This is a genomic window from Bacillus sp. AFS073361 (genome assembly GCF_002567005.1).
Classification (GTDB): domain Bacteria; phylum Bacillota; class Bacilli; order Bacillales; family Cytobacillaceae; genus Neobacillus.
Genome location: NZ_NUZU01000037.1, coordinates 173,015 through 230,685, shown reverse-complemented (window position 1 = coordinate 230,685; position 57,671 = coordinate 173,015). Strand labels below are relative to the sequence as shown.

Genomic DNA, 57,671 nt, shown 5'->3' with positions numbered 1-57,671 from the left:
ATAACCGCATCGTATTTATTACTATTGGCCATTTTTTGAGCGATTAATGAAATCTCAAATGCCCCCGGAACCCACGCAAGGTCCACATCTGACTCGCTAACTCCATGTCTTTTAAGTGCATCCTGTGCACCGCTTAATAATTTACTAGTAATAAATTCATTGAAACGTCCAACAACTATTCCAATTTTTAACCCAGAACCAACTAAATTTCCTTCAAAAATATTTCCCATGTGTATGCCTCCATCAATTGTTTTGTGTAGTTGAGCTTTAGAGCGGTAATCTATGCTTCCCGCTTAACCATTCGTTCATTTTTCATTCTATATTCAACTAGATCTTTAATCGTAATCATTTTAAGGTTCATTCTCTCTGCAATTTTAAAAAGATCAGGAACGCGGGCCATCGTTCCATCCTCATTCATAATTTCACAAATAACCCCTGCAGGCTTCGCACCGCATAATTTGGCAAGATCAACAGCTGCTTCTGTATGCCCTTTTCTATTCAGAACTCCACCTTGTTTAGCAACGAGTGGAAAAATATGTCCTGGTCTTAAGAAATCACCGGCTTCTGATTCGGGGTCAACCATACTCAAAACTGTTGCGGATCTTTCAAAAGCAGAAATGCCAGTGGTAGAGAATTTATGATCGATACTGACAGTAAAGGCAGTTCGTTTCGGATCTGTGTTGTTGGTAACCATTGGATGTAAGTCAAGCTTATTAGCTAAATCCTCGTCAATAGGCACACAAATTAGGCCTCGGCCGTGAGTGGCCATAAGATTTATGACCTCAGGTGTAGCTTTTTCAGCAAGGGAAATAAAGTCCCCTTCATTTTCCCTGTCCTCGTCATCACAGACAATGATAACCTTACCTTCCTTTAGGTCCGATAATGCTTCATCAATTGTATTAAACACAGTTACCTCCCCTTTCAATTTTATTTAAAAAAATCCATGCTCTTCTAAAAAATTAGCGGTTATCCCCTTGCTGCTTTTTTGCGGAGGTTGATTAGAAAAATTAGTTATAAAATGACCAACATATTTTCCTATCATATCGCATTCTAAGTTTACAATATCCCCTGAACCCTTCTGTCCAAGAATCGATTCTGACAATGTATGCGGGATAATGGATAATGTAAAACTATTCTCCGAAACAGCAAATACGGTTAAGCTTGTCCCATCCACCGCTATCGACCCTCTTAAGATTACATATCGCAATAATTCCTCTTCGGCTTCAATCTCATAGTAAATCGCATTTTCAAGTGATTGTTTACTTTTTATTACACCTGTTCCGTCAATATGTCCTGAAACGAAATGACCGCCAAACCTTCCACCCGCTGCCATAGCCCGCTCAAGATTTACTTTGGACCCTCGTTTTACCATACTTAAACTGCTAGCTCTGACCGTTTCCGGCATCACATCTACTGTGAACAGTTTACCCGTAAAGGATGTAACCGTCAGACAAACCCCATTAACCGCAATACTGTCCCCAAGATGGACATCGTTTAGTATTTTATTCGCTTCTATGTTCAATACAAACGACTCGCCAGTCCGCTGGATGTTTGCGACTACGCCAATTTCTTCAATAATTCCAGTAAACATATTGTCCAAACTCCTTACTATGTTTCCCTTTGATTCTGCCCAAAAAATTAAAAAAGACCCTAAAGACAGTTTGTCATCAGGGTCTTGAAAAAAAGACAATAGAAAATAAAGGCTTAAAAATAGGTACACTTCACCCTATTGTTAATCCTGTCTTTTCCTTCTCCCATCCAGACTTTAACTGTCGGCCCTGGAGTTTCACCAGATCCACCGCTTAACATATTAATGTTAACCGGGTCACGGACTAAGAAGCATAGCTTCATCACCGCCGGTTAGGAATTTCACCTGACCCCGAAGGAAATTATTTAAATATATACTTATATGTTATGACATTTCATTCTAATAGTAAAGCTATTAGCTTAACTATATTGCACTAAAAACACAATTAATAACCAGAACTTAGCTTACCGTCATAATTTTACCAACTTATTTATTGTTTATAAGTCTTTACAGGTAAATAAATATCAAAATGTAATTCACCAGTCTCATTTTGATGTTTATGCTCTTCTTTATACACTTCCAAACTTAGGGCATTGTGATCATGTTCATATCCATATTCTTCCATCCAGGCATAGATTTGTTTATATGTACTTTCCACTTTTTCATGACTTCCTTGATGTGTAGCAAATACATAATTTTTACTTGGAATCGTAAAACCAACCATACCATCTGGGATTTCCTCAATTTTTTCAACTGGAGTTGTAACATAATAAGTAAATTCTGTTTCTCTGCTGTGAAAAGGTGCGATCAAAACAGGGTCTTTGGTTTGATATGATACTTCTTCTAGCCGATCTATCATCTTTTTAAATAGACCTGGGAGTGTACTGATTTGTGAATAAGTTCCGTTCCATGAAATTCCAACAACCTTCATTTCTTCTTTTTCTATTACTTGGATACTCATGCTAATCCCCCTTTTGAATTATCATATTAATATAATTCTCACCGTCACTCTTAAACTCCTGCAAAAATAATTCGACTAAATTCATTCCAAATCGTCCACACATGTATAGGTATTAAAATTAACGGACGTTATTCCAAAAATGAGAAATAACGTCCAAATTTTTTTAACTATCTTTTTTTAAATGATGTCGTAAATTTTATTATTTGGATGAAAATAGCATATAATGGACTTAGCACATTAATAGGAGGATTTTTTATGAGTAATGAAAATCAAACAAATCCACAGGAAGAACCCAAGAAGAAAATAAGTCTACAAGAAGCGATGAAACAACAACTGCAAAATAAGAAGAACAAATCTGCCGGAGGAACTTCAAGTTCAAACAACTCGATGGCAACTAAAAAGCTGCAAAGCCAGCAAACGAAAAAAGTAAGTAATTCGCGGAGAAAAATGGGTGTCTAGTGGTCAGAATCGAGTAGATATTTCCCCAGGTGCACTTGTCAAAATTGTCCTAAAAGTAGATCAACGAAGCGGGAAACTAACAGAGGGGACCGTCAAGGATATATTAACAAAGTCCAGTTTTCATCCTCACGGCATAAAGGTCAGGCTTACGGATGGACAAGTTGGCAGAGTTAAGGAAATAAATAATTAGTTTAGAAAGTCCTCTTTGCACAATGATGCAAAGTGGGCTTTTTTAATGGAAGTAAAAAACAGACCCAAAAGGCTTGGGTCTGTTTATTGGCGGGTCATTATGATTTACGGACGTTTACTGCTTGTGGTCCACGTTGGCCACTTTCAATTTCAAACGTTACCTCTTGACCTTCGTCTAATGTTTTGTATCCTTCGCCTTGAATAGCAGAAAAGTGAACAAATACATCTTCTCCACCTTCACGCTCAATGAATCCAAAACCTTTTTCACTGTTAAACCATTTTACTTTACCTGATTCCATTCTTTGTAGCCTCCTAGCATGTAACTATTACATGTAAATTGCAAATTGATTGCATAATTATTTTTACCCATTTCCTTTTTACCTATACCATAACAATTTTAAAAATTTTAATTGGATATAAAATCTTTATAAAACCCATTTGTGGATTGCTTTTGCAACTCCGTCTTCCTCATTTGTGGTAGTTACCCAATCCGCTGCTTCTTTCACAAGATCTTGTGCATTTCCCATTGCAACTCCCATGCCAGCTGCCTTGATCATCGCCAAATCATTAAGACTATCACCTACGGCCATTACATTTTTCATATCCAATCCCAGCCTGTTACAAACAATCTCCAGACCCTTCGCTTTATTAATACCGGCCGTATTCACTTCAATATTTTTCAACGTAGAATTACTAAGTTCAAATTCACCTTTTGCCTGTAATTCTTTCATGATTATCTCTCTGGTTTCATCATCATCGATATTAAAGCCAAATTTCATCCATTCTAAAGTATGCAAGTCCTCCGGCATTTCATTATGCCAATTGCGTTCCGTGCTAATCGCCCAAAACTTAGTCTTATGTTGCAGCGATAACCTCCACATCCACTCAACAAGTTCAGACTTTACCAAGTTCCTCTCTACTAATTGACGTTGATCATCCCATATTTCACTACCATTAACAGTGACTAAATAAGAATCAAGCTCTAATGAATCAGCATGCTCTCTGCTCGTCAAAAGTGAACGGCCTGTACTAAGAACCACATAGATTCCTTTTTCCTTAGCAGCTTTGATGGCTTCACGATTTGCTTCCGATACCTGTCCTTTATTATTTAAAAGCGTACCATCCATATCGAGTGCAACTAGTTTGACTTCAATGTCATTATTAAAATTATCCATATGTATATCAAGCTCCCTTCCATACTTTTCCTATAATAAGATAACATCATTTCTAAAAACTAATCAAACATTAAGTTTACATAATATAGTTATAATAAATACTCTGACAAGTATCTTGCAATTTTCTTATAATCCTTTAATAAGTAACCTATAGGCGCTCTATTGCATATAGTACCCATAAGCCAAGAATAGAAAGGTGTTTAATGATGCCATCGGTTGTTATCAATTTATATTATCTAAAAATAAACAGTATTTCGGGCAATGGCTCCATAACTATAGGGGAAGCATCTCATAACAGTCCCACAGCCAATAGTAAATTACAAGGAATTAATGCTTCATATGGAGATACTTCACCAACTGAGGCAATGATGGAAAACCTGTTAAATGATCCAGACGTTAATGATCAAACCTCTATTGGAACTACTGATTCTACTAATGTCAATACACCAATTCAACCTGTACCACCAATCTAAAATTATAGGAGTTATCTGATATGCCATATCAAATAAATATTTTAAATTTCAAGATAAATGGAGCCACCCAAAACGGGAATGTTGATATCGGTCCTACTGTGCATAACAGCCATACTGCAAATAGTAAATTTGTGGGAGCAAATTTCACTTTAGGTGATTTATCACCAGCCACTTCTTTAATGTCCTCAGGCAATATAGATACAGATATTAGTGATCAGGATCAAATAGCTAACCCATCTATGCCTATAGCTAATCAAATTTAAAGGAGCAGCAATATGGATATAGAAAAAATGAGAAGATGGCTAGAGATTACTAACGAGTATAGAGAGAGCAATTTTTGGTCTAGCGTACTAAAGCAAAAACAACCAGATGAATTTTTTAGAGAAGTATCGCTTAATCCAAAATTTGACTTATACCAAAATGATTATTATAACTTTATTATTTTTGAAATACCTGGGGTAAATCCAGAAGATGTTTCGCTTAGCTTAATTTCAAATAATCATTTAAAAATTAATGGCAGAATAAAACCTGTTTTACCATTAGAAATGGAAATGAAGAGAGAACGCGAATATGGTGATTTTGAACGAGTAATTGACCTACCTGAACCAACACAGGCTCATTTAATACATTCACAAATTAATAATGGACTACTTCATTTATCTTACCCTCGAAATAAGAAGTGACTAGAGTGTTTATCTCCAATATCATAAAGACTTATTGCAAAAGATTTCCCTTCTATGATTGTAGAAGGGTAAACTTGTTTTGTGATTAAATCATATGCACACTCCTTTTATTAGTATGAAATTACTTACGATTGTTCATGGTAATTGATTATATGAAACAATTACTAATTATTTCAAGTTTTAAGAAAATAACAATAATAAAAAAACGCCTGTCAAAAACAAGCGTTTTAATGTGGTGCTATTAATGATGGTGATGGACACCCATGGTTGGGTTAGTAATCAGCCACTCTTCTTTCGGTAATTGGAAATATTGAATCCAAATACTATTTAGGTTTGGGTCATTTTTATCAATAATGAAATCAATTTCTTTATCGCTTGTGACGACAACATCATTTTCTGTTGGTGTATCAAGCTTTAAATCATAATGGGCATGGTCACCATGAATACTTGTGACATACACACGAAAAAGTTTTCCTTGTGCTTCTTCTTGTTCTAACATTTTTTTCAAAGCTTTTGCTGCATTACGATTCACTTTTACCTTCATTTTTGGCTCTCCTCATCTATGTATTCCTACGTATTATCCCACTTTTTTGCAAAAATAGACAATGATTAGTTTTGAACTAAAAATACTTAATTTACCAGGTAAAAATTTACATACATTCTTTTCCTCGATAGGAATTTTAAAACCTTAACAAATTTGTCACAAATTAATCGAAAAACGTGTATAAACATCACAGCATTATTGTTAATATAGGTTTTAGAAAAGACTAACGGACTAATTACTATTAAATAATAACTAATTTAAATTAGGCTTAATCAGTACATGGAAGCAAAAAAAGAAGTAATTCAGTCTTGTTTGTGAAAGGTTTCACGATTATAATCGTAAAAGTGAACATTTGGAAGGGAGAAAAATTCATGTTTAAAAAAAGCTACTTAATTCCACTGTTAGCTTTAGTACCAACTATGCTTTTAAGCGGATGTACGAATATGGTCGTCTTTGATCCAAAAGGACCTGCCGCACGTGACATTCTAGATTTAATTAACTGGTCACTTATTTTTATGTTGCTAGTGGTTGTCGTTGTTTTTGGTTTATTTGGATATATTATCTGGAAATATCGGGCTAAGCCTGAAAATGCAGATTACGAACCACCTGAAGAACATGGAAGCACAAAATTAGAAATAATTTGGACTGTCATTCCTATTCTTATTGTAATTGCTTTAACGATTCCTACTGTTAATACAATCTATAAGTTAGAAAAAGTACCTGCTGGATATGAAAATAAAAAACCAATTACCATTAATGTGACTTCTGCCGATTGGAAGTGGATTTTTAGCTACCCTGAACAAGGGATTGAAACTGTGAACTACGTGAATATTCCTGCTGGCACACCTGTGCAGTTTAAGTTAACTTCTGCAGGTACAATGCAGTCATTCTGGGTTCCTGCTTTAGGCGGTCAAAAGTATACCATGAACAAGATGGAGACAGAGCTGTACCTTACAGCTGACAAGCCTGGTGAATTTTTAGGAAGAAATACAAACTTTAACGGTAAGGGCTATGCTGAAATGGAATTTACGGTTGAAGCAAAATCCCCCCAAGCCTTTGAAAAATGGGTAAAAGAAGTTAAAGAAACTGCTCCTAAGTTAACAGAAAAGAAATACAATCAACTTCTTAAGCCTACACACTTAGGACGTGAAACATTTATTGGAACACATCTTGCCTGGGTAAACCATGCGGATATGAATTCTAAAACTTATACAAATCCTGAATTGTACGAAGTACATGGCGTAAAAGGAAAGATTTTCAAAGAAAAAGAAACAAATAGTCATTCTATGGACATGGAAGGTATGGAAAGCATGGACAAGAGTGAAAAATCAGATGGAGGTGAGCACAATGAACATTAATTGGCATGACTTTTTTATTGTTGGCAACCCATTAATACTAGGTTCTCAGATTGCTATTCTCTTAACAATGATCGGAATTGTGGCTGGGGTTACCTATTTAAAAAAATGGAAATGGCTCTGGAGAGAATGGTTAACAACCGTTGATCATAAACGAATTGGGATTATGTATATCCTCTCTGGTGTATTAATGTTTTTCCGTGGCGGTGTGGACGGCCTCTTAATGAAGGCTCAAACCTCACGTCCAGAAATGAAATTTTTAGATGCGCAACATTACAATGAAATTTTCACTACACACGGTGTCATTATGATTTTGTTTGCAGCAATGCCATTATTAATTGGCTTAATGAACGTGGTAATCCCACTGCAAATCGGTGCTCGTGACGTCGCATTCCCACAACTTAACGCGTTAAGCTTCTGGCTGTTCTTTAGTGGTGCGATGCTGTTTAATATTTCGTTTGTTGTCGGTGGTTCTCCAGATGCTGGTTGGACTGCATACTTCCCTCTTGCAGGTAAAGAATTTACTCCTGGAATCGGGAATAACTATTATGCGATTGCCCTGCAAATTGCTGGGATTGGTACCCTGATGACGGGTATAAATTTTATTGTCACTATCTTAAAAATGAGAACAAAAGGCATGACACTGATGAGAATGCCAATGTTTACTTGGACTTCATTCATTGCTTCGGTGATTATTGTTGCTTCATTCCCAATTTTCACGGTTGCACTTGCATTAATGACGTTTGACCGGATCTTTGGAACCCATTTCTTCACCTTAGCGGGTGGCGGTATGGATATGATGTGGGCTAACCTTTTCTGGTTATGGGGTCACCCTGAGGTATATATCGTTGTCCTACCCGCATTTGGAATGTTTTCTGAAGTTATTTCAACATTTTCAAGAAAAATGCTTTTTGGCTATAAATCTATGGTTTTCTCGATTGTTGGTATTGCGTTTTTAAGTATGCTCGTTTGGGTCCACCACTTCTTTACAATGGGAGCTGGACCAGGAGTTAACTCCGTTTTCTCCATTACGACGATGATGATTGCTATTCCAACGGGTGTCAAAATGTTTAACTGGTTATTCACGATGAGAAAAGGTCGAATTGAGTTTTCCACTGCGATGCTTTGGGCACTTGCATTCATTCCATGCTTTATCATCGGTGGTGTAACTGGCGTTATGCTCGCAATGGGCGCGGCCGATTACCAATACCACAACACCCTATTCCTTGTCGCTCACTTTCACTATGTGTTAATTCCTGGTGTTGTGTTTGCGGTATTTGCTGGACTTTATTACTGGTGGCCAAAAATGTTCGGCCATATGCTCAATGAGAAAATTGGTAAAATACATTTTTGGTTCTTTACCATTGGATTTAACTTAACGTTTATGCCAATGTTCTTCCTAGGATTAGATGGTGCGGTGCGTCGTTCGTACACTTATTCTGCTGAATCTGGCTATGCACCATTATTCCTATTATCTACTATTGGTGCAGTTATCTTAGCAATCGGCTTTGGCGCACTTTGCTATAACATTTATTGGAGTGCACGCTATGCAGACCGTAATATTTCAAACGATCCATGGGATGCAAGAACGCTAGAGTGGGCAACTGCTTCACCTCCTCCATTCTATAATTTTGCGAAATTGCCTGAAGTGAAATCTGTTGATAGCTTCTGGTATATGAAAAAGAATAACGAAGGATTGACGTTGAAAGACGAAGAAATTGAAGAAATCCATATGCCAAGTAATTCCGGCTTACCAATCTATATGGGCGTAATCTTTGGCATTGCTGGTTTCTTCCTAGTCTTTGAATGGAAAATTGCGGCTCTTGTAGCCACTGTTGGAATACTTATTGGGTTAATCATTCGTTCATTCGATTACAACGATGGTTTCCATGTTCATGTTGACGAAATAAAGGAAACGGAAAAAGCATGGCGTAACGTCGATAAAGGGGGGAACAGCCATGTCAGCTAATGTAAACACTGCCTTACCACTCGAATATCAAACAGAACAGAACCGAATGAATATTCTCGGTTTCTGGATTTTCCTAGGAGCGGAGATTATTCTCTTTGGGACTCTCTTTGCGGTATTTTCTGTCCTTAGTGCGAGATATGCTGGAGGTCCAACTCCAAAGGACCTTTTTGAAATAAAAGATGTTATGGTCGAAACGATCCTTTTATTAACTAGTAGTTTTACTTGCGGTCTTGCCATTTATGAGATGCGCCGTCATAACCGGAATGGATTATTGTTATGGTTTATCATTACCCTTCTCCTTGGTGCTGGGTTCGTGTTCATGGAGATCACAGAATTTATCCATTATGTTCATGAAGGAGCTACCATGCAAACAAGTGCTTTCCTCTCTAGCTTCTTTGTATTACTTGGAACACACGGTCTGCACGTGAGTATGGGTATTGGCTGGGCGACTATGGTTATTATCCAAATACTAAAACGAGGGTTAACACCTGTTACTGCTCGTAAAACTTTTATCATCGGTCTATATTGGCACTTTTTAGATGTTGTCTGGATTTTCATTTTCACATTTGTGTATTTAGCAAGGATGGTGGCATAAATGGCTAAAAATACAAAAGGATTTCCACTTACGCATGTGTTAGGTTTTATTATGTCATTAGTACTAACCTTCGCCGCACTTGGCGTAGCACTGAAAACCAATCTTCCATTTAAAACAATACTCTGGATTATCGGCTCTTTAGCTGTAATCCAGGCTGCCCTTCAGCTATATATGTTCATGCATATGAACGAAGGAGAAGACGGCAAATCCCAAATCATCAACGTCGCTTACGGATTCTTCATCGCCTTCGTAACCGTTGCTGGTTCAATCTGGGTTATGTCTTTCGGAATGTAAATAAAAAGGTGTCAGGCACCATGTGAAGAATTCACATGGTATCTGACACCCTTTTTTTGTTCTTATTTTTTTATTCCACCATTACTTTTTCTCTTTCTTCTTACTAATTGGAAAATGATAAAAGCTATGTACAGCGGGATTGCCACATAGATGAAATACGGAAAGCGATGCTGCTCTTTTTTGAAGACGAGGTATATCGCATACCCTAGGAAAAGCGTGACGATAATTCCGTATTTGGGTAATGGGACATCTTTCAAGCTTGGAATTTTTATCGTGCTCACCATTAAATAACAGATGATAAAAAAGGCAATGGGCAAAATGAACTCTGGCATTTTACCTTGGAATAAGGTAAGTAGTGTTAGTAATCCTCCCCCTGCAGTGATGGGAACACCGGTAAAATAATGATTTGAAGATTTAACAGCATTAATATTAAACCGGGCTAATCGGTAGGCTCCGAATAAAGGAAATAATCCTGAAATGGCCATCCCTGCCACACCAAACTCTGAGAAATAGGAATAATAAGCCATCATTGCCGGTGCAACACCAAAAGTTACCACATCTGCTAACGAATCTAACTCTTTCCCCAACTCACTATCCACTCGTAACATTCGTGCAATCCTGCCATCCATACTGTCGAGCATCATCCCTATTAATATTAAAATGGCAGCATTTTTGTAATCCCCCTGGGCGGAATACATGATGGATAAATATCCGAAAAACAAATTAGAAATGGTAAATAAATTAGGAATACTGTTTCTGATAATATGTATCACTCCATACTAGATAGGAAATTTAGGTAATATTCTTTTCACGTCGTTGTCTTTTATTATAACGCTTAACCTGATAATACTGGAAAAATATAATAGCTGTTGTAATCCAAAAGGCGCTTGCGAAATATCCACCCATGATATCACTGGGATAATGGACACCTAAATAGATTCGACTGATGCCAATGGCTAAAATCATCACCATGCTTACAAAGATTAGTGCCCATCTTCCTAACGCACTTGTAATATGCCGCCATAATAAGAAGGTAATAATTCCATAGACCGTAAAAGCATTCATTGCATGACCGCTTGGGAAACTAAAACCTTCAATTTCAATTAAGCGATGAAACTCAGGGCGTACGCGTTGAAAAAAATTCTTTAAAATTCCATTTAATATCGCTGAACCCACAATGGCCGCTACAAATAAGATTAATTCTAAGCGATGATGGAGCACTTTATAGAGAAAAAGTAAAAGAAAAAGGCTAAGAACAATGACAAATGGAGCCGAACCAATAAACGTAAAGAATTTCATTACAGATGTAAGAAACGGTGTTTCCATATCTTGAACAGCGTCGATTACGATACGATCAAAATGAATGATTTTTTGGTCACTTATTAATAAGGATATCAGACTAAAGCCAATAATGGAAACAACACTCAGGCTAAAGGCGATTATAAGATATGTTTTTAATTTCATCAATACAAACCTCTCTAGAAAATTGGATTTTTGATTATACTTTATAGGTTGCTCATTGTTTCAACTTCTACAACTTTTAACCTTACAATGGTATGTAAAAAAGCCATAAGAAAGGCAGCTTTGGTTGAGTCCGCCTTTCCTATGAAGGTGAAAAATAATTATAGTGTCTTGGGTTCTTCTCGCACTGGTTCTACGCTTTTATCTTTTGAGAAAAACCAGCCGGCTGCGGCGATACCTACTAATACAACATAAAAGGTTACTTTCCAAACTGTTGAATGCGCAAAATCTTCACTTAAAATCGCTAACATAGGATGTGATAACGTGTAGACGGCAAGCTTCACTCCAACCCAGCCCACAATTGTAAATGCAGCAATTTCTAAACCTGGTCTTTTTTCCAATAAATTCACAAACTGATTCGCTGCAAAGCGCATAATAATTAAACCAATTACCCCTCCAGCAAAGATTACTAAAAATTTACCACCATCCAGACCACCGATATTTGGAAGCGGTGTGTTTGGCAGGGCAACGGCCATTGCGACAGCAGCAAGGATCGAATCAACGGCAAACGCAATGTCGGCCACTTCAACTTTTAATACAGTCACCCAAAAGTTGCTCTTTTTTGCCCCTGCCCTCTCCTCTTTATCTTCTTCCTTCCCTTTAATGACCACCTTGCGGAAAATATGATTACCTGCCATGAACAGCAAATAAAGAGCACCAATGGCTTGAACTTGCCACACATCCACAAGAAACGAAATCACAAATAAGGAAGCAAAGCGGAACACAAAGGCACCTGCCAAACCGTAAAATAATGCCTTCTTACGTTTATCTTCAGGTAATTGTTTCACCATAATCGCGAGCACTAGCGCGTTATCTGCGGCTAAGAGACCTTCTAATGCCACCAAGATTATTAACACCCAGCCGTATTCCAGTAAAAGAGCTAAATCCATGAATATTTCCTCCTTAAAGTTGATTTTTTTCAAAAAATACTCCCTTACGCCATAAAAATAGGCCTTTACCGATTACAGTAAAGGCCTAAAAGAACACAAAAAGACCTTTACAGTAAAGTAAAGGTCTTGCTAACAACGTAAATGTTGCCAATAAAGCCGGAGTAATAAATACTCGGAATGACGACTCTATTGTAGCAGCTACTCCCCTTTAAAAAGGAAATATTTAATTACTAATAGTTTATTATAATGCAAGGAAAATGTCAATGTTTTAGAGTTTAATAGCTAAATATCACACAGCTTTACAGTTTACAATCCGTAAACTTCAGTGTATTTTTTTTCAAGATATTCAACAAGATATTCCGCGTTTAATTCTTCCCCAGTAACCTTTACAATCAATTCGTTCGGTCTATACAGCTTCCCGTATTGATGGATCTTTCCTTTTAACCATTCTTGGATAAGATCAAAACGTCCATTTTCAATATGTTTATAAAAATCTGGAAGGTCTTTTTGAATCGTACGGAGAATTTGAGCTGCATAGAGATTCCCTAATGAATAGGACGGAAAATAACCGATTCCTCCAAATGACCAATGAACATCCTGTAATACACCAACCGTGTCGGAACTAGGTGTTACACCGAGATAATCTTGCATTTTTTGATTCCAGACTACAGGTAGATCCTTAGCTTCAACCTCTCCGCTAATTAAGGCTTTTTCAATTTCATACCGAAGCATGATATGCAAATTATAGGTTAATTCATCGGCCTCAACACGGATAAATGATGGCTGCACCGTATTTACAGCACGATAAAATTCCTCAACAGTTATATTTTCGAGCTGCTTTGGAAAATACTCTTGAAGTTTCGGGTAAAAATACTTCCAGAACTGCTTACTGCGGCCGACCATATTTTCTAAAAATCTTGATTGAGATTCATGGATCCCGAAGGATGCTCCACTTTGAAGAACTGATTCCTCAAACTGTGGATTGACGTGCTGCTCATAGATCCCATGTCCTGCCTCATGGATGGTACCAAATAATGCAGAACGGACATTTCCTTCTAGGTAACGAGTTGTTAATCGTACGTCACCTGTATTAACGGTTTGTGCAAAAGGATGGACCGTTTCATCCAATCTACCCGCTTCAAGGTCAAAGCCTATTATAGGCAAAATATAGCGGTTAAATTCTTTTTGCTTTTCAATGGAAAACGACTGTTCAAAAATTTCTGCCTGTGTCCGCTTTCCATTTTGTTGAATGCGTTCCAGTAGTTTAACACTAGTATCTCTTAATTTTGCGAACAGCGGATCGAGTTTTTTCACCGTTAAACCAGGTTCAAACTCATCCAAGAGAGCATCGTATGGATGGTCCTCATACCCATAGATATCCGCGAATTTTCGCTTATAATCAACTATTTTTTCTAAGTACGGAAGGAAGCGGGCAAAATCGTTATTTTCCCTTGCCTCTTCCCAAGCATCATTTGCTTGAGCCGTTAAGATGCTATATTCCTGAAATAGGTCGGCAGGAATGCTCTTTGATTTTTGGTAGTACTCTTTATATTCTCTAACTTTCGCTCTTGTCACTTCATCTAAAAATGCCAAGTTATCAGGAAGTGTTAGCTCCGCTAGCAGTTCTCCCATTTCCTCAGAAACAGAAAGCTTAAAAATTTCGGTCCGAAGGGTCCCCGTCGCCTTGGCAAACATACTTCTCCCTTTTTTTGGTGCCATGACTTTTTGATCCCAGTCTGCTAAACCAATGATACTTGAAAAATGAGTAATTTTTTCATCCAAAGCCTTAAATTGCCCTAATGCCCTAAGTACAACTGGATCAATGACTTTCTGTTCCATAAACTAGACCTCCTATCAATCTCTCGTTTCTAAAGATGTTTGTTTAAGAATCAACAACATCCCTTTTTGATTATAAAGTAAAATTAAAAATTTGGGCAAAAATTAGAATATTATTTATTGACAAAAAATTCACTATTCCAGAATCATGTCGTATTTTATTTACACTTCAGAATGAATTGGAATAATTATCATACTGCTATATACAAATGGGCAGTATATATATGTAATTTATATTGGTTATGTAAAAAGGATGTGCAGGAAATTGGAAAAGCAGAAAAAAAATAAGTCCCACTTCCCTATTCGTTTGAATATACTATTTTTCAGTGTTTTTTTCTTATTTTCCGTACTAATCCTCCGGCTTGGTTTTGTGCAAATTGTTTATGGCGAAAATTTCAAAAGAGATTTAGCCAGAAAAGAAGATATCACAATTAGTAGTCCTGTTCCAAGAGGACGAATCCTTGACCGAGATTACAGAATAATCGTTGATAATGTCCCTAAAAGTGCCATTTCCTACACCAATGAAGGATTTAGCCAAGAAGTTATGCTCGAAACAGCTGAAAAATTAGCAAAACTGATTTCGAAAAAAACAAACAAGGTGACAGAAAGGGATAAACGTGATTTCTGGATTATGACGAATCCAGAACGCGCGAATGCTAAAATCTCGAAAAAAGAAATGGACCTATATTATGCAAAGAAATTAACAGATAATGATATTTATAAATATAAATTAGAGCGCATCACAACTGATGAATTAAAGGAATTGACTAAAGAAAAACTTGAGGTTATTGCACTATTTAAAGAGTTTAACAGCGGCTATAAGTTTACAACCCAAATCATAAAAAATGAGGATGTTACTGCGCAAGAATTGGCCGTTGTTAGCGAGAATCTGCAATCACTTCCTGGTGTGGATACAACCACGGACTGGGAAAGATGCTATGCTTTCAATGGAACCTTAAAGTCTGTGTTAGGAAAAGTTACTAAATCTGATGAAGGATTGCCTGCAGAGCAATTGGAGTATTTTTTAGCAAGAGATTACAGTCGAAATGACAGAGTGGGAAAAAGTCAACTTGAGTGGCAATATGAAAATGTTTTACATGGATACAAATCAAAAATAAAAAATGTAACCGATAAAACAGGAAATGTGATTGAAAACCACCCCGTATCAAATGGTAAGAAAGGAAAAGACCTTGTCTTAAGTATTGATATGGATTTGCAAAGGAAGATTGATCGCATCATTGAAGAAGAACTTTGGGCGGCGAAAAGATATCCGGGAACCTATCTAACTGACCGAGCATACGTGGTTTTAATGAACCCAAAAACTGGCGAAGTCTTAGCCATGTCTGGCAAAAAAATAGTTAGAAATAATCAAACAGGTAGAGTGGAAATGGAAGATGACGCTCTCGGTACATTTACTACCACCTATAACGTTGGTTCTACTGTCAAAGGAGCTACTATTTTGACTGGCTATAAAACAGGGGCTATTGCACCAGGTACAGTGTTTGATGATGCTGGTTTAAAAATCCGGGCCACTCCTTTAAAAAAATCCTATGCCTACTTAGGAAGATTAAATGAAATTAATGCCCTAAAATTATCTTCCAACGTTTATATGTTCCATACAGCAATACGAATTGGAAAAGGACATTATGAGTACGATCAACCTTTAAATATAAGTTCAAAGGCTTTCGATTCCATTCGAGACTCATTTGCTTCGTTCGGTCTCGGAACAAGAACCGGGATTGATTTACCGAATGAGCAATCTGGATTTAAGGGTCAGAGTTATCTCCCAGGATATTTGCTAGACCTTGTGATTGGACAATATGATACCTATTCAGCCATGCAGTTAGCACAGTATGTTTCCACCATCGCAAATGGCGGTTACCGAATGCAGCCCCATGTCGCCAAACAAATGCTCGAACCAAAGGAGGGAACACGAGAACTTGGTCATGTTGTAAAAGAAATCACCCCTACGGTCCTAAATACAATTGATATGAAATCAAATTGGCTGTATCGCGTCAAATTAGGTTTTAAGAAGGTTATGCAAGAAAGGGGCGGAACAGCTTATAAATTTTTCGGCAATGCCCCCTACTCTCCTGCCGGTAAAACAGGAACAGCAGAAGCGTTTTACGACGGACCTGAACGGTACCGATTTGGGAAAGAACCACCCCCAGTGATGAACCTTAGCTTGGTAAGTTATGCTCCTAGTTCGAATCCAGAAATTGCAATGGCAGTTATTGTACCATGGGCTTACCAAGGCAAAAAAGACAATCGGGCGAATCTGAAAATTGGACGCCGTGTTTTAGACACTTATTTTCAGATGAAAAAAGATAATCATTCTTAGGGTGCCAATGAATGGCATCCTTTTTTGTTCCATTTATCCACTTACATATTTTTCCTTAGAACTGATTTCACTGCCCTTTCAATTTCTGCATAACCTGTGCAGCGACAGATATTTGACTCCAGCCATTCCTTAATCATGTTATCATCTGCATCGGGATGCTGCTTGATTAACGAATGACAGTTCATAATAAATCCCGGAGTGCAGTAGCCGCATTGGAAGGCAAAATTATCGACAAATGCCTGCTGAATGGGTGTATTTTCTAACCCCTCAATCGTTGTTATCTTCTTACCTTCCGCTTCAACAGCTAACATTAAACATGATTTCATCGGCCATCCATCAATATTGACTGTACAAGCACCGCAATCCCCGTTCAAACACCCAGGCTTTGCGCCTGTAAGTCCAAGTTTACCTCGAATTGCAAATAAAAGTGTGTCGGCAGACCGTACCATGATGCTGCGCTTTTCTCCGTTTATGTCCAATATAATCGTGTGTGATTTCACTGCTCCCCCTCCTTTCTGCAATTAATCTATCATTCTCAAGAACCAACAGGAGCCAATGCAGAACAAACATCTGACAAAACATTCCGTAATACAAAAAGTCTGTATTCAGCTGACCCTTCAACATCATCTAAAATTGGCTTCGGTAACTTAGCAAGGGCATCAGTAATTCTTTGACTCAACGGAAGTTCTTTATTATTTAAAGAAGATTCCAACTCCTTTGACCGAAACGGAAATGGGCACAAGCCGCTGATTGCGACCCGTATCTCCTGCCCCAATTTTAATGCGGCTACTGTAATTAATGGATAGCCAGTATCCCATTGTTGTCGGCGTTTGATACTAATAAATGGCGCAGCAATAAACTGGGATTCTGTTGCTAATTGGACAAGAAGTTCTCCTTTTTTTAATTGAAGCTGCTCTTGAAAGATGTCATTAATTGGCACCACTTTTTTTCCTTCGGGCCCAATAATTAATACTTTGCTGTCCGCTAGTAAAAATGGTAAAACAGCTTCTCGGTAAAAAATTCGTGCACATATATTCCCACCTAAAGTAATTTTCCCCCGTGCTGTATGGTCCGCAACTTCACTTGATGTTTTCGTTAATAATGGAAAAAGATTTGCCTCTTCGATCTCGGTTAGTGAAAGAGTACTGCCTAGCAGCAAATGATCAGCGCTTACCCGCATAACCTTGGATTCAGGGATATCCTTTATGTCAATAACCGCCTCGGTATACGCTAGTTCGATTCTTCCAAGAGTGATTAATTCCGTCCCTCCTGAAAAAAACATTGGTTTCTTTCCACCTTTATCTAAATACTGATATAAATCGACTGCCTCTTTTAATGTTGCAGGTTTAAAATAATCAAACTCAAAGGGAAGCATTTTTCTGCGCCTCCTTTGCCTTCCAAATTAATTCAGGAATAAGCGGCAGATGATGTAGTGAAACCCCGGCAGCTGTAGACAAAGCATTGCCGAGTGCAGCAGGCATGCCCATTAATCCATGCTCTCCCACACCTCGAGCCCCATACGGACCATCTAATTGGGGTGTTTCTACAAATCCCACTAAATATTCTGGATTTTCACCATAGCGAAGTGGGCGATACGTTCGGAGCTGGGGATTAAGAACCCTGCCGAGTTCGTCAAAATAAAATGTTTCCCTGCCAGCAAAAGCCAATCCCATGCTCATCGCACCCATTACCTGGCCCAATGCGGCTTTTTCATTTAAAACTTTCCCAATGTCGACCACGGTACAAGCTTTCAATAGCCGATAGGTATTATCTCTTTTATCAAATTCAATTTCTATACCATAGGCCGCAACTGTCCACTCAGGTCCCGGCTTACCAGCTCCAGTCTCAGGATCCAAAGGGGTAAGATGACGCAGGATATAATTCCCTCTGCCAATAATTTGTCCGCCGATTGAATTTCCATTTGGATATTGATAACCATAGCAGATGTCTTTAATCGGAATTCCGATGGATGGATCATCTCTCAAAAAGACTCGACTGTTAGCTACCACAAGATCTTCTGTCGGTGCTCTTAATACGGTCGAAGCAATTCCCTTTAATTGCTTGATCACATCATCCGCAGCTTCGAGAAGTGCCCTTCCCGCCATAAATGTTCCTCTGCTAGCGACAGTTTTCCAATGCTCTGGTGTTGTTTGCGTATCCACTTCCATCCGAACATGTATCTTATCCACACTCATCTTCAGCCTTTCTGCAAGCATCTGAGCAAGGACAGTCTTCGTTCCGGTTCCAATTTCAATTACACCAGAAAGTAAATTGATACTTCCATCTCGGTTAAATGTTAATATCACTCCTGAAGGAGCATTGGGATCAATCGTTGATGTTTTCCAGCTGCAGCTGACGCCCTTTACTCTCACAAATCGCTCGTTTACATCTTTAACCGTACCTTCATCCCATTTGATTAAATCTCTTACTCTCTCAATACACTGTTGTAAGTTACCGACATTACTTTTATTTAATCGCACCCTTGTCGGGGTGGTGTGTCCAGGTTTAATCGCATTTATATACCGAAGTTCAAGCGGATCCATTTTTAATTTTTGTGCAAGTAAATCCAAGGTTCGTTCAATGGCAAAGGAAAGTTCGGAATGGCTAAAGCCTCTAAAGGGTGCTGCATATGGGTGGTTTGTATACATGCAATAGGAATCACACCAGACATTTGGTATGTTATATGGTCCGGTACAATCGGCAGCACCTGCCCTTGTAAGATCTACCGCTTTATCGGAATAGGCTCCTCCATCCCATAAAAAACGTATTTCTGCTGCTCTAATTTTACCGCTGCTGTCTGCTCCAAGCTTAATCCTTGCATCTAAACCAATGTGACAAGGAGAAGTTAAGATATCTTCTTCTCTCGAATTGAAGATCTCTACAGGTTTACCGCCAACAGCTTTTGAGGCTAGATAGGCCAGAACTTCCAGCTGAACGGCAGCTTTCCCCCCATAGGCACCACCTACAAGCGGTGTGTGGACAATAATCTTCCCCATATCCTCACCAAAATAATCAGCAATCAGTCTTTTCACCATAAATGGAGCTTGAGAAGAAGTAGTAATCATAATATTTCCATCAGGCAATATCTCGGCAGTGGCACACCTTGTTTCCATTGCCGCATGGTCAGAAGGAGAAAAAGAATAACTTGCTTCTACCACTGTGTTAGTCTCCGCCCACCCTTTTTCCATATTACCTTTACGAATTTTTATATGGGAAGCAATGTTGGTGTCAGGCACCGGATGCGAGTCATCCTCTTTTTTATATTTACTTAAGTCTTCATGGACTAAGGGGGCTCCTTTTTCAAATGCTTGAGACGGCGAGTTTACGACTGGCAACAATTCGTATTGGACTTTAATCAGGTCAGCAGCCATTTTAGCCTGTGTTGGTGAATCAGCTACAACAAGTGCAACCGTTTCACCATGGTAGCGAACCTTATCATATGCAATAGGGGGCCGGTCCCGGATGGCTTCCCCTGTTAATGGGTATTCCTTTCCAGCAAGGATGGCCCTAACCCCATTAATCTTCCAAGCTTCGGATGTATCAATCTCCACTATCTTCGCGTGGCCATAAGGACTAATGACCATTTTGCCAGATAACATCGGATGGAAATGATAATCATGTGTATATTTTGCCCGCCCTGACACCTTATCAAGAGCCTCTTTGCGAATGACGCTTTTCCCAATAACCTCCAATTCCATCCCTCCCCCCACATATATGTGGATATCTATCCTATTTATATTTATTGGGGGCTATTCCTAGAATGAGTAAATATCCAGTTTGTGTAAAACCTAACATCAATCATATTTAATGTACATTCATCAAATTCAAACAATTTCTTTTTTTATTCTATTGAAATATACTATTAATTGGTATGATGTTACAGATATTGCAAAAAGTATATTAATTCTATTTTTAGTAAAGGAAGACGTCATGAAGAAAAATCGAACATTATTTCTAACAGCGGTTGCCACAGGAACGATGTTAAATCCGCTTAACTCATCTATGATTGCATTAGCATTACACAGCATTCAGAAAGATTTTCACCTTTCCTTTTCAACGGTTTCCTGGCTAATATCCAGTTTCTATTTAGCTAGTGCAGTAGCACAGCCAGTAACGGGAAAGCTCGGTGATATCTTTGGCCGAAAAAAAACCTTCTTAACAGGACTTATTGTAGTTGCCATGTCCGCGCTCGGTGCCCCGCTTGCATCCTCCTTTCTAATGTTACTTGCAATGAGGCTGCTTCAATCAATTGGATCTAGTGCCATTTACCCGTCCGGAATGGCGTTAATTCGCGACCATATTAAAGAAAGGCAAGCTTCAGCCCTTGCCGTTTTATCAATATTTGCCTCTGCGATGGTCGCACTTGGGCCGACGATCGGTGGTTTCTTAATTGTGTTAGGGAATTGGCCAGCTATCTTTTGGGTCAATTTTCCATTTATTCTCCTCAGTTTAATATTAGGTTGGTTTATGTTTCCTAAAGATATGAAACAGGATAAGTCTCATATCAAGAGATTACTTTCTCATCTTGATTTTCTTGGAATAGGTTATTTTTCTGCAGGTATGGTCTTCTTTTTATGGTTCTTGTTATCTTTTGATGCGAATATACATTATCTTTCCGGAATTGTTGGAATCATCTTTTTCGGATTATTTGTTCGGAGAGAATTAAGGGTTACAGAACCATTTATCGACATTCGCATTTTCAGAAAACATCCTAAGCTTTCAATGGTGTATATCCAGTTTATCTTTTTGAATATTTTTTTCTATTGTTTATTTTTCGGTTTGCCTAGTTATTTTCAAGAAGGTTTGGGTTTAAGTGTTGAATTGAGCGGTATGTTAATGTTATTTATGTCCGGTGTTAGCATAATTATTTCATCTGTCACTGGAAAATGGATCGATCGTTCAGGTGTAAACCAGCCGATTATGGTAGGGGCATCTCTATCAATCTTAGGTGCGCTGTCTTTTAGGTTGTTTTTTGTTCAATCCTCTTATCTTGGTATCGGGATTATATTATCAATCATGGGCTTAAGTTATGGTATTGGAAATGTTGTACTTCAAGTAGCGATGGTTAAGGAAAGTCCAAATGCGATCATTGGGACAACCTCCGGCCTATTTCAAACTTGCCGATATTTAGGTTCAATTTTGGCATCAATCATTTTAGGGTTAATTTTTGGAGAACACATTACTGCGGAAAGTATGAAAATCATCGGGGAGGTTTTACTGGTTATTGGAATCATCAGCTTTTTAATGAGCTTATGGTTTTCACGAGAGACGTTGAATTTTAGAAAAATGCGGCATGTATAATAGCAAAAATATATGTAAAAAGAAACAGCCTCGTGTCAGAGCTGTTTCTTTTAATTTATTGGCAAAACATAAAATAACACACAAAAAAAGTGGGCTGCACTTGCGGCCAACACAAACACGTGCCAAACCGCGTGGTGATACTTAAACCCTCTCCAAACATAGAATATGGCACCTAGTGTATAAAGGGCACCGCCAATAATTAAATAGGTCATACCCTGTGGAGAGAGATTATTTACTAAAGGTTTCCATGCAAAAACAATTAACCACCCCATGACTACATAGAGAAGCGTAGAGGTAAAAAGGTACTTTTTCACAAAAAAGCATTTAAAGACGGTGCCAGCAATCGCCAGTCCCCAAACAACTCCAAACAGTGTCCAGCCCAGGGCTCCTTTAATTACAATTAATAGAAATGGTGTATAGGTACCGGCAATAAAGAAGTAAATAGAGGAATGATCAAAAATCTCAAAAAGATCCTTTACCTTTCCTTCCGGGAAGCTATGGAGCAATGTTGAAGACATATAAAGAATAAACATTGTTACACCAAAGATTGTAAAACTTACGATATGCCAGACGTTCCCGTACAGGGAAGCATATATAATCAATATAACTAAGGCAGCAATACTAAGCATTACTCCTATTCCGTGTGTGATTGAATTCGCTAGTTCTTCTTTCTTTGAAAAAACATGTGTTGCAGCCATTAGAATTCTCTCCCTACCCCTTAATTAATATTGATGAAAGTAACATGATAATGACAGGAGGACAATGTATATTTGTCATTAAATATAGAAAAAAGTGTAACTCATCCTTGAGTATCAATATCCTTCCTATTATTATCAATTATTTTCTTAATGTTTTCTTTCGGATTCCAGCAATTAAATTTGTAGGTCGTTTTTGTTTCAAAGCCTAAACGACTACAAAAATAGTGCATTCCCTCTGCCCTTTTCTCTGCTTTAAAATGCCTGCATGTCGCGCAACAATGAAAATCTCTCATTTTATCACCTTTTCTTATACTATTAATCTTTCGTTCATAATTTATTAATATTTATCCCTTATCCTATAAATAGGTTCACGGAAGAACCTTAAACCTCCGCCCCCTTAAAATATAGATTAGTTTTGCATACCCAGCCAATAGCTGGGTAATTTTTTTCTTATGGAAAAAGCACGCATTCATTCTTAAATGCGTGCTTTTGTTGCTGTTTAGACTTTCGTTATTGACGGAAAGAAGGGTTCTGATAGTTTTGAAACGGCTGTGCTTGGAAAACAGGGTTCATATACGTTTGGGTTTGAAATCCAACTGATCCCGCTTGTCCAGATAGTTCTCTCTCCATTTGATTACACTGCGCAATTACCTCTTGGCATCTTTGGATTGCTAACTCATGCCCTTGAAGGCTTTGCTGAATGGTTTGAACTGCCATTCTTTCCTTTTGCATCATTTGCTCTAGCATCTGTGTATTTTGTTGTTCATTTTGAAGCATTTGTTGGTATTGATGATTTGCTTGTTGTGTCTGTTGGATTAATTGCTGAGCGAGTTGACGGCATTGATTAATGTGTGTAATCGAATGTTGAATGGTTTGCATGTGTGCGTTACCTCCAATATTTTGGATGTGAAAACCATTTATCGTGGAAAATTAGGATTGAATTTTCAACCCAAGAATAGATTCTACATAAACCATCGATAGCATTCGCAAATATATCTTCCAAATAATAATAAGAATACCTATTTCGTTAAAAAGAAATCATAAGATAAATCGCCGTTCCCCACATAATTAGGGCGGAAATTTTATTTAAAATAAGAATAAATCTCCCTGAAGAATCTATCCTACCTACCAATCTCCCTACGATCGACAGGCCAATGAACCAAAGCCAGGAAACCAAAATACATACCACCATGAAGGTAATTTTGGCTGAGCCCGAATAGGATAAAGAACTAGTACCAATTACTCCAATGGTATCCATGATTGCATGAGGGTTTAATAAAGAAACTGAAGCAGCAAACATAATCTGTTTTCGGGGTGAAAATGTATCACCTGTTATTTTCTCGTCTTTAGGTTTACTTTTCCACGTAGAATACCCCATGTATAGTAAGAAAAGAATTCCCCCAAGCACTAACGTCATTTTAATCCATGTAATCCCTAAAACAACTGCCGAGACACCAAAAACAGCTAATGAAATAAGTAGTGTATCACAAATGGAAGCCGTCAAAACGACTGGTAGGACATAAATCCAACGCGACTGCATCGCCCCTTGATTAAAAATAAACACATTTTGGACTCCAAGTGGCAGAATGAGCCCAAAAGCTAGAATAAATCCATGTATTGCAGCACTTATCATTTTTTATCTCTCCATATGTATTTTCAAAAGGAAGTATACTTCCTCTAAACCCTGTCAATAACAATACCAATTAAGAAAAAAAAATCGGGGTGTTATGTGATGCAGGGTATTTATTTTATCAATGATCGTATTTGTTTGGATGGACTTATCAAGGAAGAAAGTATAGCCATTCAAGAACAATCTTTAAAAAATTTTATCAATGAGCAAAAAATTCAAGTCGTAAAATTCAATCCTTATCAATTGAATGACTATTACACCATTCCACATGCGCTTCTTTACGACTTAAAAAAGGAAAAAGTAAGCATCGATTGTTTTTTATACTATTCCTCACAGGTGATGGAAGATTTCATTTACAGTTATCCAGCTAAATGGCTTATCTTAAAAAGCTTTTTCAAGAAAGTCATCTCAGTTGAAAAACAAAATGATTTAAACATTCGAGAAGTCGTTTAATCCATTGATTTATTTGCTTGTTTTCGATAAATAATTATAAAGTTAATGATAAAAATAATAATCAAATATACTCCATATATTCCAAAAGAATAGAGCTTGTTGTTACTAAATAATGCACCAGCATACGATAATAGAAGAATATTTGGTATTTTCCCAATGAATGATGCCGTAAAAAAAGTTAGCCATTTGACATGACTTAAACCACAAACGATATTTACAACCGGTGCCGGTATGATTGGAATTAATCGACAGGTTAAGATTGCCACAAAGGAATTCTTGTTTAAAAACTCATCGTATTCTTGAACCTTCGGATATTTCATTAGTTTTTGCTGAGCATAATCACGAAAACCATACCTAGATAGGAAAAAGAATGCCATTGTTCCTACCATGGCTCCTGTTAAGGATACAATCACCCCTTGAGAAGTTCCAAATACCGCACCAATTGTTCCTGCTAGAACTGGAAATGGAATGACAGGAAAAAAAACACAAATTGCTACTAATAACATACTAATCAAAATAGATAGGGCTCCCCCTTGTTTCAAAAGCTGAAGTAATTCATCTTTTTGAAATAAACCTATTGCTATGATTAACAGTAGAATCCCTATACTTAATACTCTTTTAAACATCCGACAACTCCATTCACTTCATTTTTTGATTAATCCTATCATACTATATTTTTAATTTTGGAAAAATAAAAGAGCCCTTCGTGTTGAAAAGGCCCTCTCCTGCTTATCTATTAAAATGCTGTTCTCGCACCAAGGTATTTTGGTTTCCAATAGGAATTTGTCATATCTGCGATGGATACACCTTTTGAACCCGCTTGAATGAATTGGTTGTTGCCTAAATAAATCCCTACATGGGTAGGACCTGGAGCATATGTTTCAAAGAATACTAAATCTCCGGGTTTTGGGGTGCTGACAGACTTCATTCCTGACCATTGAGTGGCCGCTGTCCGAGGAATTGATACTCCTACCTTATTAAACACGTAACTCGTTAATCCACTGCAATCAAAACCAGCAGGTGTATTTCCGCCCCATAAATACGGTGTCCCAATGTATTTTTTGGCTTCATCCATTACCATTTGCGCCTTTGATACCGTTGGAGCAGGCACTGGTGTTGAAATCCCACTTGTAGTAAGTTTCAAGACTTGTCCAACATAAATCGTATCAGTTGTAAGATTATTCAGTGATTTAAGCTGTGCAACGGATAATTTATTACGAGAAGCGATTAGGTATAATGTATCCCCTTTTTGAACGGTATAGGATATCGTTGCCGTTTCATGGCTGTGTGGTGCTAATAAGGTCAGCTTTTGATTTACATTAAGAGAATCAGATGTTAGGTGATTCCAAATTTTCAAATCTGCTACAGTGACCTTATTAGCTTGTGAAATTTTCCAAAGTGTGTCTCCTGACTGTACGGTATAAATGTTTTCGTGTGCACTTGCCGTTCCAGCATATGTAGAAAACAGGATCCCCGCCGTTGCTGCGATAGATAATAGATGTTTTTTCATCGTTGAACCCCTTCATTTCGTTTTTGTAATACCATCATAAACGAATTTTAAGGGTTGTTTGAATCCCCAAAGATATGGCTTACTTGGTAAAAAATAATAGTATTGGAAAGGAAGACCTTTAATATTACAAACAGACTGTTCCTCAATCCTATTTATGTAACGATTTGCATAAGAATTTTATTTTTAATAATATTTTTGTAACATAAATGTAATAAAAAAGATGATTAAGGGATTAATAGAAATCTGATTATTCATACGAGTAATGTAGAAATATTGTAACAATCCTACCATGCACTCTAGTCTGTTAAACCTATAATAAACCTATAGAAACAATCTATATAGTTTTATAAATCATAATGATTTGGGTGATGATGATGCAAGGATTAGGGAAAGGACATCCTCATGCTATGGGGCATCCTCATGGAATGCGAAATGTAATTGATTATGACAAGAATCCATTTATTGTTATTTGGGAAGTCACAAGAGCTTGTCAACTTAAGTGTGTTCATTGCCGTGCTGATGCGCAGCTTACTCCAGACCCACGCGAACTAACACATGATGAAGGAATTAATTTAATCGATCAAATCTATGAAATGGACAATCCAATGCTCGTATTTACAGGCGGGGATTGTATGATAAGAGAAGACCTTTATGCGCTTGCTGATTATGCGATCAAAAAAGGCATGCGTGTTTCGATGACACCAAGTGCTACTGCTAATGTTACCAAAGAAAAAATGAAAATGTTCAAGGATGTCGGACTTTCTCGCTGGGGCTTTAGCTTAGATGGTCCAACCCCAGGAATACATGACCACTTCCGTGGGACTCCAGGGTCATTTGATCTAACCGTTGAAAAAATTAAGTACTTAAACGAATTAGATATGCCGCTGCAAATCAATACCGTCATTTCTCGTTATAATTATGATTCGCTTGAACAGATGGCTAAGCTTGTCGGCGAACTTGGCGCAGTCATGTGGTATATCTTTTTGCTAGTTCCTACAGGCAGAGGACAAATGGACGCTTGTATCTCTCCTGCTGAACATGAAAAAGTGTTCCGTTGGTTATATGAATTGAGCAAAACGGCTCCCTATGATATCAAAACAACGGCAGCCCAGCATTACCGTAGAGTTGTATTGCAACAAAAAACACGAGAACAATTGATTGAAAAAGGCGAAATTCATTACGAAGATTCCATTACAACTGATTTTGCTTCTATGCATGATGGTTTAAAGCGTGCACCTAAAGGTGTAAATGATGGCAACGGCTTTGCATTTGTCTCTCATATTGGTGATGTCATGCCAAGTGGATTACTTCCAATCGTTGGTGGAAACATCCGTGATACCCCGCTCGCTGAAATTTACCGAGAGGCCAAAGTATTTAAAGAACTACGCAAGCCAGATCACTACAAAGGAAAATGCGGCATCTGTGAATATAACAAAATGTGCGGCGGCTCTCGTTCGCGTACCTATGCAGTTACTGGGGACTATATGGAAAGTGAACCCTTCTGTGTTTACATACCACAAGCGATGAGGAATAAAGAAACTTCACCTAGTGTGTAATATTTAAAGATAAAATTAAGAGGTATTCTACTTTTAGAATGCTTCTTTTTTATTCATTTGCCCCTTATCTACAATGTATATTTTTTTACCTCTTAACAACTTCTTTCTTAATATACTCCTCATTAGAAGGTATTTTTCTCCTAAATTATACCATCCTATAAAAGAGGATGTTCAATCAGGATAAGGAGTTATTATGATTAAGACAATTGCTGTAAATAAAAATTATGAATTGGTTAACGATATCGCAATCGATGATTTGCTTAAAGGGGAATATAAATGGTATTGGGTTGATTTTCATCTGCCAACTGATGAGGAAATCGAATATCTACGAGATCCTTTTCATTTCCATCCATTGGCGATCGAAGATTGTATTAATCATTTACAAAGACCTAAGTTGGATTATTACGAGGACCACACTTTTTTTATTACACAATCCCTAAATCACCAAACACTTAAAAGAGACGAGATTGATTTTTTCTTAGGTGAAAACTTTATCGTTTCCTTTCACCTTAGCCCTTCAACTGAAATTGAGGCGGTATGGAAACGATTTACTGAGTCCACTAACATTGAAAAGTGGGGGCCAACACATGTACTATACCTTGTACTTGATAAAATGGTTGATAGTTATTTCCCACAAGTCTTTAAAATCGAAGAACGATTAACTGAGATTGACGAGAATCCTAGAGGAAGATCCATGGAGGCATTGCTGGAGGATTTATTTGATACAAGGCACCATCTACTATCATTGAGGCACACCATTTCACCGATGCGCGATCTTATATACAGAGTCCTAAATTCACAGCGACTTACATTCATCCATGGAAAAAGGGAATACTATTCTGATATTCATGACCATTTACTGAAGTTAACAGAAATGATTGAGGCAAACCGTGAACTTACCACAGATATCCGTGACAGCTATATTTCACTTAACTCACATCAAACCAATCATGTCATGAAGGTTTTAACCGTGATCACCACGATTTTCATGCCCCTCACTTTCATCGCTGGATTGTACGGAATGAATTTTCGCTATATGCCTGGGCTATCGTCGAAATTTGGTTTTATTTCTACGCTGATTCTAATGATTTTAGTTGCGATGGGCATGTCTCTTTGGTTTAAGAAAAAAGGATGGTTTAAATAATAAAAGCAAATGCATCTGATCAGGTGCGACAGGCATGAAATAAGGACTAGCTCCTGCCGCTAGTCCTTTCTTTTCCCAAGTCGCTGTTTATTTCCACTCTTCATAGTCAACAATACCACCTGTTAAATCAATCGTATTCCGCTCGCCTTTATAATAGGTTTTTCCATCTTTTTCGAAAAGTAAATTTTCATAGGTATATACCTTTTGCCCATTTGGCAGATGAATTACCACCTTTGGTCCTGGGTTTTCAATCGGAGCTTCAATTTTAATTGTGTTTTGATAATAGTGCCGAAATACAAAGAATCCGACAGTTACTACAAAGCACATGATTATTAAAATAAATAAACTTTTTATGAAGGAATGTTTCGGTTTGGGATGGTATAGTTCAGTTCTGGTCAATTTTTTATCCTCCAATTGTGTCTGACGCAATATATTTTTTTCCAAATAGTTCGAATACTTCATTAATGCCCAAACCAAATTTTTTTAATCCATTTGAAAAAAATTAACACTTGGTAAGTTATGCATTGTCATTGTAATAGTTAACCACAATTGCGAATAAACACATGAAAGTCATAATTATGTATAATAGTATGTAAGAGTATTTAGAAAGGAGCAGTTGCTGTGGTAAACACAAATACCAAAGAAACAATGAAATTAATAGCTGATTTAGTAACCATTCCAAGTCCATCCGGCAATACGAATGAAGTGATTACCTATGTTGAAAAATTCCTAGCTGAATTACAAATTCAAACCTATCGAAACCGTAAAGGAGGGCTAATCGCAACAATTGCAGGAAAGGATTCAAGTAAACATCGGATGCTGACAGCACATGTGGATACACTTGGGGCAATGGTAAAAGAAGTGAAATCTAATGGACGCTTAAAGATCGATCTAATTGGCGGGTTTAAGTACAACTCCATTGAAGGCGAATATTGTCAAATTGAAACAAACAGCGGAAAAAGAATTACGGGCACCATATTAATGCACCAAACTTCTGTCCATGTCTATAAAGATGCAGGAAAAGCGGAGCGCAATCAGGACAATATTGAGATCAGAATTGATGAAAAGGTACATAATGCTGAAGAAGTTCGTGCACTTGGAATTGAAGTGGGTGATTTTGTTTCATTTGACCCCCGCGTAGAAATCACACCAAGTGGTTATATAAAATCGCGTCATTTGGATGATAAAGCAAGTGTGGGAATTCTTCTACAATTAATAAAACAAATTAAGTCGGAAAATATTCCCCTGCCCCATACAACGCATTTCTTAATTTCCAATAATGAAGAAATCGGATACGGTGGAAACTCAAATATTACTCCCGAAACTGTCGAATATTTAGCAGTAGATATGGGGGCAATGGGCGACGGACAATCAACTGATGAATATACTGTTTCCATCTGTGTGAAGGATGCAAGTGGACCGTATCATTTTGAATTGAGAAAGAACTTAGTGCGACTTGCGGAAGAGAATAACATCGATTATAAATTAGATATATATCCTTTCTACGGTTCAGATGCGTCAGCTGCAATCCGCTCAGGTCATGATATCGTCCATGGCTTAATCGGTCCTGGTATCGATTCATCCCATGCATTCGAGCGAACACATGAAACTTCCATTGAAAATACTGCAAAACTACTGTATCATTACGTGCAGGCGGATTTAATCCAGTAGGAGATGAAAATATGTTTTCAAATATTGGTGTACCAGGATTAATTTTGATTTTAATCGTAGCTTTAGTCATCTTTGGTCCAAACAAACTCCCTGAAATTGGCCGTGCCTTTGGCCGTTCGATTCGTGAATTTAAAAAAGCCACTGATGGAATTGCGGAAGATATAAGGGAAGAAATAAAAGAAGATATCAAAGAAACACAACAAGGTACAATTAATTTAAAGAAGTAATTCTCAACTCCAATAAACATCCCCTTCAATCACTTGAAGGGGATGTTTTCTGGATACTATTTTCTCGTAAACGATTGAACTTGATTCATTAATTTTTTCCGGGATTTTGGATTACGGAGTAAATATGCCGCACCTAGAGCAACAGTTGTCATCATTAGATTTTTTCTCTTCATTTTGAAGCCTCCTCTATGTTTGTCACTCTTAAATGTTCCCTTAATCACGTCCTTTTAACATGTAATTATTTACTATTAGAAAATAAAAAAACTAATTCTCCTGTTTGAATTAGTTTTTTTGGCTAAAACTTATTATTTTTTAAGTAATTCCTTAATTTTTTGATTATGTTGTTTACTTTGTTCTAACAATTGATTTAATAGTAATGTTGCTTGTTTGTTATCCTTCTTTTCAACTGACATCTTTAGTTCATGGAATGTTTTCCAATGGGACATTTCTTTTCCACCGTGTGCTTGTTTGAAAAACTCTTCTTTTGTTATCTTTCCAGCATCCAATTGTTTTTTTAATTCTACAATTTTCGCCATTTTTTCCTTTTTCCATTTTTCACGTTTAGCAGCATTTTCAGGACTCATCCATTTGTTCATTAGGGTTTTCTTCTCGGCCAGGACTGTCGTCCATTCTGCTTTTTTCTCTGGTGTATACTGATCTACCCAGGAAAGAAGCATTTTCTGTCTTTCTTCCATCTTTGCTTGCCAATCTTTATGCATCATGTTGCGATGCCCTTTTTCTTCACAATTACAAGGGGCTTTTTCCCTCTGTTCACCATTGGAGGTATCTGGTGTGGCTGGGGCGGCGGCTGCCATTCCAGGCACTGACATTAATATGCCTAATGATAAAAGTAACAATTTAAACTTCATAAGTATCTCCTTCCACAAACGTATTTAGTAAATTTCATCTCTGGTACGAAATTATCATTCCCAGTAATTGAAAAAAAATTTACCAATTTGACAAATTTTTAGTAAAAATACTCTTGTGGAATTATTTGAAGTGGAGTATTCTATGAATAGAAGATATGTGAAGCATTTCACAATACAAAAGATTTCTCATTCTAATATGGCCTTCAATCCCCCAATTAAAGGCAAATCCCCATTCCAATAGGAATGGGGCTGTTTTTTATTTATTAAAGGCATTTTCCTATTCCCATTCTAAAATCTCAAGACGATTGCCGAAGGGGTCATGGAGGTGAATTCTATTTGCTCCTGGAAGAAGTTCATCTTCTGTAAATGCCACTCTCTTTTCACGTAGATGAACTTTTAATTCTTCGATCTTCTCAACAACTAAGGCAGGATGTGCTTTTTTTGCTGGTGAAAACGGTTCTTCTACACCGATGTGAAGTTGAAAGGTCCCAAATTCGAACCAAACACCGCCTCGTTTCTTTAATTCTGCAGGTTTCTCTACTTCGATTAATCCGAGGATTCCACCAAAAAATTCCCTCGCGGCTTCTTCACATCCCTTAGGGGCAGCAAGTTGGATATGATCGATCTTTTTTATAGCAAATGACATAAACACTCCTCCATTTGTCAATTCTCCTCTCTTATATTTTAATAATTTTATAATTTTCTTTCAAGTTCAAAATTTCTTTGGTTTAATATACATCTCTTTTAGTAAAGACAAAGAATGAAACAAAGATGGCTCCTGCCCACCAAACGAAGAGTACTAGGATTGAGAATGAAAGGTTCATTCCTTCGATCGGTGGTGCTGTTCCTTTCATATAATCAGTTAACCGCAAATTGACCATAAAAAGGTACTTGGCGGATTCCCATGAGGATACCATGTTTGTTAAAATGGCTCCTGAGATTAATGAGGCAAGCATTACACCCATACCAGCTGCTGTACTTCGAATCAATACTGACAGCATAAAGGAAAGGGTACCAACAACAATGGATACAAACCAGACTAGTCCAAAGTCCATTAACAAAAATTTCCACTGACCCATCAACTTGACTTCAGACGTATTTAATCCAGTCTCAGTCACATTAAATCCTGTCAATATTGGCGCACCCCACCCCTTGTAACCAAAGACCAGACCGGAAATTAAATAGGAAAGAACCCCTGCAATCGCAATGATTAAGGAAATCGCTAAACACAGGGTAAAATATTTACTCAAGAGCACCTTCCACCTCTTGACAGGCCTGGTCAACAGCAGCTTGATCGATCCTAAGCTATGTTCAGAAGAGACCAGATCACTGGCTATCACCATAACCATTAAGGGAATAAACAGATCAATCGAGTTTTCTAGAAAAATTCTCATAAACGTTGGGGCACCCGGCACAGATGGATTGATATCATGATCGAGATAATATTGTTGCTGCTGGAGAGAGATTTGCAGCTGTTTTTTCCATTCATCTGTTATTCGACTGCTGCTTAAACGATTCGTCGTATCAACAATCTGCTGTTGTAATATTGTTCGCCAATCACTGGTTCCTAGTTTTTCACGTTGTGTTTGTACTTGTTTAAATTGTGCATATGTAAATAGCATGACAAGAACGCCAATAATGATAGCAATAACAATGAGCCGTTTCTTAGCAATCAGTTTCATCATTTCATTCTGAATTAACTTATTCAATCATGTCACCCCCGGTTAGCTCGAGGAATAAATCTTCCAGGACTGGCATTTTTCGATTCATTTCCATCACGGAAACACCGGCTTCAACCAATTGCTTATTCCATAGAGGAATCTTTTTTTCATTAAATTCCGTCAAAATAGTACCTTCATCTGTTTCTTCAATGTTTGTTAGAGAACGTAATACTTCCCTTCCTCGATCAAGTGGTTGTATATGCCAAACCACTCGTTCTCGATTGGAAAGCAATTGTTGGACCGTATCGGTTCGGATGATTGTCCCTTTGGATATGATCGCGACTCGATCACATAAAAGCTGGATCTCACTTAAAAGATGGCTTGAAACTAGAACACTTAAACCTTCTTCCTCTGAAAGATAACGAATAAATTGGCGCATTTCCCGAATCCCTGCCGGATCCAAGCCGTTGGTTGGCTCATCAAGGATTAACACTTTTGGGTTTCCCAATAATGCTTGAGCAATCCCAAGACGCTGTCTCATCCCTAAGGAATAAGTTTTTACCTTATCATGAATTCTTTCTGTTAGACCGACAAGTTCAGTCACTTCTTTAATCCGTTCTTCACCGATTCCTTCGATCATTCTGGCAAAATGAAGAAGGTTATTATAGCCTGACAAATAGGGATATAATTCTGGATTTTCCACAATACAGCCTAGGTTTGTCATTGCTTTTTGGAAATTTCCCTCAATATTAGAACCACAAATAAGAATACTGCCTGATGTTGGTTTGATTAATCCGACAAGCATGCGGATAGTAGTTGTCTTACCTGCTCCATTTGGTCCTAAAAATCCAAATACCTCTCCTTCACAAAGATCAAAAGTAAGTCCCTTAATAATTTCTTTTTTTCCAATCACTTTTTTTAAATCTTTAACGGATAATGTAATTTTTTTCTCCATCGATTTCCCCTCCTTACCAGGTGAGCAGTGAGGCAACTCGTTCGGCAATTAAACGATACCCTTTTGAGTTTGGATGAAACTTATCTGAATATAGATAATCATTTACCTTTAACTCAAACAAGTCGAAGGTTGGAACAAATACAATTTTCGGAAAAGAAGCACTAACTTCAGCACTGTCATAATTCCAATGGCGTACCACCTTTGACATTTCTTTTCCTTGATCTAAATCAATAAACGGATTATACAATCCAATGAAAAACACATTGGCATTTGGATTGTTATTGCGTATTTGTTTTAAAACAAATTTTAAATTGTCCAAGTACTTCTTTTCAATGGAAGCAATATCTTCTGTTTCAAAGTCCATTAATGCTTGGCCCCCTCGGAACAAGTCGTTCCCGCCAATCGTGACCAGCACCATATCAGCTTTCCCGATTTGGCGGCCTACTTCGGTTTCTTGGACTTGTTTCCTTAGTGAATCAGACCTTTGTCCATTAATGCCGAGATTGGTAAGTTGAACGGGACGTTTTGTTTTTTCCTTGATTTCATCTGCCAAAACACCGACATACCCCTTTCCAGTCTCATCTCCCGTTCCTCGAGTTAAGGAGTCACCTAGGGCCACGATGTTTAATTCTTTTTTATTTTCTACCTTGGAAACACGCTTTACTTCCGGAACCTTCTCCGGTTTTCCCGCATAATACTCGCCTACTGCCCAGCCAAGCCCGACCAGCCAGAGGAGGCAAAACAACACAGCTATGCCTGTAATCGAACGAATGACATTCTTATTCAATGCAAATAACATCCTTTCTGGCCATTTCTTTCTTTCATTTAATCATAGTTGCGATATGAATCAAACTTTCAATACTTGTAATTACTGAAAAATTCCATGGTGGCGATGTTCATTATCATTAATCATTACTTACACAATAAAAATAAAGGAACCTCAAAGAGAATTCCTTTGTTTTGTTCATTTATTTGGTTCCTGTTTCCATAACAACATTCCTAATTTTCTTAAACAAATATATGGCGCCAATTAGAATAAAAAGGACGATAATTGTTAGAAACACGTATTTCTTAATGGCTTCAAAAAATATATCCCATTGTGGTCCAAGGCTTTTTCCAATAAAAATAAAACTCGAAACCCAAAGGGTCGATCCAATTCCCGTATATAAAGTATAAACCTTAATTGGAACACGAGTAATCCCAGAAAAGTAACCAATGAAATGTCTAAATACGGGGATGAATAATGATATGAGTAACAGTTTATTTCCATATTTTCTTATCCAATTTGAAATGGCCTCTAAACGCTCTGACTCTATATGAATCCGTTTGCCATGCTTTTCAAAAAATTGCATACCGAGTTTAAATCCCACCCAATAGGAGAACAGCATACCTAAGGTACATCCTAATGCTGATGAGAGAATACTACCGAACCAATTGAGTTGTTCAAGAAAGGATAGAAAACCTGCATATGCCAGCACTGCTTCCATCGGGATTGGAAGCGCCAATATTCCTAGCGCAATCGAAAGAAAAAGAACAAGATATCCATACTCGTTCATAATTGTGGTTAAATATTGCAATGATGGAAAGCTCCTTTCTCTTTTTGGATTTATATCAATTAATTTTCATTAATCAATATTGGTATTTTATCCATTCTTCTCTAATATAGTATCGCTTTCCATCAATTTATTGGTATTTTAAAAATAGTGTTTGCAAAAGCATTAAAAAAGCCGATTTCCAGCAGAAATCGGCTTTTTTACTATTCTTCTAGATTCCCCATTGGTCCAAAAAATTCAAAGTGAATTCGATCTTCAGTTACACCAATTTCCTTTAATGATCGATTAATTGCTTTCATAAATGGTACCGGTCCACAGAAATAAAAATCCGCATCCTTTGAATTGACTTTTTCTTGCAGCCAATCGCGAGTTACATATCCTTCCACATCAAATCGATTATTTTTGCGGTCTTCTTCAGTTGGTGAATCATAGAAGAAATATGAATTGACATTGTCTAATTTCGATAATTCCTCTACTTCAGCTCTTAAAGCATGGACATTTCCATTGGCAGCGGCATGAACAAAAGTGACTTTCCGTTCTGGCTGAACCTCTACAACTGTCTTTAACATACTCATCATTGGTGTTAAACCAACCCCCCCACTAAGTAACACGACAGGAGTATTTTTTTCAGTATTTAAAACAAAGTCGCCTGCTGGAGCACTAACTTTTAAAATATCACCTTGATTCACACCATCATGTAAATAGTTGGACACCATACCATCTGGATTTTCAGTTCCCGCCTCACGTTTCACGCTGATTCTGTAATAACCCTTACCCGGAGCATCTGATAGGCTGTATTGACGAATATGAGTAAATTTTTCACCAGCTATTTCTAATTTGATACTAATATATTGTCCAGGGGTAAAATCTGCAATTGCCTTATGATCTTCAGGTGTTAAGTAAAACGAGGTAATCACTTCACTTTCCACTACTTTTCGATCAACAATGAAATTGCGGAATCCACTCCAGCCTCCTTGTTTATTTACTGTTTCATCATATAATTCTGCCTCAACACTAATAAAAACATCGGCAATGACATTATATGCTGCCGCCCATGCATCAATAATTTCATCTGTTGCTGCATCACCTAGTACATCCTTAATGGCTAGTAAAAGATGTTTGCCAACAATCGGATAATGCTCTGGCAAAATTCCAAGACTTCTATGCTTTTCCGCTATTTGTTTAACAACCGGAAGAATTGCCTCCAGATTATCAATATACATGGCAGCGGCATAGACCGTTCCAGCCAATGCCTTTTGTTGTCTACCTTGTTTTTGATTGGCATGATTAAAGATATTTAATAATTCAGGATGGTTAGCAAACATCAATTGGTAAAACCGAGTGGTAATGGCTTCACCATGTTTTTCTAATACAGGTACAGTAGATTTAATAATTCCAATTGTTTTTTGATCTAACATGAATAACACTCCCTATGTAATTTTGTAATTACTATTCTCATAGTGATTATATGAAATTTCATACGCGTATTAAGTGATTCAAATCACACATCGCTATTTTTGAATAATTCGAACTAGGTACATTAGTCACAAAATGTTCACTTTTGAATATGACAAATATAACTTGTCGTAAAATATGTATTCTTGTAATGTTGATTCTAGTTATCATAATATATCAAAAATACACAAACTTTCGGCCGCACTTTTGCGGTTTAGATACTTAAGTTAGGGATATTTACCCGAGGAAGAGGATTAAGATGAACAAAGCAAAAATTGCGTGGATCACTGACACCACGGCTTCTCTCAGCAAAGAATTTATTGAGCAAAATAATATTCATGTGGTTCCACTAAATATTGTCATTAACCAAGAGTCCTACAAGGAAACAATAGATATCACTCAAAAAGAGTTTTACGAGCGAATGAAAAAGGAAGACTCGAAATTTCAAACCTCTCAGCCAGGACTTGGTGATTTTGTGGAACTTTATACAAAGTTAAAGGAAAACTATGATTTTGGAATCGCTATCCATGCCTCCAGCTTACTATCCGGAACATTTCAAACCTCTGTGATGGCAGCGGAAATGGCTGATTTTAAATTGGTACCTATCGATTCCATGACCGGCTCCTACCCACTCTCATTTTTAATAAAAAAAGGGATTGAACTAGTAGAACAAGGCTATGAAATCAGTGAAGTGGAGGCCAAACTTAATGGATTACGCGAGCACACTCGTTTATATTTAGTCCCATCAAATTTGGACCAACTCAAAAAAAGCGGCAGAGTATCCGGAGGCCAAGCCATCCTAGCCTCCCTATTTAATATCAAGCCTATTTTAGCAATTGAAGATGGAGGCGCTAAGATAAAAGATAAAGTTAGAACGGAAAAAAAATCCATTGCATGGTTAATTAATAATTTAAAAACCGATTTGGAAACAAAAACTGTTAGGAAAGCAGCTATTGTCCATGCTAACGATATCGAACGGGCAACTGCGTTAGAGAAATTAGTCAACGAAACATTTCCGGAAATTGAAACGGAAATAATGATGCTAATTACTGTTGCCGGAGTGCATACGGGGGTTGGAACTCTAGGACTTTCGTGGGTTTGCGAATAATCGAAAAAGGACTGATGAATTCAGTCCTTTTTTCTATTATTCGGTTGCAAGAGATTCTACATGTTGTAACGTTAGAAGTTATTTGTGCCCGTTACATCGAAAAAGAGATGATTACGGGAACAATTGGACTCAAGTCGTTCCCCTCCCATTATTAAATGTGTAGGCACTAAATGCAATTAATTCTTCTATTATTATACTCTATTTCAAAAATATGTTAGAGTTTTCCTCCACTTTAATCTATTATTTATATAAGAAGTTTAAAAATAACATGAAATGGGTTTGAAATGATGAAAAATAAGAAAAGAGTGTTTGTATTGTTAGGTGTTCTTGTTACTTTAGGTTTGATTTATATTGGATTTTTACAATTTAAAATTAGTCAATATAGTCATAAAGACGTTCCTAAAAATGCAGACTATTTGATTGTTCTCGGGGCAAGGGTGAAAGGCACCGTCCCTTCTCTTGCATTTGCGAGTAGAATTAATGCGGCAGCAGATTATTTAAAGAAAAATAAAAATACAATTGTCATCGCATCTGGTGGAAAGGGAACTAGTGAAGATATCTCTGAAGCGGAATCGATTAGAAGAGAACTGGTCGAGCAGGGCATAAGCGAGGCTCGGATTATTTTAGAAGATCAATCGACTGATACGTATGAAAATATTAAGTTTTCTAAAAGGCTTATTCCTAAGGGTGAAAGGCTTGGTCTGGTGGTGACAAATAATTTTCATATCTACCGTGCCGTCTCCATTGCTCGAGACTACGGACTAGAGGTGCAGGGACTTCCAGCAGAAACTCCATGGATTGCCGTGCCAAAATCCTATTCACGTGAATATTTAGCCATTACAAAATTTTATTTAAAGAGATATATCCTTGACTAATTTTATAAACAAAAGAGTACTGTGATTCAGTACTCTTTTGTTATTAATCTTTGGTTGTTTTTGAATAAATACATGTATCTCGTAATCCTTTACCATCGGCAGAAAGTCCATCATTTTGTAAAATCCCCTCTAAGTTAAATCCTAGGCGTTCAGGAATGGCCCTGCTCTTGATATTTTGGGAGTCGCAGCGGATTTCCACCCGATTTGCTTTAAGTTCGGTAAAGGCAAATTTAGTAATTGCTTCGGTTGCTTCGGTAATATACCCTTTCCCGCTATAGCGAGAATCAATCCAGTAGCCAATCTCAAACTTTGGTATACTCCAGTTGATTCTGTGCAAACCTGATGAACCTATGAATTCCCCTGTTTCCCGATTAAAAATATGTAACCTCAAATCCTCACGGGTTAGAAACTTGGCATGTGCATCACGAATATTAATTTCAACATCGTCCTCTGTTTGCTCTTGATAGGCCCAAGGCATCCAGTCTTTTAGTTCGGTTAAGGATGCCTGCATGGCTTGGTAAACAGCTTTACCATCTCCGGGTAAAGGATTGCGTATTAGTAATCTCTCTGTGTAAAACTCTTCTGAAAAATCTAATAGTATTGGTTTCATAATTTTGCCCTCCTTGTGAATTTAAAATATTCGTTGCGTGATTTTGTAATTCCTTTTTCAAAAAAAATGACCTTGGAATGGATTCGCTGATTGGATGAGAAAAATCGCTGATTAATTAGGAAGATTCGCTGATAGAATCATTAAATTCGCTGATAGGAAAATCCGCTGATTAACAGCAGAAAAAAATTCGCTCATTTAACTGTGAAATTCGCTCATAAGACCATCATATTCGCTCATCGAATTGAAAAATTCGCTCATCGATTCTAAAAATTCACTCATTACCCAAATATCGCCTCAATACGGCACTAAAAAAGACTCTTCCCATACAAGGAAGAGCCCAAAATTGCTGTTTTTAGTATGCTTTTGCCCAATAAACCATCTTGTCAGCATCTTTTCCACAGCAGACACATTTTTCCGATACTTGTTCTTGCTCAAATGGAATACATCTTGATGTTGCTCCAGTATCTTCTTTGATTTTTTCCTCGCAGGCTAATTCGCCGCACCACATCGCCTTAATGAAACCAGGTTTAGCTTCAAGTGACTCTTTTAATTCACCTAGTGTTAAAGCAACTGAGGTTCTTTCTTCACGGTGATTTAGAGCCTTATTATAAAGATTTGTTTGGATTTCATCTAATAACTCAACAAGCTTTGCTTCTAATTGATCTAGTGGCACGAACACTTTTTCTAAAGTATCGCGTCTTACTAAAACCACTTGCTTGTTTTCGATATCTTTAGGTCCAACTTCTAGGCGGACTGGAATACCCTTCATCTCATATTCATTGAACTTCCAACCTGGTTTTTTATCGCTGGCATCAATATCAACACGAGCAACTTTACCAAGGGACGTTTTCAAATCATAAGCAAAATCAAGGACGCCTTCTTTATGCTGCGCAATCGGCACAATCATCACTTGAGTTGGCGCTGCTTTTGGTGGAATTACGAGACCACGGTCGTCGCCGTGAACCATGATTAGAGCACCGATAATTCTTGTTGTAAAGCCCCATGACGTTTGATGCACGTACTGAAGCTTTCCTTCTTTGTCCGTGTACTGAATGTTAAAAGCCTCTGCAAATCCTGTACCAAAGTGGTGAGAAGTACCTGACTGTAATGCTTTTCCATCGTGCATTAAGCTTTCAATGGTAAAAGTCGCTTTTGCACCGGCAAACTTTTCTTTTTCTGTTTTTTGTCCTTTTACAACCGGAATTGCAAGGATTTCTTCACAAACAGCGGCATATACATTTAGCATTTTAATGGTTTCTTCCATTGCATCTTCGTCTGTCGCATGGGCAGTATGACCTTCCTGCCATAAAAACTCTAATGTCCGTAGGAACGGACGAGTGGTTTTTTCCCAACGTACAACGTTTGCCCATTGGTTATAGAGCTTAGGCAGATCCCGGTAAGAATGAATAATGTTGCTATAATGCTCACAGAAAAGGACTTCAGATGTTGGTCGCACAACCAATCGTTCTGCTAATGGTTCAGACCCGCCATGTGTAACCCATGCCACTTCAGGTGCAAAACCTTCGACATGATCTTTTTCTTTTTGAAGCAAGCTTTCAGGAATGAACAATGGCATATAAACATTCTCATGCCCTGTTTCCTTTATTCGTCGATCCAGCTCATTTTTTATATTATCCCATAAAGCATAGCCATACGGGCGGATAATCATTGAACCACGCACACTTGAATAATCAATTAAATCAGCCTTAGTGACGACATCTGTATACCACTGGGCGAAATCATCGTCCATTGCCGTAACATCTTTTACAAATTCTTTTGCCATGTTTGACACCTCATTATTTTTTTAAAATAAAGATATGGGCGTATCCGCTTTTCTGCACAAAAAGACCTTGATCCTAAAAAGGGACCAAGGCCTGGCGGTACCACCCTAAATTCATAAAGCAAAATTGCTCTATACACTTTCCTTGATAACGGACATGATCCGCATGTATCTTTAAATTCGATACAGAACTCGGGTGGCAGGTTCAAATGACCGTCTTAAGAAACCTCACACCAATGGTTTCCTCTCTTGGTAAGACCATTTCACTTTACTAATCCCCGTCATAGTTTCAATAGTATTTTTGAAAATTATATATTTCAAAATGAAAAAAGTCAATTTTTTTATGGAATATTTTTCTGATGTCAACAAATTACCTTCTCATTGACTTTAAACATGTGTATAAATCGGTTAAAATGCTAGTAATTATAAAAATTGGGGTGGTGGTTTCCATGGATAAAGAAAAAGATGATCTCCGACAAGAGGAAGAAGAGAAAGAATTTTTGCTAGAATATATCAGGATGCAAAATGAGGCAATGAAACGGATTTATAAAAATACCCTTGATAAAGAAAAAAAAGGAATAAATACATCTCCCAAAAACTACACATGACTTATCTTCCCTCAACAATATTCATAAAACGTTCATATTAATCACTGAATATACAAATTTAAACGGTTTATTTGCATTTATAATACTCTTATGTTGTTAATCAATCACACGTAAGAGGAGACCAAAAATGAATATATTTGCGATCATTACGGCAATTATAGTTGCCACTGGAACCGGATATTCCATCTATTCTGTCTACCGCCATAAAAATAAACTAGCTACTACCTCTGGAACAATGATTAGTATGGTTATTGCAGTGATTACCGGTTTACTGACCGGCAGTATCATTGGCATCATTTCAGGTGAGATTTTTCTAGTAGTCGGAGTCAGTATGATTATCGGATTTGTCATAGGCTTCTTAGCAGGCCACCCAATCGGGATTTTAGCTATCTTAATGGGCTCTATTTCTGGTCTAATAGGCGGAATTATCGGCGCCATCCTTGGTGCATTTATTCAATTTATTAATCCAACAATTCTATTAGGAATCTTGTTAGGATTCTATATCCTGATTATTGGATTCGTGATTATGTATATTTTCGTAGAATCCAATAATAAATTATCCCTTGATCCACAGGAACTTTCGCCATTTGCGATTATCGCTGGAGGAATTGTGCTGGTATCGTTATTTCTGTTTATGTATAGCAGTGATTTGGTAGAAATTCCGGGTCAAAGTAAATCAAACCAAACAGAAACTGCCCAAGCCGCTGAAAGTCAAGAAGTTCCCAAAACGGAAGTGGATGTAACAAGGGAAAGCAAGCCGCTTGTTAAGATGGAGGTCACCACCCAGGGGTATACCCCAAATGTCATTCGTGTCAAAAAAGGTGTTCCGGTTGAACTAGAAATAAACAACCCGCTTGATAGTACGAATTGTATCTCCACCTTTATGATTCCTGAATTTAATATTAACAATGTCAACTTAAAAACGGGTACTACAAAACTAACCTTTACTCCTGATCATTCAGGCACATACACCTTTAGCTGTGGAATGCAAATGTTTAAAGGGACAATTATTGTAGAATAGACTGGACAAAAAGCACACGAATTTCTATCGTGTGCTTTTACATTATTAAACTATTCAAATAAGCTTTCTGCCTGCCGCTTCTTTCGCTTATTTTCTGCAGCGATAACTTTCATAGAAAGATAGATTCCTGTCCCTGTTAGAATCATTAGGGCAACGGCGGTTAAATCTATTAACCATTTCACATTTGTATTGCCAATTCTACCTTCATGAAGGCCCCGGATGATTGACATAATCGACCCTTGACCTGGCCTTTGTCCACGAATTCCCTCCGGCAGGTTTCCATTTCCCCTAAATTCGCGTTGCCCTTGGAACTGACCGTTTCCATTCTGACCATTAGCTTGTCCTTGAAATGGGCCGCCGCCCTGAGGTCCTGAATTTTGTTGATTTCCTTGTTCAAAACCGCCATTCATTCCTTGGGGACGCTCGCCTTGGTTAAATTGACCTGGTTGGAAATTCCCCTTTCCACCTTCAAACTGTGTTTGACCGATTAACCAAGGTTCATTCATTAACAATCCTGTTAAGGACTCGATAAAGATGAAAATGGAAGCAATTAAGCTATCCACAGATGTGCCTTTCTCGTACTCTTCATGTTAAGACTTCTCCCTTCAGTTTTCCATGTAAAAATCTTTGCCTGAATAATATCAAACACACTATGAAGGGGGTTCCTTAAGTTTTTCTTAAGAAATAGATCTACCTTGATCTTTTTAATAAAAAAACCCAAAAAATTAATTTTTTTGGGTTTTTGGGAAAATGATTTCAATTGTCGTTCCTTTACCCGGCGTGCTTTGCACCTTTGTCTTACCATGATGTTTCTCAATAATCCATTTTGCAATCGATAAACCGAGTCCTGTTCCTTCAGCAGCCGTCCTCGCCTTGTCACTTTGATAGAAACGGTCAAAGATTTTCGGAATATCTTTTTCTGGAATACCAATCCCGGTATCCTTTATTTTAAGAAAAATGGAGGAATGATTCTGTGAACATGAAAGCAGTATTTCCCCGCCTTCATTTGTATATTTCATGGCATTGTCTAATAATATGACGATTAATTGATGAATTCTTGCTTTATCAGCAAAAAATCGCACAGGTTCCGTTTCTTGTAAATAAAGCGACTTTTCTTGATACAATGCAATTTCTTCATATTGTTGAAGAATTTCTTTTAACAAATCATCGAGTTGGAATTGTTCCTTTTTGACCTCAATTTGATCAGAGTCCGATCTAGCAAGAGTTAATAAGTTGGTCACTAATTTAGAAAGCCTTCTTGATTCATTGGAAATCGTTGATATATCAAGAATCCGATCCTGAATAGTTGCTTTTGGAGCCCGAAATAGGACTTCCGTTTTTGCCTGGATAACCGCTAATGGGGTTCTTAGCTCGTGCGAGGCATCAGATACAAATTCTGTCTGCTTCTGCCAAGCTTTTTTAATTGGGACTAATGCCTTTCCCGCTAAAAAATAACCTGACGCAACGGCACAAATAATTCCAACCCCCATCCCAATTAACATTATTAACAAAAGTCTATTCAATAATTCTTGTTCAGAATTCACATTGCGAATGAATTGAACGGTTATTCTTCCTAATTGGGGATGTTCCACCTTAAAGGCAATATACCTAAATGAAAAATCCTCAACATCCACATCTGTTAAAGTATTAAATTCTGTAGGCTTGATTAACTTCTCATTACCTTCAAAAATGTCCGCATCCCGATTTTGTCCCAACAACAACTGGTTGTCTTCATCCCAGATCAGGGATAATATCCGTGGGTCCCGCCTAATAAATTTTGGAAATTGCCCTCCAATCCCCCCATTACCTTCTCGAATTCCACCTGGTCCATCCGGCTGCTGTTGTAAATGTTCTATCGATTCGAGCAGGGATTGGTTGACATCTTTATATAATTTATTACTTGTATAAAAATAAATGACGGTCCCTAGTATACTTATAAGAACGATAAATACTAATGAATTTAGAAAGGTTAATTTAATAAGTGTTTGCCGAAACATGTGAACTCCTATTCTTCATTCAACATATAGCCAACGCCGCGAATCGTTTTAATATCACTATGATAGCCTGATGGTTCTAATTTTTTACGGAGATGATGCATAAATACCTCCACAATTGCGATGGTTGTATCTGAATCAAACCCCCACACCCGGTCATAGATTTGTTCTTTTGTGAGAATGGCTCCCTTGTTTTGAATTAAATATTCTAACAGTTCGTATTGCTTTGCTGTTAGTTTGATCTGTTTCCCATCGACAACAATGTCCCTTTCCTTTCCTAACAATTCAATCCCGCGATACTGAATCGTTTGATTGGTTGTTAAGCTGCCGCTTCTTCTTAACAAGGCACGGATTCTCGCCTTTAATTCAGCAGCTTGGAAAGGCTTAACCAAATAGTCATCCCCGCCGCTGTCAAGTCCCTGAACACGATCTTCAAGCGAATCTCTTGCAGTTAGGAAAAGGACTGGTATATTTAAGCCTTCCTTCCTAATAGTCCGTAACACTTCAAACCCATCAATCTCGGGGATCATTACATCCAATACAATCACATCATGAATATTCTGCATTGCCAAAAACAATGCATCCTCACCATTCGAAGCTTGATCAACTTCAAACTCATCGGATAAAAGCTGTACGATGGATTCTAATAAAGGTAGATTATCTTCTACAACTAATAAGCGCATTCTCTTTCTCTCCTAAGCATCGTATAAAAATAATTATAGAAAAAAAACACTCCCCACATACTAGCTGATTATTGTTCATCATTCACTAATAACGAGGAAATTACCGTCCACTTAATTTCCACCCCTCCCTCCAAAGCTACGGTTCATCCCTCCCGCATTGCCTAAACCACCAAAAACACTACCTTGTGTATTTGTCGTTGAAGTTTTAGACGAGCTAGCTTTTGCTAATTGAGGTAACTTAATCGTTTCACCTTCTGACAACCCTTTTGTTATTTCCACATAATCTTCATTTGCTAAACCGGTTTGAATGGTTTTTTTCTTAGTTTCAGAGTTATTATGATCAGTGCTCTTTGAATTGATAATGACATATTTATCCTTGTTTGATGTATATACAGCATCAAGCGGAACATAAAGGGCATCTTTCTTACTTACTGTTAAAATTCGTGCTTCTGTACTCATCCCAACTTTAAGTTGATCTGGTTTGTCAATATGAATGGTAACAGCGAAAGTGGAAACTCCACTTGAGGATGTCCCCTCTTCAGAAATGGCTGAAACTTTACCAGTAAATGTTTGATCAGGAAACGCATTAACTGTTAAGTCAACTGACTGTTTCTTTTTTATTTTGGAAATATCCTGTTCATCGATTTGGACCACGGTTTGTAATTCGTTGTAATTGGTTACATGTGCAACAACTTGTCCATTCGTAACACGCTCACCTGCGGATACTGCAAGGCTCGTAATAACTCCAGTAGCTGATGATGTTATAGGGTCACTTCCATCCGAAAAGGTAATTAATTCATCACCTTTGTTTACTTTCTCGCCAACCTCTACAAGCACTTCGTCTATTTCACTATTATCAAACTTTGATTTAATATCTTCGCTGGTTACCGCTTGAACGGTTCCCGAACCACTGATGTTGACGTTTAATGTACCTTTTTGAACCACTGCCGTTCTCACTTGTGCGGACACAGTTTGTGAACTCAGCGATAATGGTTTCCATTGATATCCGACAAATCCAATAACTAGGACGCTACCTGCAATTACTATCCATTTTTTCATCTTAACTTACTCCTTTTTGTGTTCCTGAATTCCACCCAGGATGCCAAAATTTCTAACTTACACTCAGTATTATGTTTATTCCTTAACTTTTCCTTAAAAGGTCTAAAGATTTGCGGGGAATCATTGATTTGAAAAAGGTTTATTTTCGATTGACAGAAATTAGTGGGTTATTATATAGTTTAACAATTGAATAGTTAAATAGTTGAACTATTTTAACAAATGGCTGTGTTAAACTTGTCTGTTGATTTCCGTTCCAGGTGCTTCGCTTTCCGCGGGCGTTGCGGGGAGCCTCCTCGGCGCTTTTAGCGCCTGCGGGGTCTCCCCTGCCCCGTACTCCCGCAGGANNCAGGAGTCTTCGCACCTTCCACTCCAATCAACAGAGTGCCAAAATCAACATTAACCTTATCACAGCCGTATAAAGAGGTGAAAACAATCATGGATAAAAATGTCATTCAAGAACTAATCGACAGGTATGTGTCCGTATCCTTTCAAGTCCACAAAAAAGCAGAATATTTAATTAAGGGGCAAATTGGCGACGAACTCACAAACGACCAACATTACATACTAAGATATATTCATCAAGCAAAGGAAAGCACTTCTACGGAGCTAGCAGATGCTTTTGAAGTAAATAAAAGCGCCATTACCGCCATCATTAATCGAATGGTCGATCGCGGTCTAATCCAAAGAACACGTGATGAAAGCGACCGGAGAGTGGTTTACTTAACCCTAACAAAGAAAGGTTACACCCTCTACGAGGATTGCCAAGAAAAAGTTCAATTCCTTGTTGAATCCATCATTACCCAATTTGAAGAATCGGAAATTACTACCTTTATAAATACGTATGAAAAATTGGCAAAAATTTTAGTCAACAAGAAAAACGAAGAACTGGGGGAATAAATAGTGAGAGCGATAATAAAAGGAAAATGGTTTATATTACTCGCGTGGATCCTCGTTATCACCGCCCTATTTATGGTGGCACCAAATATGGAAACGTTAGTTCGGGAGAAAGGGCAAATTACTGTTCCAGAAGGATACTCCTCAACTATTGCCGAAAAAATCCTCAAAGATGTTCAATCAAGTGAAAACAGTGGCAGTAATCTACAAACGGCGTTGGTTTTTCATAGTAATAAAAAGTTAACCAAGGCCGATTTCGAAAGTGCGGAAAAAGCCGTAAATCAGCTTGAAAAAAACAAGGAAAACCTAGGGATTTCCGAAATTTTAACCCACTTTAAGCAAGCCGAATTAAAAGACCAACTGGTATCTGAGGATGGAAAAACCATTCTTGTTTCCGTAAAGGTGGATGTAAATGGCCGTGAAGCCAAAGAAATTGCAGATGACCTATATAAAGAAATTGATGATGTAAAACTGGAGCATTACTACACAGGTAACTGGGTAATCAGCGATGACCTTGTCACCAACTCGCAAGAAGGATTGAAAAAAACAGAAGGAATTACTGTAGGATTTATTCTAATTGTGCTTCTACTGGTGTTTCGATCGGCAATAGCACCAATTATTCCATTGGTTACGGTGGGGTTCAGTTATCTTACGGCTCAATCGATTGTTTCTTTATTAGTGGATAAAGTTAACTTTCCACTCTCAACCTTTACACAGATTTTCTTAGTTGCTGTCCTTTTTGGTATTGGAACAGACTATTGTATTTTACTGCTTAGCCGTTTTAAAGAAGAAATGGCAAAGAATGATAGTGTAACAGAATCGATTGTGGAAACCTACCGTACCGCAGGAAAAACAGTTCTATTTAGCGGGGTTGCCGTTATGATTGGGTTTGCTTCGATTGGCTTTTCGACCTTTAAGCTCTATCAATCAGCAGCGGCGGTTGCCGTAGGTGTAGCAATCCTATTAATCGCCCTTGTTACAATTGTCCCCTTCTTCATGGCTGTGCTTGGCAAAAAGTTATTTTGGCCATCCAAGGGCAAACTGGAGCACAATGAAAGTAAATTTTGGGGATTTGTGGGCAGGTTTGCACTCGCACGTCCATTGATTGCCTTTATTATCGTCGGGGTCATCTCTATCCCCTTCTTATTCACGTATAAGGATCAATTATCGTTTAATTCACTTGAGGAAATCAGTGATGATTTTCCATCAATAAAGGGTTTTAATATTATTTCTGAATCATTTGGACCAGGCGAGTCTATGCCTACCCAAATCGTCATTAAAAACGATGACCAAATGAACACTTCCGAATATATGGCTATCACTGAAAAAATAAGTCAAGAGCTCGCACGTGTCAGCGATGTGAATTCCGTCCGTTCCGCAACCCGACCAACCGGGGAAACAATTGATGATTTATATCTATCCAAACAGGTGGCGAGTCTCGGGGAAGGCCTCGAGCAAGGTAACGATGGAATTAAAAAAATCAGCGATGGCCTGGAGGAAGCTGGCAGCCAGATGGCAGCCAATCAGCCGAAAATGAAGGAAGCCACCGACGGAATCAGCGAGTTAATAAATGGAACGAATAAACTAAAAACAGGGATGGGCGACATCCAAAGCGGGCTGACCGTTATTGAGAAAGGAATTAGATCTGGTTCCGCCGGCTCTGCACAGATAAAAGATGGTTTAACCCAGGTTAAAGAAAAATCAAAAGAGGTTCTAGCCGGAAGCAAACAATTACTCGCTGGCTATAAAAAGGCAAGTACAGGATTAACTGCCCTCCATGGGCAATATGAGAAAGTAGCAACAGGATTAGGTTCCTTGAACAAAACTCTAACGGCTACAAATCAATATTTTTCAAATCTGGAACAACAATACAGTGATATCGGTCAAAATCAAAACTATCAAGCTATTAAAATGACTGTTCAGGGCTCGCAAACCGCAACAAAAGAATTAGCTGGCGGGTTACTGCAATTAAATACTGGGCTTAAAGGTGCACAAGAAGGTATAGAATTTGCCAACAGTAAATTCACAGAAATTACTGTTGGACAGAAAGCCCTAATTACCGGAATGGAAGGCCTGTTAAAAGGGATTTCCGATCTTGAAACTGGACTTGACAAAATGGCTGCAGGACAAGGCAAAGTCATTGCAGGACTTCCCCAATTTACCGGTGGACTTTCCGGAATCAATAATGGGCAAAAACAGCTACTAACAGGATTTCAAGATATGGGAAATCAGATCACACAGCTTTCAGATGGCTTAACCCAAAGTGCGGATGGTTTAAATAAAGTGTCGGACGGATTGAATTCTGCTCAAGATTACTTATCTGAAGTATCCAATCAGAAACAAAATGGATTTTATATTCCTCAGGACGTGCTAGATAGTAAAGACTTTGAGCAAGCACTCGACGCTTACTTGTCAAAAGATCGAAAAGTAATGACAATTGATGTGATCTTCAGTAAAAATCCATATTCTAATGAAGCGATTGACCGCGTTCCAGAAATAAAGCAAGCAGTCAAACGCGTGATTAAGGATACCAAACTCGAAAATGCTAAAGTGGCAATTGGCGGTGTATCCAGTATGCATAATGACCTTGATTCTATTTCAAAAGCTGATTATTCAAGAACCGTTGTTCTCATGCTTGTTGGGATTAGTATTATCTTAGTGATTTTGCTTCGTTCACTCATTATGCCACTTTATCTGATTGGCTCACTCGTCCTAACCTACTATACTTCGATGGCCATTTCAGAAAAAATCTTTGTTAATTTATTGGGTTACTCTGGAATAAGTTGGGCGGTGCCATTCTTTGCCTTTGTTATATTAGTAGCCTTAGGAATCGATTACAGTATTTTCTTAATGGATCGCTTCAACGAATATCGAAACATGCCCGTTGAAAAAGCCATTCTACTGTCTATGAAAAAGATGGGGACCGTTATTATTTCAGCAGCGGTTATCTTAGGCGGTACATTTGCCGCAATGATGCCATCGGGTGTTTTATCCTTGTTGGAAATTGCAACGATACTATTAATCGGATTGGCCTTGTACTCCCTGGTCGTACTTCCATTGTTTGTCCCTGTAATGGTAAAAACATTTGGAGAAGCCAACTGGTGGCCTTTTATAAAAAATAAAGATAATTCCAATCTTATTGAATAATTTAACTACGCTGGTCCAATGGATCAGCGTTCTTTTTTAAAGAAAACGGGCAAATTTGTTTCTTTCATTTATTTTGAAACTTTTTCATCATTATTTCGTACATATAACTAGGATAGGAAGTTGGAATATCTAGAAATTTTTCCCTTTTTTAAAAATACATTATAATGTACATAGGAACAAAATCGTTGAGGAGTGAAATAAATTGGGTGTTACACTTAGCAAGGGACAAAAAGTGGATTTAACCAAATCTCACCCTGGCCTGCAAAATGTCGTGGTCGGGCTAGGATGGAATATTAATCAACAGGGTTCAAACTTTGATTTAGATGCATCTGCCTTTTTATTAGGTGAATCTGGAAAAGTGAACAGTGATCAGGATTTTGTGTTCTATAATAATCCAAACGGTGCAAACGGATCCATCATCTACAGCGGTGACAATCGTACTGGTGCAGGAGCACACGATGATGAGCAAATCAGGATTGATTTAGCTAGGGTACCTTCCCACATTCATCGGGTTGCCTTCACCATTACTATCCATGATGCTCAAATAAAAGGGCAAAATTTTGGACAAATATCAGATTCTTATGTGCGCATCTTTAATGAGCAAACGCATGAGGAATTATTAAGATTTAACTTGGGCAGAGACTTCACGGTAGAAACAGCCATTGTCGCTGCTGAATTGTACCGGCATAATGGCGAATGGAAGTTTAATGCGATAGCCAGTGGTTTCCAAGGTGGCCTTGCAGCACTTTGCCGGAACTTTGGAATTGCTGTTGATGATCCACCTTCGAGTGTCCCAACACCGCCAAGTTACCAACAAAATCCTAATTCGTACCAACAAAGCCAATCAAGCCCTAATCTGTTCCAGCAGAATAGTCCATACCAGCAAAATTATACAAATCCAAATCAGCAGCGCACCCATCTTCAGCCTGAATCATCCTATCAACAGCCTGCCTACGGATTTCCGGCACAGTCGTATCCTGCGACAGTCAATTCTCACCAAACATATGGTGGAGATGAGATCATTTGTCCGCGCTGCCACTCGTCAAATGTGAGGACAGGAAAGAAAGGATTCGGTCTGGGTAAAGCAGCCATTGGCGGACTCATCCTTGGTCCTGTCGGTCTCCTTGGTGGATTCATCGGGAAAAATCAATTAAAATTTTCATGTAATAGCTGTGGAAATTCCTGGTCCCCATCGCAAACTGATTACGCTGAATGGGCAAACAATTCGAAGAGAAAGGCACAGGAACTTTTTAATCGCTACAAAAGTCAGGATGTCCTTGAAGCAGTGGTTGCTGCCTGTGCTTTAGTGGCCATGGCAGATGGGTACTTGGATGCTTCTGAACGTCAAAAAATGATTGAGTTCGTCCATCAAAGTGAAGAATTACGTGTTTTTGATACGACGAAGGTCATCCAAAAATTTAACTTGTTTGTTTCTAGAATAGAAAATGACCGGATGATGGGTCGTGCGGAAGCCTTCCGTGCTCTTGGAAAAATTAGAACCAAACCCGAAATTGCTCGTCTTGTCGCCCGGTATTGCATCGCCATTGGCTATGCTGATGGAAATTTTGACAACAATGAAAAGCAAATGGTTAGCGATATCTGCCGTGAGCTTGGACTTAACCCTGCAGAGTTTTTATCTTAACCGACGAAAGCCTCCATTCCATCTCGGAATAGAGGCTTTTTTGTTACTTGTTCCAAATTCGCTTATTTTCCAAACGCTTGGTTAGACCCATTGAATCTAGTTTTTCTAAAAATGGAATCATATATTTCCGTGAAAGTTCTAGAACATCTTTCGCCGCTCCGACATCAAATTCTGCTTCTGTTTGACTGCGCAATTTAGCCACTGCTTGTTGAAATACATCTCCATGATATGCAAACTGGGCATCCAGCAGGACTAGTACTCCTTCCTCTTCTAAAAAGCGTCTTAAATCTGCCTCCAGAGTGCCAGGGATTCCGGCATCAGTAAAATACTCTTTTAGAGAACGAACTTTTAACCCATCCTTTTTTAATTCGGCAATCAGATTTTCAGTCCGCTTTGCCCAATTTTTGGGCACATGAGGCACAAAATTGGCTATCGAAACAAACTGCCCTCTTCTATTAAAGATATGATTGGTAATTCCATTCTCGATAACAAAATCCAGCAAATGTTTTGGAACTCTTTTTTGAAGGGTTTGCAACAGCACAGCTTTATTGATCCCTATTTTCATCGAATAAAGAAGATGATAATCCTGTAATCTATCAAAAATATCTTCCTCAATTGAATTAATCAACAATTGGAGCGTATATTCTTTCCCGTCAAAAAAGACAAATTCTTTCTCATTTAATTTTTCAGTTACTGTGAATTCGTCTAAAGAGGTCCGTTTGATTAACTCATCCAGGGGCAGGCACTTTGCTTCCATTAAAGCAGCAGTAATCCGCTCTTTCGGTGAACCAACCTTTTTCTTTTCCAGTTCTTCAATCGTCTGGTTACCAAAACGATATTTGTCACCACGTGGATCAATCACCCAGCCCCCGCCTATCGTTTCTTGCGGACTCGGACGACGTAAAATAAAGCGATCCCCGCGTTTTGTTAAAATTTCCTCCTCAAGTCTCAGTTGACAAAGGATTTCGCCATTTTCCTCCTTGATTTCATTGCGATCAAAAAAGACTATCCGGCCCATTACCTCCGCGGTTCCGATATGAAGCTTAATCGGCATTCGCTGTTTGACCATGTGCTCAAGGTCTTCAACGACACGAATCGCTACATCCAGTGTCTTCGTGACAAGGAAATGTTCAGAGGAGACAAGCACATCTCCCCTCTCAACATCTTCCTTAGAGACACCTGATAGGTTAATAGCCGTGCGTTGTCCTGCGAACGCCCTTTCAGCCGGTGAATGGTGGACTTGAATCTGACGTGCTCTAACCCCAAGCCCTTTGGGCATAATTTTCAGGATTTGTCCTTCGACTACTGTTCCTTCATACACCGTTCCTCGAACTACAGTACCTTGGCCCTTTATTGTAAATACCTGATCAATCGGGAGACGGAATGCCCCTTTCGCATCACGCATTTCTTGTTCTTTTAATTTTTGGATAATTAATGCTTTCATCTCATCGATGCCTTTTTTGGAAAGACTGTCTACCAAAACAAACGGTGCATCCTCAAATACAGTTCCAGAAAGTTCCTCTAAAATATCATCTTTAACAAGTTCGATAAATTCTTCATCCACTCGATCAATTTTTGATATGGCCACCAAACCATTTTTCACCCCTAAGAATTTCAAGATGTCTAAGTGCTCTCTCGTTTGCGGCATCACACCTTCGTCTGCTGCAACAACGAGCACGACCAAATCAATCCCTGCAACTCCAGCGATCATTTGCCGGATAAACCGTTCGTGTCCTGGCACATCAATCACTGAAATTTGGATTTCATTATCTTCATATAATGGTGCAAAGCCAAGCTCAATGGAAATTTGACGTTCCTTTTCTTCTTTTAATCTATCTGTATCTACATTGGTTAACGCTTTGGTTAAAGACGTTTTCCCGTGGTCGATGTGCCCTGCCATACCAATTGTAAAATATCTTTTTTCCAAGGATGCCACCTACTTTATCGTTCTTCCCTTCTAATGTATCGATTATGGCTCTATTGTTCAAGGGTAGATTTTACGACATCTTTGTCTTCGCTTTTCAAGAAATCTCCACATTCATCTAGTCCATCCTTGAGAAAAACACTTTAAACTACGAAAAACCAGATTCATCTGGTTTTTTTATTTCACCTGTTCATTTGGTCGTAGAAAACGATAAAAGACAATTAATAGCGATTGAATGAATAAATAAGTACAAACAGAGTAAATAATACTGTTTCCATTTTTATAATGAAAAACACCCATGCTATGGTAAACCCACTCTACCCCAATAGCGACCGCAGTAAAACTTAAAATAAAAAACACTAAGTAGCGATCCTTTATTTGAAATTTTTTATAAATGTATAGAAAAAGATAGGAAAATGGTGGATAGAGGAAATAAACTACTATATCCATAACTGTGTATGCAGGACCATCCATGATATCATAAAAGTCAAACGGCTCAGATCCAAATGAATTATCGAAAAGACCTGCAGCAGTTAAGCTATAAAGGAAGATGAGAATGGTTAATTGATTTGAAAACACTTTTGGCAAAAAGAAAAAAATGCCCCAGGATACTAAAACCGCACAAATAACAAAATAATCATTCTGACCAAATTTATGTTCTACCAACATCATCCTTGCATTTCACCTCCTGCTCTTGCAGTCCTTTAAACCAATTAAATGCATACATGGCAAAAAACAAATAAAGCAGATAATAAATAACGGTAAAAATATGATTCCACTTTTTAAAGGTATATAACTCACTGCTTAAATTTACTTTATCAATCCCAAGGATTATTAGACAGTATAGTAAAAGGAGTAAAAACTGTTTTATTAAAGTACTATTATTTATATACATAATGAGATAGGAAACAAATAATGGGCTGAAGACACTCCGAAATAGAAGAAATGCCAAATATAATTTCGGAGTAGTTGTGGTTTTCATCCATTTAAATGTTTCAAATAAACCTAAATAGGTATGAGTGTTAATGAGACAGGTTAGCAGGACAAGAAATAATAGCTCCTTTCTCGACCCTCGGTTCTCCTGACGATTAAAGATAAATAAGCCCATCATCATCCAACTTAAGACAAAATAAAATGTAAATACCATGAAATCCCCTCTTCAAAATTCAGCTTTATTCCTAACATCCTAGTCATTTCCATATTTAATTAAAAATAGAAATTTTTTCACATTAAATATTTCAAAAAATAGTTTAAATGAAGGAAAATGATAGCACTTTGTCAAACTTTCTTTATGAGAAATTAACAAATTCGGAGGGTTTGCCCTAGTTGAAAATATCCGGGGGGATTTATTTGAAATTTGATGTGATTGTGGTGGGTGCAGGCCTAGCAGGTTTGGCGGCAACGGCTGAACTTGCAGATGCAGGAAAAAGAGTACTGCTTTTGGATCAAGAACCCGAAGCCTCTCTTGGCGGCCAGGCTTGGTGGTCATTTGGAGGTTTATTTCTTATCGATTCTCCCGAACAAAGAAGAATGGGGATCAAGGACTCCAAGGAACTTGCTTGGCAGGACTGGTTAGGGGCTGCAGGTTTTGACAGAGAAGTGGATGAGGATTATTGGGGGAAAAAGTGGGCTGAAGCTTATGTTGACTTTGCAGCCAGCGAAAAAAGAGAATGGCTGACAGGAATGGGGGTTCGTTTTTTCCCGGTTGTCGGTTGGGCAGAGCGAGGTGGATACACGGCTGAAGGCCATGGCAACTCAGTCCCACGCTTCCACATTGTCTGGGGAACAGGTCCGGGTCTCGTTAAGCCATTTGAGAATCGAGTCAGACAAGCAATGAGGAACGGAATTGTCGATTATCGCCCACGCCATCGTGTGAATGAGTTAATGAAAGAAAATGGTGTCATCACCGGTGTTAGGGGTGACATTTTGGTTCCAAGTAATGCTGCTCGCGGGGAGGCTAGTTCCCGTGAGGTAATTGGGGATTTTGAATTTCATTCTTCATTTGTTGCGGTTACAAGCGGAGGGATTGGCGGTAACCATGAACTCATTCGAAAAAATTGGCCCGAAAGGCTCGGTAAGGCTCCACAAAAAATGATCTCAGGCGTTCCGGAACATGTGGATGGAAGAATGCTTGGCATTACGGAAAATGCCGGCGGACGAATTGTCAATCGTGACCGAATGTGGCATTATACCGAAGGAATTCAAAACTGGGCCCCAGTCTGGCCGAACCATGGCATTCGGATCCTGCCGGGTCCATCCTCGCTTTGGCTTGATGCCAAGGGGAAGCGTTTCCCTGCGCCGAACTTTCCCGGTTTTGATACCTTGGGAACACTCGAAGCCATTATGAAATCAGGCTACGACTACTCCTGGTTCATCTTAACCCAGAAAATTATAGAAAAAGAGTTTGCCCTATCTGGGTCTGAGCAAAATCCTGATTTGACTGAGAAAAGTATCAAAAAAGTGTTAGCTCGGGTCCTCCCAGGACCTACTGAACCCGTAAAGGCATTTATGGATAAGGGAGAAGACTTTGTGATTGCGAATACCCTGTCTGAACTTGTAGCCGGGATGAATAAACTTTCCGGTGATAACTTGTTGTCTCTCGAGGAGATTGAGCGACAGATTCTTGCTAGAGACCGGGAGATTGAAAATAAATTTACCAAAGATCTTCAAATTACGGCCATGCGTGGAGCCAGAAATTATCTTGGGGACAAACTGATCAGAGTGGCACCCCCTCATCGAATTCTCGATCCCAAAATGGGTCCATTAATTGCAGTACGTTTAAACATTGTCAGCCGAAAAACACTAGGCGGTCTCCAGACCGATTTATCCG

General features: G+C 38.1%; 59 protein-coding genes, 1 pseudogene, 1 riboswitch and 1 other annotated feature (2 of these 62 running past the window's edge). Of the genes and pseudogenes, 24 read left to right on the top strand and 36 right to left on the bottom strand.

What is annotated here, in order from left to right; genetic code table 11:
- From ribH to COJ96_RS18695, 4 genes and pseudogenes are all read right to left on the bottom strand, one after another.
- On the bottom strand, positions 1 to 230 hold the start of the coding sequence (ribH, locus tag COJ96_RS18710; RefSeq protein WP_098575312.1) for a 6,7-dimethyl-8-ribityllumazine synthase. Its footprint begins 241 nt before the window's first position; 230 of the gene's 471 nt are visible here — the first part of the coding sequence; its start codon is at positions 228 to 230; its stop codon lies off the left edge, out of view.
- Positions 231 to 286: 56 nt separating this feature from the next.
- Positions 287 to 907, bottom strand: a pseudogene (ribB, locus tag COJ96_RS18705) (3,4-dihydroxy-2-butanone-4-phosphate synthase); the annotation flags it as partial.
- 24 nt (positions 908 to 931) lie between these two features.
- Positions 932 to 1,591 (bottom strand): riboflavin synthase, encoded by a 660-nt coding sequence (ribE, locus tag COJ96_RS18700; RefSeq protein WP_098575310.1) that lies wholly within the window; start codon positions 1,589 to 1,591, stop codon positions 932 to 934.
- Positions 1,592 to 1,742: 151 nt separating this feature from the next.
- Positions 1,743 to 1,891, bottom strand: a riboswitch (FMN riboswitch).
- 127 nt (positions 1,892 to 2,018) lie between these two features.
- Positions 2,019 to 2,489: a GyrI-like domain-containing protein gene (locus COJ96_RS18695; protein WP_098575309.1), complete on the bottom strand. Its 471-nt coding sequence runs from the start codon at positions 2,487 to 2,489 to the stop codon at positions 2,019 to 2,021.
- A gap of 255 nt (positions 2,490 to 2,744) precedes the next feature.
- Between COJ96_RS18695 and COJ96_RS18690 the strand changes: the two genes are divergently transcribed.
- Positions 2,745 to 2,948, top strand: a complete 204-nt coding sequence (locus COJ96_RS18690) for a hypothetical protein (RefSeq protein WP_098575308.1) — start codon at positions 2,745 to 2,747, stop codon at positions 2,946 to 2,948.
- Positions 2,941 to 3,138 carry a YwbE family protein gene (locus COJ96_RS18685; RefSeq protein WP_098575307.1) on the top strand — a complete coding sequence of 66 codons (198 nt, stop codon included), beginning with the start codon at positions 2,941 to 2,943 and terminating at the stop codon, positions 3,136 to 3,138. Before COJ96_RS18690 ends, COJ96_RS18685 begins: the two co-directional genes overlap by 8 nt.
- Positions 3,139 to 3,235: 97 nt before the next feature.
- Here COJ96_RS18685 and COJ96_RS18680 read toward each other — a convergent pair whose 3' ends face one another.
- Together COJ96_RS18680 and COJ96_RS18675 are read right to left on the bottom strand one after the other, a co-directional pair.
- Positions 3,236 to 3,436, bottom strand: coding sequence for a cold-shock protein (locus COJ96_RS18680; protein WP_026566955.1), 201 nt, complete (start codon positions 3,434 to 3,436; stop codon positions 3,236 to 3,238).
- Positions 3,437 to 3,562: 126 nt separating this feature from the next.
- Positions 3,563 to 4,312: a Cof-type HAD-IIB family hydrolase gene (locus COJ96_RS18675; RefSeq protein WP_098575306.1), complete on the bottom strand. Its 750-nt coding sequence runs from the start codon at positions 4,310 to 4,312 to the stop codon at positions 3,563 to 3,565.
- 206 nt (positions 4,313 to 4,518) lie between these two features.
- Here COJ96_RS18675 and COJ96_RS18670 point away from each other — a divergent pair, with 206 nt between their 5' ends.
- The 3 genes from COJ96_RS18670 to COJ96_RS18660 are packed head-to-tail and all read left to right on the top strand — an operon-like array spanning position 4,519 to position 5,468.
- Positions 4,519 to 4,785, top strand: coding sequence for a spore germination protein (locus COJ96_RS18670; protein WP_098575305.1), 267 nt, complete (start codon positions 4,519 to 4,521; stop codon positions 4,783 to 4,785).
- A gap of 20 nt (positions 4,786 to 4,805) precedes the next feature.
- Positions 4,806 to 5,048 carry a spore germination protein gene (locus COJ96_RS18665; protein WP_098575304.1) on the top strand — a complete coding sequence of 81 codons (243 nt, stop codon included), beginning with the start codon at positions 4,806 to 4,808 and terminating at the stop codon, positions 5,046 to 5,048.
- A gap of 12 nt (positions 5,049 to 5,060) precedes the next feature.
- Positions 5,061 to 5,468, top strand: coding sequence for an Hsp20/alpha crystallin family protein (locus tag COJ96_RS18660; RefSeq protein WP_098575303.1), 408 nt, complete (start codon positions 5,061 to 5,063; stop codon positions 5,466 to 5,468).
- A gap of 241 nt (positions 5,469 to 5,709) precedes the next feature.
- Here the strand turns inward: COJ96_RS18660 and COJ96_RS18655 are convergent, their stop codons facing one another.
- Complete coding sequence (locus COJ96_RS18655; RefSeq protein ID WP_098575302.1) at positions 5,710 to 6,012, bottom strand: heme biosynthesis protein HemY; 303 nt, start codon at positions 6,010 to 6,012, stop codon at positions 5,710 to 5,712.
- 371 nt (positions 6,013 to 6,383) lie between these two features.
- Between COJ96_RS18655 and qoxA the strand changes: the two genes are divergently transcribed.
- The 4 genes from qoxA to qoxD are packed head-to-tail and all read left to right on the top strand — an operon-like array spanning position 6,384 to position 10,225.
- On the top strand, positions 6,384 to 7,370 hold the full coding sequence (gene qoxA, locus COJ96_RS18650; RefSeq protein WP_098575507.1) for a cytochrome aa3 quinol oxidase subunit II: 987 nt from the start codon (positions 6,384 to 6,386) through the stop codon (positions 7,368 to 7,370).
- Positions 7,360 to 9,336: a cytochrome aa3 quinol oxidase subunit I gene (gene qoxB / locus COJ96_RS18645; RefSeq protein WP_098575301.1), complete on the top strand. Its 1,977-nt coding sequence runs from the start codon at positions 7,360 to 7,362 to the stop codon at positions 9,334 to 9,336. Before qoxA ends, qoxB begins: the two co-directional genes overlap by 11 nt.
- On the top strand, positions 9,326 to 9,931 hold the full coding sequence (qoxC, locus tag COJ96_RS18640) for a cytochrome aa3 quinol oxidase subunit III (RefSeq protein WP_026566947.1): 606 nt from the start codon (positions 9,326 to 9,328) through the stop codon (positions 9,929 to 9,931). Before qoxB ends, qoxC begins: the two co-directional genes overlap by 11 nt.
- Complete coding sequence (qoxD, locus tag COJ96_RS18635; RefSeq protein ID WP_098575300.1) at positions 9,932 to 10,225, top strand: cytochrome aa3 quinol oxidase subunit IV; 294 nt, start codon at positions 9,932 to 9,934, stop codon at positions 10,223 to 10,225.
- A gap of 62 nt (positions 10,226 to 10,287) precedes the next feature.
- Here the strand turns inward: qoxD and pssA are convergent, their stop codons facing one another.
- The 4 genes from pssA to COJ96_RS18615 form a co-directional block, all read right to left on the bottom strand.
- Positions 10,288 to 10,998, bottom strand: a complete 711-nt coding sequence (gene pssA / locus COJ96_RS18630; RefSeq protein WP_180230176.1) for a CDP-diacylglycerol--serine O-phosphatidyltransferase — start codon at positions 10,996 to 10,998, stop codon at positions 10,288 to 10,290.
- Positions 10,999 to 11,017: 19 nt separating this feature from the next.
- On the bottom strand, positions 11,018 to 11,689 hold the full coding sequence (locus COJ96_RS18625) for a phosphatase PAP2 family protein (protein WP_098575299.1): 672 nt from the start codon (positions 11,687 to 11,689) through the stop codon (positions 11,018 to 11,020).
- Positions 11,690 to 11,847: 158 nt separating this feature from the next.
- Entirely contained in the window at positions 11,848 to 12,636 is a 789-nt protein-coding gene (locus tag COJ96_RS18620) for a TerC family protein (protein WP_098575298.1), read from the bottom strand.
- 306 nt (positions 12,637 to 12,942) lie between these two features.
- A complete protein-coding gene (locus tag COJ96_RS18615) occupies positions 12,943 to 14,475 on the bottom strand; it encodes a carboxypeptidase M32 (RefSeq protein WP_098575297.1) in 1,533 nt (510 codons plus the stop codon).
- A 262-nt stretch (positions 14,476 to 14,737) separates the two neighbouring features.
- Between COJ96_RS18615 and COJ96_RS18610 the strand changes: the two genes are divergently transcribed.
- Complete coding sequence (locus COJ96_RS18610) at positions 14,738 to 16,813, top strand: peptidoglycan D,D-transpeptidase FtsI family protein (protein WP_098575296.1); 2,076 nt, start codon at positions 14,738 to 14,740, stop codon at positions 16,811 to 16,813.
- 41 nt (positions 16,814 to 16,854) lie between these two features.
- Here COJ96_RS18610 and COJ96_RS18605 read toward each other — a convergent pair whose 3' ends face one another.
- Genes COJ96_RS18605 through COJ96_RS18595 form a run of 3 tightly spaced genes read right to left on the bottom strand, consistent with a single transcriptional unit; the run spans position 16,855 to position 20,511 of the window.
- Positions 16,855 to 17,313 carry a (2Fe-2S)-binding protein gene (locus tag COJ96_RS18605; RefSeq protein WP_142333025.1) on the bottom strand — a complete coding sequence of 153 codons (459 nt, stop codon included), beginning with the start codon at positions 17,311 to 17,313 and terminating at the stop codon, positions 16,855 to 16,857.
- A gap of 35 nt (positions 17,314 to 17,348) precedes the next feature.
- On the bottom strand, positions 17,349 to 18,188 hold the full coding sequence (locus tag COJ96_RS18600; protein ID WP_098575295.1) for an FAD binding domain-containing protein: 840 nt from the start codon (positions 18,186 to 18,188) through the stop codon (positions 17,349 to 17,351).
- Complete coding sequence (locus COJ96_RS18595; RefSeq protein ID WP_098575294.1) at positions 18,175 to 20,511, bottom strand: xanthine dehydrogenase family protein molybdopterin-binding subunit; 2,337 nt, start codon at positions 20,509 to 20,511, stop codon at positions 18,175 to 18,177. Before COJ96_RS18595 ends, COJ96_RS18600 begins: the two co-directional genes overlap by 14 nt.
- Positions 20,512 to 20,620: 109 nt before the next feature.
- On the opposite strand from COJ96_RS18595, the gene COJ96_RS18590 reads away from it, so the two are divergent.
- Positions 20,621 to 22,114 (top strand): MFS transporter, encoded by a 1,494-nt coding sequence (locus tag COJ96_RS18590; RefSeq protein ID WP_142333024.1) that lies wholly within the window; start codon positions 20,621 to 20,623, stop codon positions 22,112 to 22,114.
- A gap of 50 nt (positions 22,115 to 22,164) precedes the next feature.
- Here the strand turns inward: COJ96_RS18590 and trhA are convergent, their stop codons facing one another.
- The 3 genes from trhA to COJ96_RS18570 form a co-directional block, all read right to left on the bottom strand.
- Positions 22,165 to 22,812 carry a PAQR family membrane homeostasis protein TrhA gene (gene trhA, locus COJ96_RS18585; protein ID WP_098575292.1) on the bottom strand — a complete coding sequence of 216 codons (648 nt, stop codon included), beginning with the start codon at positions 22,810 to 22,812 and terminating at the stop codon, positions 22,165 to 22,167.
- A 510-nt stretch (positions 22,813 to 23,322) separates the two neighbouring features.
- The gene (locus COJ96_RS18575) at positions 23,323 to 23,691 is read right to left on the bottom strand and encodes a hypothetical protein (RefSeq protein ID WP_098575290.1); all 369 of its coding nucleotides are present in this window, start codon (positions 23,689 to 23,691) and stop codon (positions 23,323 to 23,325) included.
- A gap of 148 nt (positions 23,692 to 23,839) precedes the next feature.
- On the bottom strand, positions 23,840 to 24,445 hold the full coding sequence (locus tag COJ96_RS18570; protein WP_098575289.1) for a LysE/ArgO family amino acid transporter: 606 nt from the start codon (positions 24,443 to 24,445) through the stop codon (positions 23,840 to 23,842).
- A gap of 99 nt (positions 24,446 to 24,544) precedes the next feature.
- Between COJ96_RS18570 and COJ96_RS18565 the strand changes: the two genes are divergently transcribed.
- Positions 24,545 to 24,895 (top strand): hypothetical protein, encoded by a 351-nt coding sequence (locus COJ96_RS18565; protein ID WP_098575288.1) that lies wholly within the window; start codon positions 24,545 to 24,547, stop codon positions 24,893 to 24,895.
- Here the strand turns inward: COJ96_RS18565 and COJ96_RS18560 are convergent.
- On the bottom strand, positions 24,892 to 25,521 hold the full coding sequence (locus COJ96_RS18560; protein ID WP_098575287.1) for a TVP38/TMEM64 family protein: 630 nt from the start codon (positions 25,519 to 25,521) through the stop codon (positions 24,892 to 24,894). The two genes, COJ96_RS18565 and COJ96_RS18560, sit on opposite strands and share 4 nt — an antisense overlap.
- Positions 25,522 to 25,631: 110 nt before the next feature.
- A complete protein-coding gene (locus tag COJ96_RS18555) occupies positions 25,632 to 26,405 on the bottom strand; it encodes a C40 family peptidase (RefSeq protein WP_098575286.1) in 774 nt (257 codons plus the stop codon).
- A 425-nt stretch (positions 26,406 to 26,830) separates the two neighbouring features.
- On the opposite strand from COJ96_RS18555, the gene COJ96_RS18550 reads away from it, so the two are divergent.
- On the top strand, positions 26,831 to 27,961 hold the full coding sequence (locus COJ96_RS18550; protein WP_257148561.1) for a TIGR04053 family radical SAM/SPASM domain-containing protein: 1,131 nt from the start codon (positions 26,831 to 26,833) through the stop codon (positions 27,959 to 27,961).
- A 193-nt stretch (positions 27,962 to 28,154) separates the two neighbouring features.
- Positions 28,155 to 29,105 carry a magnesium/cobalt transporter CorA gene (corA, locus tag COJ96_RS18545; protein ID WP_098575284.1) on the top strand — a complete coding sequence of 317 codons (951 nt, stop codon included), beginning with the start codon at positions 28,155 to 28,157 and terminating at the stop codon, positions 29,103 to 29,105.
- An 87-nt stretch (positions 29,106 to 29,192) separates the two neighbouring features.
- Here corA and COJ96_RS18540 read toward each other — a convergent pair whose 3' ends face one another.
- Entirely contained in the window at positions 29,193 to 29,504 is a 312-nt protein-coding gene (locus COJ96_RS18540) for a hypothetical protein (protein WP_098575283.1), read from the bottom strand.
- Between the two features lie 249 nt (positions 29,505 to 29,753).
- Here COJ96_RS18540 and COJ96_RS18535 point away from each other — a divergent pair, with 249 nt between their 5' ends.
- Both COJ96_RS18535 and COJ96_RS18530 read left to right on the top strand, forming a co-directional pair.
- A complete protein-coding gene (locus tag COJ96_RS18535) occupies positions 29,754 to 30,776 on the top strand; it encodes a M42 family metallopeptidase (protein WP_180230190.1) in 1,023 nt (340 codons plus the stop codon).
- 11 nt (positions 30,777 to 30,787) lie between these two features.
- The gene (locus COJ96_RS18530; RefSeq protein ID WP_098575281.1) at positions 30,788 to 31,003 is read left to right on the top strand and encodes a twin-arginine translocase TatA/TatE family subunit; all 216 of its coding nucleotides are present in this window, start codon (positions 30,788 to 30,790) and stop codon (positions 31,001 to 31,003) included.
- 305 nt (positions 31,004 to 31,308) lie between these two features.
- Here the strand turns inward: COJ96_RS18530 and COJ96_RS18525 are convergent, their stop codons facing one another.
- The 7 genes from COJ96_RS18525 to hmpA all read right to left on the bottom strand — a co-directional run bounded on the left by COJ96_RS18525 (position 31,309) and on the right by hmpA (position 37,459).
- Positions 31,309 to 31,872: a hypothetical protein gene (locus COJ96_RS18525; RefSeq protein ID WP_098575280.1), complete on the bottom strand. Its 564-nt coding sequence runs from the start codon at positions 31,870 to 31,872 to the stop codon at positions 31,309 to 31,311.
- A 277-nt stretch (positions 31,873 to 32,149) separates the two neighbouring features.
- Positions 32,150 to 32,518: a VOC family protein gene (locus tag COJ96_RS18520; protein WP_098575279.1), complete on the bottom strand. Its 369-nt coding sequence runs from the start codon at positions 32,516 to 32,518 to the stop codon at positions 32,150 to 32,152.
- An 82-nt stretch (positions 32,519 to 32,600) separates the two neighbouring features.
- Positions 32,601 to 33,581 (bottom strand): ABC transporter permease, encoded by a 981-nt coding sequence (locus COJ96_RS18515; protein WP_098575278.1) that lies wholly within the window; start codon positions 33,579 to 33,581, stop codon positions 32,601 to 32,603.
- Positions 33,574 to 34,488, bottom strand: a complete 915-nt coding sequence (locus tag COJ96_RS18510) for an ABC transporter ATP-binding protein (protein WP_098575277.1) — start codon at positions 34,486 to 34,488, stop codon at positions 33,574 to 33,576. The genes COJ96_RS18515 and COJ96_RS18510 overlap by 8 nt, the downstream gene beginning before the upstream one ends.
- A 13-nt stretch (positions 34,489 to 34,501) precedes the next feature.
- Positions 34,502 to 35,275 (bottom strand): SGNH/GDSL hydrolase family protein, encoded by a 774-nt coding sequence (locus COJ96_RS18505; RefSeq protein ID WP_180230175.1) that lies wholly within the window; start codon positions 35,273 to 35,275, stop codon positions 34,502 to 34,504.
- Positions 35,276 to 35,456: 181 nt separating this feature from the next.
- A complete protein-coding gene (locus COJ96_RS18500; RefSeq protein WP_098575275.1) occupies positions 35,457 to 36,065 on the bottom strand; it encodes a DedA family protein in 609 nt (202 codons plus the stop codon).
- 179 nt (positions 36,066 to 36,244) lie between these two features.
- Positions 36,245 to 37,459, bottom strand: a complete 1,215-nt coding sequence (hmpA, locus tag COJ96_RS18495; RefSeq protein WP_098575274.1) for an NO-inducible flavohemoprotein — start codon at positions 37,457 to 37,459, stop codon at positions 36,245 to 36,247.
- 296 nt (positions 37,460 to 37,755) lie between these two features.
- On the opposite strand from hmpA, the gene COJ96_RS18490 reads away from it, so the two are divergent.
- Together COJ96_RS18490 and COJ96_RS18485 are read left to right on the top strand one after the other, a co-directional pair.
- Entirely contained in the window at positions 37,756 to 38,604 is an 849-nt protein-coding gene (locus tag COJ96_RS18490) for a DegV family protein (protein WP_098575273.1), read from the top strand.
- 284 nt (positions 38,605 to 38,888) lie between these two features.
- Positions 38,889 to 39,479 (top strand): YdcF family protein, encoded by a 591-nt coding sequence (locus COJ96_RS18485; RefSeq protein WP_098575272.1) that lies wholly within the window; start codon positions 38,889 to 38,891, stop codon positions 39,477 to 39,479.
- 43 nt (positions 39,480 to 39,522) lie between these two features.
- On the opposite strand, the gene COJ96_RS18480 is transcribed toward COJ96_RS18485, so the two are convergent.
- Both COJ96_RS18480 and proS read right to left on the bottom strand, forming a co-directional pair.
- A complete protein-coding gene (locus tag COJ96_RS18480) occupies positions 39,523 to 40,089 on the bottom strand; it encodes a GNAT family N-acetyltransferase (RefSeq protein WP_098575271.1) in 567 nt (188 codons plus the stop codon).
- A gap of 352 nt (positions 40,090 to 40,441) precedes the next feature.
- Positions 40,442 to 41,881, bottom strand: coding sequence for a proline--tRNA ligase (proS, locus tag COJ96_RS18475; RefSeq protein WP_373561717.1), 1,440 nt, complete (start codon positions 41,879 to 41,881; stop codon positions 40,442 to 40,444).
- A 67-nt stretch (positions 41,882 to 41,948) separates the two neighbouring features.
- Positions 41,949 to 42,163 (bottom strand) — a binding site (T-box leader).
- A gap of 155 nt (positions 42,164 to 42,318) precedes the next feature.
- On the opposite strand from proS, the gene COJ96_RS28780 reads away from it, so the two are divergent.
- Positions 42,319 to 42,477: a hypothetical protein gene (locus COJ96_RS28780; RefSeq protein ID WP_180230174.1), complete on the top strand. Its 159-nt coding sequence runs from the start codon at positions 42,319 to 42,321 to the stop codon at positions 42,475 to 42,477.
- Positions 42,478 to 42,604: 127 nt separating this feature from the next.
- Positions 42,605 to 43,498 carry a cupredoxin domain-containing protein gene (locus COJ96_RS18465; RefSeq protein WP_098575268.1) on the top strand — a complete coding sequence of 298 codons (894 nt, stop codon included), beginning with the start codon at positions 42,605 to 42,607 and terminating at the stop codon, positions 43,496 to 43,498.
- Positions 43,499 to 43,548: 50 nt separating this feature from the next.
- On the opposite strand, the gene COJ96_RS18460 is transcribed toward COJ96_RS18465, so the two are convergent.
- The 4 genes from COJ96_RS18460 to COJ96_RS18440 form a co-directional block, all read right to left on the bottom strand.
- Positions 43,549 to 44,061: a PepSY domain-containing protein gene (locus tag COJ96_RS18460; RefSeq protein WP_098575267.1), complete on the bottom strand. Its 513-nt coding sequence runs from the start codon at positions 44,059 to 44,061 to the stop codon at positions 43,549 to 43,551.
- 162 nt (positions 44,062 to 44,223) lie between these two features.
- Positions 44,224 to 45,495, bottom strand: a complete 1,272-nt coding sequence (locus COJ96_RS18450) for a sensor histidine kinase (protein ID WP_098575265.1) — start codon at positions 45,493 to 45,495, stop codon at positions 44,224 to 44,226.
- Between the two features lie 8 nt (positions 45,496 to 45,503).
- Complete coding sequence (locus COJ96_RS18445; protein ID WP_098575264.1) at positions 45,504 to 46,175, bottom strand: response regulator transcription factor; 672 nt, start codon at positions 46,173 to 46,175, stop codon at positions 45,504 to 45,506.
- A gap of 111 nt (positions 46,176 to 46,286) precedes the next feature.
- Positions 46,287 to 47,234, bottom strand: a complete 948-nt coding sequence (locus COJ96_RS18440; protein WP_098575263.1) for an efflux RND transporter periplasmic adaptor subunit — start codon at positions 47,232 to 47,234, stop codon at positions 46,287 to 46,289.
- Positions 47,235 to 47,669: 435 nt separating this feature from the next.
- Here COJ96_RS18440 and COJ96_RS18430 point away from each other — a divergent pair, with 435 nt between their 5' ends.
- The 3 genes from COJ96_RS18430 (at position 47,670) to COJ96_RS29495 (ending at position 52,917) form a co-directional block, all read left to right on the top strand.
- Positions 47,670 to 48,131, top strand: coding sequence for a MarR family winged helix-turn-helix transcriptional regulator (locus COJ96_RS18430; protein ID WP_098575504.1), 462 nt, complete (start codon positions 47,670 to 47,672; stop codon positions 48,129 to 48,131).
- A 3-nt stretch (positions 48,132 to 48,134) separates the two neighbouring features.
- Entirely contained in the window at positions 48,135 to 51,275 is a 3,141-nt protein-coding gene (locus tag COJ96_RS18425) for an MMPL family transporter (RefSeq protein WP_098575261.1), read from the top strand.
- A 202-nt stretch (positions 51,276 to 51,477) separates the two neighbouring features.
- The gene (locus COJ96_RS29495) at positions 51,478 to 52,917 is read left to right on the top strand and encodes a TerD family protein (RefSeq protein ID WP_098575260.1); all 1,440 of its coding nucleotides are present in this window, start codon (positions 51,478 to 51,480) and stop codon (positions 52,915 to 52,917) included.
- Between the two features lie 43 nt (positions 52,918 to 52,960).
- Here the strand turns inward: COJ96_RS29495 and selB are convergent, their stop codons facing one another.
- The 3 genes from selB to COJ96_RS18405 form a co-directional block, all read right to left on the bottom strand.
- Positions 52,961 to 54,844, bottom strand: a complete 1,884-nt coding sequence (gene selB / locus COJ96_RS18415; RefSeq protein ID WP_098575259.1) for a selenocysteine-specific translation elongation factor — start codon at positions 54,842 to 54,844, stop codon at positions 52,961 to 52,963.
- A 174-nt stretch (positions 54,845 to 55,018) separates the two neighbouring features.
- Entirely contained in the window at positions 55,019 to 55,513 is a 495-nt protein-coding gene (locus tag COJ96_RS18410) for a hypothetical protein (RefSeq protein WP_098575258.1), read from the bottom strand.
- A complete protein-coding gene (locus COJ96_RS18405) occupies positions 55,494 to 55,988 on the bottom strand; it encodes a hypothetical protein (RefSeq protein ID WP_098575257.1) in 495 nt (164 codons plus the stop codon). Before COJ96_RS18405 ends, COJ96_RS18410 begins: the two co-directional genes overlap by 20 nt.
- Before the next feature lie 203 nt (positions 55,989 to 56,191).
- On the opposite strand from COJ96_RS18405, the gene COJ96_RS18400 reads away from it, so the two are divergent.
- A protein-coding gene (locus COJ96_RS18400; RefSeq protein ID WP_098575256.1) for an FAD-binding dehydrogenase crosses the window boundary here: on the top strand, positions 56,192 to 57,671 show its 5' portion. 176 nt of this gene lie beyond the right edge of the window; the window shows 1,480 of its 1,656 coding nt (coding positions 1-1,480); its start codon is at positions 56,192 to 56,194; its stop codon lies beyond the right edge, outside the window.

Bases quoted from the DNA above. Each gene is read 5' to 3' on its own strand.
- COJ96_RS18535 (WP_180230190.1), top strand. From the start codon at position 29,754: ATGAAATTAATAGCTGATTTAGTAACCATTCCAAGTCCATCCGGCAAT.
- corA (WP_098575284.1), top strand. From the start codon at position 28,155: ATGATTAAGACAATTGCTGTAAATAAAAATTATGAATTGGTTAACGAT.
- COJ96_RS18555 (WP_098575286.1), bottom strand. From the start codon at position 26,405: ATGAAAAAACATCTATTATCTATCGCAGCAACGGCGGGGATCCTGTTT.
- COJ96_RS18595 (WP_098575294.1), bottom strand. From the start codon at position 20,511: ATGGAATTGGAGGTTATTGGGAAAAGCGTCATTCGCAAAGAGGCTCTT.
- COJ96_RS18480 (WP_098575271.1), bottom strand. From the start codon at position 40,089: ATGAAACCAATACTATTAGATTTTTCAGAAGAGTTTTACACAGAGAGA.
- ribE (WP_098575310.1), bottom strand. From the start codon at position 1,591: ATGTTTACTGGAATTATTGAAGAAATTGGCGTAGTCGCAAACATCCAG.
- COJ96_RS18450 (WP_098575265.1), bottom strand. From the start codon at position 45,495: ATGTTTCGGCAAACACTTATTAAATTAACCTTTCTAAATTCATTAGTA.
- qoxD (WP_098575300.1), top strand. From the start codon at position 9,932: ATGGCTAAAAATACAAAAGGATTTCCACTTACGCATGTGTTAGGTTTT.
- COJ96_RS18520 (WP_098575279.1), bottom strand. From the start codon at position 32,518: ATGTCATTTGCTATAAAAAAGATCGATCATATCCAACTTGCTGCCCCT.
- COJ96_RS18550 (WP_257148561.1), top strand. From the start codon at position 26,831: ATGCGAAATGTAATTGATTATGACAAGAATCCATTTATTGTTATTTGG.
- qoxC (WP_026566947.1), top strand. From the start codon at position 9,326: ATGTCAGCTAATGTAAACACTGCCTTACCACTCGAATATCAAACAGAA.
- COJ96_RS18410 (WP_098575258.1), bottom strand. From the start codon at position 55,513: ATGATGTTGGTAGAACATAAATTTGGTCAGAATGATTATTTTGTTATT.
- COJ96_RS18405 (WP_098575257.1), bottom strand. From the start codon at position 55,988: ATGGTATTTACATTTTATTTTGTCTTAAGTTGGATGATGATGGGCTTA.
- COJ96_RS18660 (WP_098575303.1), top strand. From the start codon at position 5,061: ATGGATATAGAAAAAATGAGAAGATGGCTAGAGATTACTAACGAGTAT.
- COJ96_RS18560 (WP_098575287.1), bottom strand. From the start codon at position 25,521: ATGTTTAAAAGAGTATTAAGTATAGGGATTCTACTGTTAATCATAGCA.
- COJ96_RS18680 (WP_026566955.1), bottom strand. From the start codon at position 3,436: ATGGAATCAGGTAAAGTAAAATGGTTTAACAGTGAAAAAGGTTTTGGA.
- COJ96_RS18485 (WP_098575272.1), top strand. From the start codon at position 38,889: ATGATGAAAAATAAGAAAAGAGTGTTTGTATTGTTAGGTGTTCTTGTT.
- COJ96_RS18510 (WP_098575277.1), bottom strand. From the start codon at position 34,488: ATGGAGAAAAAAATTACATTATCCGTTAAAGATTTAAAAAAAGTGATT.
- COJ96_RS18530 (WP_098575281.1), top strand. From the start codon at position 30,788: ATGTTTTCAAATATTGGTGTACCAGGATTAATTTTGATTTTAATCGTA.
- trhA (WP_098575292.1), bottom strand. From the start codon at position 22,812: ATGGCTGCAACACATGTTTTTTCAAAGAAAGAAGAACTAGCGAATTCA.
- hmpA (WP_098575274.1), bottom strand. From the start codon at position 37,459: ATGTTAGATCAAAAAACAATTGGAATTATTAAATCTACTGTACCTGTA.
- COJ96_RS18695 (WP_098575309.1), bottom strand. From the start codon at position 2,489: ATGAGTATCCAAGTAATAGAAAAAGAAGAAATGAAGGTTGTTGGAATT.
- COJ96_RS18440 (WP_098575263.1), bottom strand. From the start codon at position 47,234: ATGAAAAAATGGATAGTAATTGCAGGTAGCGTCCTAGTTATTGGATTT.
- COJ96_RS18690 (WP_098575308.1), top strand. From the start codon at position 2,745: ATGAGTAATGAAAATCAAACAAATCCACAGGAAGAACCCAAGAAGAAA.
- COJ96_RS18445 (WP_098575264.1), bottom strand. From the start codon at position 46,175: ATGCGCTTATTAGTTGTAGAAGATAATCTACCTTTATTAGAATCCATC.
- COJ96_RS18665 (WP_098575304.1), top strand. From the start codon at position 4,806: ATGCCATATCAAATAAATATTTTAAATTTCAAGATAAATGGAGCCACC.
- COJ96_RS28780 (WP_180230174.1), top strand. From the start codon at position 42,319: ATGGATAAAGAAAAAGATGATCTCCGACAAGAGGAAGAAGAGAAAGAA.
- COJ96_RS18590 (WP_142333024.1), top strand. From the start codon at position 20,621: ATGTACATTCATCAAATTCAAACAATTTCTTTTTTTATTCTATTGAAA.
- COJ96_RS18600 (WP_098575295.1), bottom strand. From the start codon at position 18,188: ATGCTTCCCTTTGAGTTTGATTATTTTAAACCTGCAACATTAAAAGAG.
- COJ96_RS18675 (WP_098575306.1), bottom strand. From the start codon at position 4,312: ATGGATAATTTTAATAATGACATTGAAGTCAAACTAGTTGCACTCGAT.
- qoxA (WP_098575507.1), top strand. From the start codon at position 6,384: ATGTTTAAAAAAAGCTACTTAATTCCACTGTTAGCTTTAGTACCAACT.
- COJ96_RS18565 (WP_098575288.1), top strand. From the start codon at position 24,545: ATGCAGGGTATTTATTTTATCAATGATCGTATTTGTTTGGATGGACTT.
- COJ96_RS18570 (WP_098575289.1), bottom strand. From the start codon at position 24,445: ATGATAAGTGCTGCAATACATGGATTTATTCTAGCTTTTGGGCTCATT.
- COJ96_RS18655 (WP_098575302.1), bottom strand. From the start codon at position 6,012: ATGAAGGTAAAAGTGAATCGTAATGCAGCAAAAGCTTTGAAAAAAATG.
- COJ96_RS18525 (WP_098575280.1), bottom strand. From the start codon at position 31,872: ATGAAGTTTAAATTGTTACTTTTATCATTAGGCATATTAATGTCAGTG.
- COJ96_RS18430 (WP_098575504.1), top strand. From the start codon at position 47,670: ATGGATAAAAATGTCATTCAAGAACTAATCGACAGGTATGTGTCCGTA.
- COJ96_RS18625 (WP_098575299.1), bottom strand. From the start codon at position 11,689: ATGAAATTAAAAACATATCTTATAATCGCCTTTAGCCTGAGTGTTGTT.
- COJ96_RS18465 (WP_098575268.1), top strand. From the start codon at position 42,605: ATGAATATATTTGCGATCATTACGGCAATTATAGTTGCCACTGGAACC.
- COJ96_RS18670 (WP_098575305.1), top strand. From the start codon at position 4,519: ATGCCATCGGTTGTTATCAATTTATATTATCTAAAAATAAACAGTATT.
- COJ96_RS18615 (WP_098575297.1), bottom strand. From the start codon at position 14,475: ATGGAACAGAAAGTCATTGATCCAGTTGTACTTAGGGCATTAGGGCAA.
- qoxB (WP_098575301.1), top strand. From the start codon at position 7,360: ATGAACATTAATTGGCATGACTTTTTTATTGTTGGCAACCCATTAATA.
- COJ96_RS18490 (WP_098575273.1), top strand. From the start codon at position 37,756: ATGAACAAAGCAAAAATTGCGTGGATCACTGACACCACGGCTTCTCTC.
- COJ96_RS18575 (WP_098575290.1), bottom strand. From the start codon at position 23,691: ATGCAAACCATTCAACATTCGATTACACACATTAATCAATGCCGTCAA.
- COJ96_RS18620 (WP_098575298.1), bottom strand. From the start codon at position 12,636: ATGGATTTAGCTCTTTTACTGGAATACGGCTGGGTGTTAATAATCTTG.